The sequence below is a fragment of the Flavobacterium labens genome (assembly GCF_048286755.1).
In the GTDB taxonomy this organism is placed as follows: Bacteria; Bacteroidota; Bacteroidia; order Flavobacteriales; family Flavobacteriaceae; genus Flavobacterium.
Window position 1 is genome coordinate 115344 of record NZ_JBLVPL010000004.1, and the last position, 57671, is coordinate 173014.

Annotated in this window: 61 protein-coding genes (2 of these 61 cut by a window edge); 42 read left to right on the forward strand and 19 right to left on the reverse strand. The window is 33.6% G+C overall.

What is annotated here, in order from left to right; all coding sequences use genetic code 11:
- The 11 genes from ACNQF8_RS10795 to ACNQF8_RS10845 all read left to right on the forward strand — a co-directional run.
- Nucleotides 1–247: the 3' portion of a site-2 protease family protein gene (locus ACNQF8_RS10795; protein WP_417953539.1), read on the forward strand. The gene continues 857 nt to the left of window position 1, outside the view; 247 of the gene's 1104 nt are visible here — the last part of the coding sequence; the start codon falls outside the window, past its left edge; its stop codon occupies nt 245–247.
- Nucleotides 234–1388 carry a phospholipase D-like domain-containing protein gene (locus ACNQF8_RS10800; protein ID WP_417953538.1) on the forward strand — a complete coding sequence of 385 codons (1155 nt, stop codon included), beginning with the start codon at nt 234–236 and terminating at the stop codon, nt 1386–1388. Before ACNQF8_RS10795 ends, ACNQF8_RS10800 begins: the two co-directional genes overlap by 14 nt.
- A gap of 497 nt (nt 1389–1885) precedes the next feature.
- Nucleotides 1886–2947, forward strand: a complete 1062-nt coding sequence (locus tag ACNQF8_RS10805; RefSeq protein ID WP_417950050.1) for a reverse transcriptase domain-containing protein — start codon at nt 1886–1888, stop codon at nt 2945–2947.
- A 255-nt stretch (nt 2948–3202) separates the two neighbouring features.
- On the forward strand, nt 3203–3775 hold the full coding sequence (locus ACNQF8_RS10810; protein ID WP_315207940.1) for a YceI family protein: 573 nt from the start codon (nt 3203–3205) through the stop codon (nt 3773–3775).
- A 55-nt stretch (nt 3776–3830) separates the two neighbouring features.
- The gene (locus ACNQF8_RS10815) at nt 3831–4721 is read left to right on the forward strand and encodes a DnaJ C-terminal domain-containing protein (RefSeq protein WP_417953537.1); all 891 of its coding nucleotides are present in this window, start codon (nt 3831–3833) and stop codon (nt 4719–4721) included.
- Nucleotides 4718–5011, forward strand: a complete 294-nt coding sequence (locus ACNQF8_RS10820) for a chaperone modulator CbpM (RefSeq protein WP_417950056.1) — start codon at nt 4718–4720, stop codon at nt 5009–5011. Before ACNQF8_RS10815 ends, ACNQF8_RS10820 begins: the two co-directional genes overlap by 4 nt.
- Nucleotides 5012–5060: 49 nt before the next feature.
- Nucleotides 5061–7664 carry a cation-translocating P-type ATPase gene (locus ACNQF8_RS10825; RefSeq protein WP_417953536.1) on the forward strand — a complete coding sequence of 868 codons (2604 nt, stop codon included), beginning with the start codon at nt 5061–5063 and terminating at the stop codon, nt 7662–7664.
- Between the two features lie 220 nt (nt 7665–7884).
- Nucleotides 7885–9780, forward strand: a complete 1896-nt coding sequence (locus tag ACNQF8_RS10830; RefSeq protein ID WP_417950060.1) for an SPFH domain-containing protein — start codon at nt 7885–7887, stop codon at nt 9778–9780.
- Between the two features lie 180 nt (nt 9781–9960).
- Nucleotides 9961–10743, forward strand: coding sequence for an MlaE family ABC transporter permease (locus ACNQF8_RS10835; RefSeq protein ID WP_417950062.1), 783 nt, complete (start codon nt 9961–9963; stop codon nt 10741–10743).
- A 6-nt stretch (nt 10744–10749) separates the two neighbouring features.
- Entirely contained in the window at nt 10750–11502 is a 753-nt protein-coding gene (locus ACNQF8_RS10840; protein ID WP_315207928.1) for an ABC transporter ATP-binding protein, read from the forward strand.
- A gap of 9 nt (nt 11503–11511) precedes the next feature.
- On the forward strand, nt 11512–12489 hold the full coding sequence (locus tag ACNQF8_RS10845) for an MlaD family protein (RefSeq protein ID WP_417953535.1): 978 nt from the start codon (nt 11512–11514) through the stop codon (nt 12487–12489).
- Nucleotides 12490–12526: 37 nt separating this feature from the next.
- Here the strand turns inward: ACNQF8_RS10845 and ACNQF8_RS10850 are convergent, their stop codons facing one another.
- Both ACNQF8_RS10850 and ACNQF8_RS10855 read right to left on the reverse strand, forming a co-directional pair.
- Nucleotides 12527–13651, reverse strand: coding sequence for a cysteine desulfurase family protein (locus ACNQF8_RS10850; RefSeq protein WP_417950067.1), 1125 nt, complete (start codon nt 13649–13651; stop codon nt 12527–12529).
- A gap of 19 nt (nt 13652–13670) precedes the next feature.
- Complete coding sequence (locus ACNQF8_RS10855) at nt 13671–14591, reverse strand: EamA family transporter (RefSeq protein WP_417953534.1); 921 nt, start codon at nt 14589–14591, stop codon at nt 13671–13673.
- 204 nt (nt 14592–14795) lie between these two features.
- Between ACNQF8_RS10855 and ACNQF8_RS10860 the strand changes: the two genes are divergently transcribed.
- Entirely contained in the window at nt 14796–15740 is a 945-nt protein-coding gene (locus ACNQF8_RS10860) for a hypothetical protein (RefSeq protein ID WP_417950071.1), read from the forward strand.
- A gap of 140 nt (nt 15741–15880) precedes the next feature.
- Here ACNQF8_RS10860 and ACNQF8_RS10865 read toward each other — a convergent pair whose 3' ends face one another.
- Entirely contained in the window at nt 15881–16432 is a 552-nt protein-coding gene (locus tag ACNQF8_RS10865) for a Smr/MutS family protein (RefSeq protein WP_417950073.1), read from the reverse strand.
- Nucleotides 16425–16607: a hypothetical protein gene (locus ACNQF8_RS10870; RefSeq protein WP_417950075.1), complete on the reverse strand. Its 183-nt coding sequence runs from the start codon at nt 16605–16607 to the stop codon at nt 16425–16427. Before ACNQF8_RS10870 ends, ACNQF8_RS10865 begins: the two co-directional genes overlap by 8 nt.
- Before the next feature lie 83 nt (nt 16608–16690).
- Between ACNQF8_RS10870 and ACNQF8_RS10875 the strand changes: the two genes are divergently transcribed.
- Nucleotides 16691–16987, forward strand: coding sequence for a DUF2752 domain-containing protein (locus ACNQF8_RS10875; protein WP_417950077.1), 297 nt, complete (start codon nt 16691–16693; stop codon nt 16985–16987).
- 34 nt (nt 16988–17021) lie between these two features.
- Here ACNQF8_RS10875 and ACNQF8_RS10880 read toward each other — a convergent pair whose 3' ends face one another.
- Nucleotides 17022–17720, reverse strand: a complete 699-nt coding sequence (locus ACNQF8_RS10880; RefSeq protein ID WP_417950078.1) for a DUF1003 domain-containing protein — start codon at nt 17718–17720, stop codon at nt 17022–17024.
- Nucleotides 17721–18112: 392 nt separating this feature from the next.
- Here ACNQF8_RS10880 and cysM point away from each other — a divergent pair, with 392 nt between their 5' ends.
- The 3 genes from cysM to ACNQF8_RS10895 all read left to right on the forward strand — a co-directional run bounded on the left by cysM (nt 18113) and on the right by ACNQF8_RS10895 (nt 20851).
- Nucleotides 18113–19000: a cysteine synthase CysM gene (gene cysM / locus ACNQF8_RS10885; RefSeq protein WP_417953533.1), complete on the forward strand. Its 888-nt coding sequence runs from the start codon at nt 18113–18115 to the stop codon at nt 18998–19000.
- Nucleotides 19001–19145: 145 nt separating this feature from the next.
- Nucleotides 19146–19838 (forward strand): SGNH/GDSL hydrolase family protein, encoded by a 693-nt coding sequence (locus ACNQF8_RS10890; protein ID WP_417953532.1) that lies wholly within the window; start codon nt 19146–19148, stop codon nt 19836–19838.
- Between the two features lie 26 nt (nt 19839–19864).
- Complete coding sequence (locus ACNQF8_RS10895) at nt 19865–20851, forward strand: aldo/keto reductase (RefSeq protein ID WP_417953531.1); 987 nt, start codon at nt 19865–19867, stop codon at nt 20849–20851.
- A gap of 69 nt (nt 20852–20920) precedes the next feature.
- On the opposite strand, the gene ACNQF8_RS10900 is transcribed toward ACNQF8_RS10895, so the two are convergent.
- From ACNQF8_RS10900 to ACNQF8_RS10910, 3 genes are all read right to left on the reverse strand, one after another.
- Nucleotides 20921–21331 (reverse strand): OsmC family peroxiredoxin, encoded by a 411-nt coding sequence (locus ACNQF8_RS10900; protein ID WP_417950086.1) that lies wholly within the window; start codon nt 21329–21331, stop codon nt 20921–20923.
- A gap of 105 nt (nt 21332–21436) precedes the next feature.
- On the reverse strand, nt 21437–22480 hold the full coding sequence (locus ACNQF8_RS10905; protein ID WP_417950088.1) for a sensor histidine kinase: 1044 nt from the start codon (nt 22478–22480) through the stop codon (nt 21437–21439).
- A gap of 681 nt (nt 22481–23161) precedes the next feature.
- Entirely contained in the window at nt 23162–23389 is a 228-nt protein-coding gene (locus ACNQF8_RS10910; RefSeq protein WP_417950090.1) for a hypothetical protein, read from the reverse strand.
- A gap of 301 nt (nt 23390–23690) precedes the next feature.
- Between ACNQF8_RS10910 and rlmD the strand changes: the two genes are divergently transcribed.
- Genes rlmD through ACNQF8_RS10925 form a run of 3 tightly spaced genes read left to right on the forward strand, consistent with a single transcriptional unit; the run spans nt 23691 to nt 26502 of the window.
- Complete coding sequence (rlmD, locus tag ACNQF8_RS10915; RefSeq protein ID WP_417950092.1) at nt 23691–25103, forward strand: 23S rRNA (uracil(1939)-C(5))-methyltransferase RlmD; 1413 nt, start codon at nt 23691–23693, stop codon at nt 25101–25103.
- 57 nt (nt 25104–25160) lie between these two features.
- The gene (locus ACNQF8_RS10920; RefSeq protein WP_417950094.1) at nt 25161–25697 is read left to right on the forward strand and encodes a DUF6452 family protein; all 537 of its coding nucleotides are present in this window, start codon (nt 25161–25163) and stop codon (nt 25695–25697) included.
- Nucleotides 25669–26502, forward strand: a complete 834-nt coding sequence (locus ACNQF8_RS10925; RefSeq protein ID WP_417950096.1) for a DUF6048 family protein — start codon at nt 25669–25671, stop codon at nt 26500–26502. Before ACNQF8_RS10920 ends, ACNQF8_RS10925 begins: the two co-directional genes overlap by 29 nt.
- Before the next feature lie 77 nt (nt 26503–26579).
- Here ACNQF8_RS10925 and ACNQF8_RS10930 read toward each other — a convergent pair whose 3' ends face one another.
- Together ACNQF8_RS10930 and ACNQF8_RS10935 are read right to left on the reverse strand one after the other, a co-directional pair.
- Nucleotides 26580–26816 carry a hypothetical protein gene (locus ACNQF8_RS10930; RefSeq protein ID WP_282715281.1) on the reverse strand — a complete coding sequence of 79 codons (237 nt, stop codon included), beginning with the start codon at nt 26814–26816 and terminating at the stop codon, nt 26580–26582.
- Between the two features lie 57 nt (nt 26817–26873).
- Complete coding sequence (locus ACNQF8_RS10935; protein ID WP_417950098.1) at nt 26874–28049, reverse strand: THUMP domain-containing class I SAM-dependent RNA methyltransferase; 1176 nt, start codon at nt 28047–28049, stop codon at nt 26874–26876.
- 69 nt (nt 28050–28118) lie between these two features.
- Between ACNQF8_RS10935 and ACNQF8_RS10940 the strand changes: the two genes are divergently transcribed.
- The 10 genes from ACNQF8_RS10940 to ACNQF8_RS10985 all read left to right on the forward strand — a co-directional run bounded on the left by ACNQF8_RS10940 (nt 28119) and on the right by ACNQF8_RS10985 (nt 35691).
- Entirely contained in the window at nt 28119–28883 is a 765-nt protein-coding gene (locus ACNQF8_RS10940; RefSeq protein ID WP_417953530.1) for a class I SAM-dependent methyltransferase, read from the forward strand.
- Between the two features lie 109 nt (nt 28884–28992).
- On the forward strand, nt 28993–29661 hold the full coding sequence (locus ACNQF8_RS10945; RefSeq protein ID WP_315207884.1) for a ZIP family metal transporter: 669 nt from the start codon (nt 28993–28995) through the stop codon (nt 29659–29661).
- 159 nt (nt 29662–29820) lie between these two features.
- Nucleotides 29821–30633 (forward strand): N-acetylmuramic acid 6-phosphate etherase, encoded by an 813-nt coding sequence (gene murQ / locus ACNQF8_RS10950; RefSeq protein WP_417953529.1) that lies wholly within the window; start codon nt 29821–29823, stop codon nt 30631–30633.
- A 6-nt stretch (nt 30634–30639) separates the two neighbouring features.
- Nucleotides 30640–30942, forward strand: a complete 303-nt coding sequence (locus ACNQF8_RS10955; protein ID WP_315207880.1) for a Dabb family protein — start codon at nt 30640–30642, stop codon at nt 30940–30942.
- Between the two features lie 10 nt (nt 30943–30952).
- Complete coding sequence (locus ACNQF8_RS10960) at nt 30953–31174, forward strand: DUF6095 family protein (protein ID WP_417953528.1); 222 nt, start codon at nt 30953–30955, stop codon at nt 31172–31174.
- Nucleotides 31174–31746 (forward strand): pentapeptide repeat-containing protein, encoded by a 573-nt coding sequence (locus ACNQF8_RS10965; protein WP_417953527.1) that lies wholly within the window; start codon nt 31174–31176, stop codon nt 31744–31746. Before ACNQF8_RS10960 ends, ACNQF8_RS10965 begins: the two co-directional genes overlap by 1 nt.
- Nucleotides 31747–31769: 23 nt before the next feature.
- Nucleotides 31770–32144, forward strand: a complete 375-nt coding sequence (locus ACNQF8_RS10970; protein ID WP_315207874.1) for a DNA topoisomerase IV — start codon at nt 31770–31772, stop codon at nt 32142–32144.
- 38 nt (nt 32145–32182) lie between these two features.
- Nucleotides 32183–32953 (forward strand): TerC family protein, encoded by a 771-nt coding sequence (locus ACNQF8_RS10975; RefSeq protein WP_315207872.1) that lies wholly within the window; start codon nt 32183–32185, stop codon nt 32951–32953.
- 159 nt (nt 32954–33112) lie between these two features.
- Nucleotides 33113–35032 (forward strand): DUF294 nucleotidyltransferase-like domain-containing protein, encoded by a 1920-nt coding sequence (locus ACNQF8_RS10980; protein ID WP_417953526.1) that lies wholly within the window; start codon nt 33113–33115, stop codon nt 35030–35032.
- Nucleotides 35032–35691: a 3'-5' exonuclease gene (locus ACNQF8_RS10985; RefSeq protein ID WP_417950109.1), complete on the forward strand. Its 660-nt coding sequence runs from the start codon at nt 35032–35034 to the stop codon at nt 35689–35691. Before ACNQF8_RS10980 ends, ACNQF8_RS10985 begins: the two co-directional genes overlap by 1 nt.
- Nucleotides 35692–35743: 52 nt before the next feature.
- Here ACNQF8_RS10985 and ACNQF8_RS10990 read toward each other — a convergent pair whose 3' ends face one another.
- The 6 genes from ACNQF8_RS10990 to ychF all read right to left on the reverse strand — a co-directional run bounded on the left by ACNQF8_RS10990 (nt 35744) and on the right by ychF (nt 43603).
- The gene (locus ACNQF8_RS10990; protein WP_417953525.1) at nt 35744–38434 is read right to left on the reverse strand and encodes a DNA gyrase/topoisomerase IV subunit A; all 2691 of its coding nucleotides are present in this window, start codon (nt 38432–38434) and stop codon (nt 35744–35746) included.
- 50 nt (nt 38435–38484) lie between these two features.
- Nucleotides 38485–38670 (reverse strand): hypothetical protein, encoded by a 186-nt coding sequence (locus ACNQF8_RS10995; RefSeq protein WP_417950113.1) that lies wholly within the window; start codon nt 38668–38670, stop codon nt 38485–38487.
- Between the two features lie 11 nt (nt 38671–38681).
- Nucleotides 38682–40544, reverse strand: coding sequence for a DNA topoisomerase IV subunit B (locus ACNQF8_RS11000; RefSeq protein ID WP_315207863.1), 1863 nt, complete (start codon nt 40542–40544; stop codon nt 38682–38684).
- 126 nt (nt 40545–40670) lie between these two features.
- On the reverse strand, nt 40671–41636 hold the full coding sequence (locus ACNQF8_RS11005) for a transglutaminase domain-containing protein (RefSeq protein ID WP_417953524.1): 966 nt from the start codon (nt 41634–41636) through the stop codon (nt 40671–40673).
- 16 nt (nt 41637–41652) lie between these two features.
- The gene (locus tag ACNQF8_RS11010; RefSeq protein ID WP_417953523.1) at nt 41653–42174 is read right to left on the reverse strand and encodes an NADPH-dependent FMN reductase; all 522 of its coding nucleotides are present in this window, start codon (nt 42172–42174) and stop codon (nt 41653–41655) included.
- Between the two features lie 334 nt (nt 42175–42508).
- Nucleotides 42509–43603 carry a redox-regulated ATPase YchF gene (ychF, locus tag ACNQF8_RS11015; protein ID WP_113633349.1) on the reverse strand — a complete coding sequence of 365 codons (1095 nt, stop codon included), beginning with the start codon at nt 43601–43603 and terminating at the stop codon, nt 42509–42511.
- Between the two features lie 305 nt (nt 43604–43908).
- Here ychF and ACNQF8_RS11020 point away from each other — a divergent pair, with 305 nt between their 5' ends.
- Together ACNQF8_RS11020 and ACNQF8_RS11025 are read left to right on the forward strand one after the other, a co-directional pair.
- Complete coding sequence (locus tag ACNQF8_RS11020; protein ID WP_417953522.1) at nt 43909–46560, forward strand: TonB-dependent receptor; 2652 nt, start codon at nt 43909–43911, stop codon at nt 46558–46560.
- A gap of 270 nt (nt 46561–46830) precedes the next feature.
- Nucleotides 46831–47367 (forward strand): hypothetical protein, encoded by a 537-nt coding sequence (locus tag ACNQF8_RS11025; RefSeq protein WP_417950122.1) that lies wholly within the window; start codon nt 46831–46833, stop codon nt 47365–47367.
- A gap of 71 nt (nt 47368–47438) precedes the next feature.
- Here ACNQF8_RS11025 and ACNQF8_RS11030 read toward each other — a convergent pair whose 3' ends face one another.
- Nucleotides 47439–47789 (reverse strand): 4Fe-4S dicluster domain-containing protein, encoded by a 351-nt coding sequence (locus ACNQF8_RS11030; protein WP_417950124.1) that lies wholly within the window; start codon nt 47787–47789, stop codon nt 47439–47441.
- 135 nt (nt 47790–47924) lie between these two features.
- Between ACNQF8_RS11030 and ACNQF8_RS11035 the strand changes: the two genes are divergently transcribed.
- From ACNQF8_RS11035 to ACNQF8_RS11060, 6 genes are all read left to right on the forward strand, one after another.
- Nucleotides 47925–48983: an acyl-CoA reductase gene (locus ACNQF8_RS11035; RefSeq protein ID WP_417950126.1), complete on the forward strand. Its 1059-nt coding sequence runs from the start codon at nt 47925–47927 to the stop codon at nt 48981–48983.
- Between the two features lie 93 nt (nt 48984–49076).
- The gene (gene serC, locus ACNQF8_RS11040; RefSeq protein WP_417950128.1) at nt 49077–50147 is read left to right on the forward strand and encodes a 3-phosphoserine/phosphohydroxythreonine transaminase; all 1071 of its coding nucleotides are present in this window, start codon (nt 49077–49079) and stop codon (nt 50145–50147) included.
- Nucleotides 50148–50267: 120 nt separating this feature from the next.
- On the forward strand, nt 50268–51218 hold the full coding sequence (locus ACNQF8_RS11045) for a D-2-hydroxyacid dehydrogenase (protein WP_417950130.1): 951 nt from the start codon (nt 50268–50270) through the stop codon (nt 51216–51218).
- 96 nt (nt 51219–51314) lie between these two features.
- Nucleotides 51315–51878, forward strand: coding sequence for a DUF937 domain-containing protein (locus tag ACNQF8_RS11050; RefSeq protein WP_417950131.1), 564 nt, complete (start codon nt 51315–51317; stop codon nt 51876–51878).
- 112 nt (nt 51879–51990) lie between these two features.
- Nucleotides 51991–52425 (forward strand): DUF6146 family protein, encoded by a 435-nt coding sequence (locus ACNQF8_RS11055; RefSeq protein WP_417950134.1) that lies wholly within the window; start codon nt 51991–51993, stop codon nt 52423–52425.
- A 32-nt stretch (nt 52426–52457) separates the two neighbouring features.
- Nucleotides 52458–52760: a DUF6787 family protein gene (locus ACNQF8_RS11060; protein ID WP_417953521.1), complete on the forward strand. Its 303-nt coding sequence runs from the start codon at nt 52458–52460 to the stop codon at nt 52758–52760.
- A gap of 14 nt (nt 52761–52774) precedes the next feature.
- Here the strand turns inward: ACNQF8_RS11060 and ACNQF8_RS11065 are convergent, their stop codons facing one another.
- Both ACNQF8_RS11065 and msrA read right to left on the reverse strand, forming a co-directional pair.
- On the reverse strand, nt 52775–53074 hold the full coding sequence (locus ACNQF8_RS11065; protein ID WP_315207837.1) for a hypothetical protein: 300 nt from the start codon (nt 53072–53074) through the stop codon (nt 52775–52777).
- 41 nt (nt 53075–53115) lie between these two features.
- On the reverse strand, nt 53116–53664 hold the full coding sequence (gene msrA, locus ACNQF8_RS11070) for a peptide-methionine (S)-S-oxide reductase MsrA (RefSeq protein ID WP_417953586.1): 549 nt from the start codon (nt 53662–53664) through the stop codon (nt 53116–53118).
- Nucleotides 53665–53909: 245 nt separating this feature from the next.
- Here msrA and ACNQF8_RS11075 point away from each other — a divergent pair, with 245 nt between their 5' ends.
- From ACNQF8_RS11075 to ACNQF8_RS11095, 5 genes are all read left to right on the forward strand, one after another.
- Complete coding sequence (locus ACNQF8_RS11075) at nt 53910–54572, forward strand: ABC transporter ATP-binding protein (protein ID WP_417950138.1); 663 nt, start codon at nt 53910–53912, stop codon at nt 54570–54572.
- A 73-nt stretch (nt 54573–54645) separates the two neighbouring features.
- Nucleotides 54646–55410, forward strand: a complete 765-nt coding sequence (locus ACNQF8_RS11080) for a TIGR02757 family protein (protein WP_417953520.1) — start codon at nt 54646–54648, stop codon at nt 55408–55410.
- 349 nt (nt 55411–55759) lie between these two features.
- Entirely contained in the window at nt 55760–56128 is a 369-nt protein-coding gene (locus tag ACNQF8_RS11085) for a response regulator transcription factor (RefSeq protein WP_315207832.1), read from the forward strand.
- A gap of 22 nt (nt 56129–56150) precedes the next feature.
- Nucleotides 56151–57257 carry a HEAT repeat domain-containing protein gene (locus ACNQF8_RS11090; RefSeq protein ID WP_417950144.1) on the forward strand — a complete coding sequence of 369 codons (1107 nt, stop codon included), beginning with the start codon at nt 56151–56153 and terminating at the stop codon, nt 57255–57257.
- A 21-nt stretch (nt 57258–57278) separates the two neighbouring features.
- Nucleotides 57279–57671: the beginning of a glycosyltransferase family 2 protein gene (locus tag ACNQF8_RS11095; RefSeq protein WP_417950146.1), read on the forward strand. The gene runs 1017 nt beyond the window's last position; 393 of the gene's 1410 nt are visible here — the first part of the coding sequence; its start codon is at nt 57279–57281; its stop codon lies off the right edge, out of view.

The following is a 57671-nucleotide window of genomic DNA, read 5'->3' on the forward strand; positions in this document are numbered from 1 at the left end:
GATTATTATGGCGCTTTCTAAAAAAGGAGATGATGAATTTATTTACAATGTCATGGATAGAAATTTAGTTTATCTTGACAGTGATTCTCTTTTAGAAAAAGTCTTTGGGCTCATTCAACTCAATAAATCAAGATTAATGCTCGTTATGGAAAATAATAAAGTTGTTGGTGTTTTGGATGTTGAAAACCTAATGGAATTTCTTTTGATTAACGAAGTGAAAATAAATAAAGCCCATGATAGAAAATAAAAATAGCCTTATAGCTCCAAAAAATCTGGAACTTGTTTACAGTGGCGAAGATTATTTTTCTCGATTAGAGGCTATTATTTGTAATTCACAGATTGAAATTCACATGCAAATGTATCTCTTTGAGAACGATGCAACTGGAAATAGAATTATTAAGGCATTAAAAGAAGCTGCTTCCCGAAATGTTCAGGTTTATGTTCTTTTGGATGGTTTGGGGTCTTTATCATTTCCCTCCGAAACAATAAAAGAAATGAGACAAATTGGTATAAATATTCGTTTTTTTGCTCCTTTAATTTCTACTTATACCTTTTATCTTGGTAGAAGACTACACCGAAAAGTTATTGTTGCTGATGCAAAAGTGGTACTAATTGGCGGCATAAATATAGCTGATAAATATTGTGGTTCCCCTATAGAAGCTCCTTGGTTGGACTATGCAGTTCAATTAAAAGGAGAAATTGCCGAACCACTTCAAAAATTATGCACCGATATCTATTTTAAAAAAAGACACTTCCAAAACAAAAAAATAAAATCTTCTTTTCCATTTGAGGAAGATGGAATGGTTCGCATCCTTCAAAATGACTGGTTAAAAGGTGAAAATGAGATTTGTGATGGGTATATAAAATCCATACGAAATGCAAAAACAGAAATAATCATTGTGGGAAGCTATTTTCTACCTGGGATACGAATCATTAGAGCCTTGAAAAAAGCATCCAAAAATAAGGTGAAAATTAAATTAATTCTTTCGGGAAAATCAGACCTGCCTCTGACAAGGCGTGCTACCTGTTTTCTCTATGGCAAACTGCTTAAATATAATATTGAATTATATGAATGGGACCAATCTATCTTACACGGAAAAGTCGCGGTAATAGACGGCAATTGGACTACAATAGGATCTTTTAATCTGAATAATTTAAGTTCGTACGGAAGCCTTGAAATGAATGTCGAAATAAATTCCGCTTTGTTTTCTAAAATGTTTCGAGCACACCTCACCGAAATTATTGCTCAATGCCAAAGAATAACACCTAATTCCCTAAAAATCAAGAATAATCTATTAACGAAATCCATCAACTTTCTTTCGTATTGCATTACCCGAATAATAGAAATAATTGTCACGTATACTCCCTACAAGCGATTCAATAATTGATTTTTAGAAAACAATAATTACCGTTTTCTTTCCAAAACAGAAAAACGTTTTCTGTTTCCAAAAGTAAATTATTATTGAAAAAATTATCCCTATAAGTACTGTTAATAAATTATTTTTAATTAACTTTATATGTGCTTTATAATCATTTAAAACATTAACAATAAGCATTTTATAAACATACAACAATGGAACCACACCGACTAAAAACTAAAAAAAAAGAGGATTGGATTCAAAAAGATTTGGAGAGTAAAATTCCCAAATTAAGCAGTAAAATAGTGTTTATTCCCAGTCAGGATGAATTATTTTTTTAGTTCATTTCTCAAAGAAATTTGTTAGCTCAGGTTAACATCGGAGCCGTGAGTCACTGCTCTGTAATTGAATGTTCTTTCAAGCACCAGGTTTAAAAGATTCTCCGCAGAGCTCCGAACTTTTAAACCGGTATTCTTAATAGGGGTTAGGGACAAAATAGTCCCTACTCCATTAACGATTTCAACGCTATGGATTTTACACAATACAAAGATACCTTTACAGACAAATCCCATAAAATAGGCTATTCCCTGCCACATATTCAACGCTGTCTGGATTATGCAGAAGTATTATTTTCTAATGACGTACCCGTTATTTATAACCCAAGTCATTTATCACTTCTGGTGGGATACAAGAAAGAATACTTAAAAAAAGCGGCTGTTTATCCCCGCTATTTTTACCGTGATTTTGAAATTGCAAAAAAAAATGGCACAAAGCGACTTATTTCTGAACCGCTTCCTAGCTTGAAAGAAATCCAAATCTGGATTTTGAGAAATATACTCAATAAAGTTCCCATCAGCCCTTTTGCGAAAGCATACAAAACCAATGTAAGCCTTATAGAAAATCTAAAATTTCATAAAAATCAACCTAAAGTATTCACATTGGATTTAGAAAACTTCTTTCAATCAATCACTATTGGATTAGTTGAAAAAGAGTTTCATCAATTAGGCTATTCTAAGATGGTATCGAGATTGCTATCCAAATTATGCACCCGAGACAAAGCTTTGCCTCAAGGCGCACCCACAAGCCCTTATCTTTCGAATTTAATTTTTAAAAATGCCGATACCGAGATAGCCGTCTACTGCAAATTGCATAAAATAAGATACACCCGTTATGCTGACGACATGAGTTTTTCGGGGGATTTTGATGAAAATAAATTGCTTCATAAAGTAATTGAAACTGTTGAAAAATTAAACCTTCGTATCAATAAAAACAAGACTAAACTCATGAAGTCCAATACCCGACAAACCGTAACTGGGATCGTGGTGAATGAAAAACCACAAGTGGTATTCCACAAACGCAATGATTTGAGACAAGCCATGTACTACATCAAGAAATTTGGTTTCGAAGAACATCGCGAATACAAAGAAATCAACCAAAAAAATTATCTCGAACATTTGTTAGGGAAAATCAATTTTGTATTGCAAATAAATCCAAAAGACATCGAATTTTTAGAATACAAATCTATATTGAAAGAGCTAAAAAAGAAACAAGATTTAAAAGCTATGGAGGACGAATTAATACCTATATAAGAATTGAAAAATATTCTTGAGAAAAATATGGCATAAAAACTCATTTTAGAGTTTTTTTTATTTTAATAACCTATTGAAATAAAGCAATTTATTACTGTTTTAATACCTTAAAATTAATTAAATTTGATAGACAAAAATGTCTAACAATTACCATCATTTGTACTATCTCTTTTACACCTACAAAAATTGATAAAAGCGAGATTACAACCTCCAAACGTCTTTATAAACTCGCAAATAATTAAAAAATAATACCACATGAAAAAAATAAGCACAATTATCGCAACATTGTTTTTCTCTACTTTTCTGCTGGCACAAACAACATGGAAAGCAGATCCAATGCATTCCAAACTTACTTTTAGCACTGTACATCACGGCATTTCAGATATAGCCGGATTATTCAAAAAATTTGAGATAACCACAACCACTAACAAAACAGATTTCAGTGATGCTGTGCTTGAACTTTCGACTGATGTAGCATCTATTGACACCGAAGTAGAAATGCGTGATAATCATTTGCGAAGTGCTGATTTCTTTGATGTGGAAAAATATCCAAAAATGACTTTTAAAAGCATCTCCATAAAAAAAATTGGAAAGGATAAATACAAACTTATAGGCACGCTCACATTGCATGGAATAACAAAACGGGCAATAATTACTATGTGGTATAGAGGAACTATAGTGAATGAACAATCAAAAGCAATTACTGCTGGGTTTCAGTTTAGCGGAATTTTAAAGCGTTCTGATTTTAATATAGGTCAAAAATTTCCTTCGGAAATGATTAGCGACGAAGTAAAAATTAAAGCAGATTGTGAGTTCATTAAACAGTAAATACCTTCGATTAAAGTATTATTAAAGCCCGAAAATTAAATAAAAAAAAATCCAGATGGCATTTATAGACTATTACAAGATTCTTGAGGTGGACAAAAAAGCAACCGAAGCCGAGATTAAAAAGGCCTATAGAAAACTGGCCCGAAAATACCATCCCGACTTAAATCCCAACGATAAAGAAGCTGAAAGAAAATTTAAGGAAATCAATGAGGCCAATGAAGTATTGAGCCATACAGAGAATCGTAAAAAATATGATGACTACGGCGAAAACTGGCAACATGCGGAAGAATTTGAAAAATCAAAACAGCAACGACAATACCAAGGCAATGGCCAACAAGGTGGTTTTGGCGGCGGGGCAGATTTTTCAGATTTTTTTGAATCTATGTTTGGAGGTCGTACATCAGAAGGTGGAGGTCGCCGCAGTGCACAGTTCAAAGGACAGGATTTTAATGCTGAACTGCATCTCGACCTAAAAGACGTTTACACCACCCACAAACGCACCTTGACAATTAACGGCAAAAACATTCGGATTACCATTCCTGCCGGAGTTGAAAATGGCCAACAAATAAAAATTAGCGGACTTGGTGGTGAAGGCGCTGGCGGTGGTCCAAAAGGAGATTTGTACATCACCTTCACCATTGAAAACCACACCAACTTTAAGCTAGATAAACACAACCTCTACTCCACCGTTACCTTAGATTTATATACTGCCTTATTGGGTGGCGATATCACCGCAGATACTTTTGACGGAAAAGTAAAACTAACCGTAAAACCCGGAACTCAAAACGGAACAAAAGTAAAACTGAAAGGAAAAGGATTTCCTGTCTATAAAAAGGAAGGGGAATTTGGAGATTTATATATTACCTATCAAGTGCAAATACCCACAAATATTACTGAGAAAGAAAAAGAATTATTTACGGAACTCGCTAAGTTAAAAACGTCATGAACATAGAAAACCTTATCGCTATACCTGTATTATGTACCCATTATAAAGTAGAATTATCCTTTTTTAACAACCTCAGTGAGATGGGTTTACTCGAAGTAAAAACAATCGAAGAAACGCAATATATCCATCCGGACGCAATCTATGAAATTGAGAAAATGATACGCATCCATCAGGAATTAGATATTAATACAGAAGGAATTGATGTCGTATTTAATTTATTGCAAAAAATTGATGCCTTGCAAAATGAGCTGATTTCCACTAAAAACAGATTACGTTTGTATGAAAGTTGAGATTTGATAATCACAATATTCTTTTTACTGAATATAAAAAGTAAAAAATATGAACTGGCATTTACTTCCACTATCAGAAATAACACAGTTGCTAAACACAACTCCATCCGGTATTGATGATATAACGGCTTCGGAACGCTTGTGCGAACATGGTAAAAACCAAATTGAGGATAAAAAGAAAAAGACAGTAGTACAAATGGTGCTTTCTCAATTATCTGATTTTATGATTCTCATCCTTATTGCTGCAGCAATCATATCAGGAATAATAGGGGATCTCACGGATACAATAATTATTCTTGCTATCATTATTATTAATGCTGTGGTAGGATTTATCCAAGAATATCGGGCTGAGAAAGCAATGGAAGCATTAAAGAATATGGCAGCAAACCATGCCCGTATTTTACGTGAAGGAAAAACAATCGACCTTCCTGCATCAGATATTGTTCCTGGAGATGTTGTTGTACTGGAAGCGGGAAATGTTATTCCTGCAGATGTCCGTTTTTTTGAAACCCATCAAATAAAAGTGGACGAATCAGCGCTTACGGGCGAATCAAACAATGTAGAAAAAAATACTGAGGAACTCCCCGAAGGTAATTATGCACTAGGTGACCAAACCAATATGGGTTATAAGGGAACATTTGTTACTAACGGACGCGCACTAGCTTATGTTGTAACAACTGGAATGCATACTCAACTTGGACACATCGCAAAAATGATCCAAACCGATGAAACCGCTACGCCTTTACAAAAAAGGTTAGCTGCTTTTGGCAAACGATTATCAGTGATTATACTTATTATCTGCGCTGTAATTTTCTGTATCGGATGGTTACGTGGAGAATCTGTTTTGATGATGTTAATTACTTCTATTTCGCTTGCTGTTGCTGCAATTCCTGAAGCTTTACCTGCATTAGTTACGATTGCTCTTGCTTTTGGTGCCAAAAAATTAGCAAAAAGCAATGCGCTCATTAGAAAATTACCGGCAGTAGAGACTCTGGGTTCCGTGACTTACATCTGTTCTGATAAAACGGGAACTCTTACGTTAAATAAAATGACGGTACAGGAAATTTTTGAAACATCGGATACAAAGTATGATACTGTTTTTAAGGAAGAAAATTTACTGTTACACGCTATCGCTTTAAATAATGATGTTACAAAAGAAGAAAATGGGAAATGGCTGGGAGATTCTACAGAACTTGCCTTGGTACAATATGCATTCGATAAAAATTTGAATCGCCCAAATTTAGAATTAAAGTTGCCCAGAATAGCAGAATTGCCCTTCGATTCTAAAAGAAAATGTATGACTACAATTCATCAAACCCAAAATGCTAATGGTGAAATTATGGTGATTACGAAAGGAGCTGTTGATATATTGTTTCACAAACTGAATGCCAATCAAAAATCACTTATTCCTGAATTTGAACGTAAAGTCAACGAAATGGCTGAAAAAGGATATCGGGTTTTAGGGTACGCCATGAAAACACTTTCGTCCTTACCGGATACTTTAGATGCCAATTTGATAGAAAATGAATTAACGCTTATTGGGTTTGTGGGAATGATTGACCCACCACGAGAAGAAGCCAGACAGGCGGTTTCTGAGTGCAAAGGCGCCGGTATTATTCCCGTTATGATTACGGGTGACCACAAACTAACTGCCAAAGCAATTGCCGAAAAACTTGGCATTATTGTCACAGACGACGACCTTGTTTTAACGGGTTCAGAACTATCCGTATTAACACAGAGTGAATTTATAAAAATTGTCGAAAAGGTAAAAGTATATGCCCGCGTAAATCCAGAACAAAAGCTAAGAATCATTAAAGCTTTACAATCCAAAAACCATTTTGTGGCGATGACCGGCGATGGTGTGAATGATGCTCCTGCCTTAAAAAATGCTGACATTGGCATTGCTATGGGAATCAATGGAACCGAGGTATCAAAAGAAGCCTCGCACATGATTTTACTCGATGATAACTTTGCCACCATCATTATTGCCGTTAAACACGGCAGGAAAATATTTGATAACATCTTAAAATTCATCAAATACATTATGACGGGAAATTCAGGCGAAATATGGGCTATTTTTTTAGCGCCATTCTTCGGTTTACCTATTCCGTTATTGGCGATTCACATTCTCTGGATTAATCTGGTAACGGATGGTTTACCCGGATTAGCACTAGCCTCAGAGCCATCTGAAACAAATATCATGAAACGACCACCCAGAAATCCAAAGAAAAATATTTTTTCAAACGGTATGGCTTTACACATCTTATGGGTTGGGTTTTTGATGGGCTGCGTAACCATAGGAGTGCAGGCATACGCTATATACAACACCAATTCTCATTGGCAAACGATGGCTTTTACGGTACTTTGTTTTAGCCAATTAGGACATGTTATGGTCATTCGTTCCGGGCGTGAATCTATATTCAAAATTGGATTTTTTACTAACAGACCTATGGTAGGTGCACTATTGATAACTATTGTTCTTCAATTTATGGTTATTTACATACCTTTCTTTAATGAAATTTTTAAAACCCAACCTTTATCTTTATACGAATTAGGAATAACCTTAGCGGCATCAAGCATTGTATTTTGGTCTGGTGAAATAGAAAAATGGATTAAAAACAGACGCGTTACTAACTTCCATGTTCTGTTTTAGAATAATTTATGAGCAAAAAAAACACCGCTAAAAGTGTTAATATACGAAACACTAACTTTTGATTGATTCAAAATTAATCAGGTCTTAAATCGCCTATTTACAATCTTAAAAATGATGTTTTTTTATATAAATTTAGTAAGATTATTCAAACGTTAATTATCTCAATTTTTAATATTAACAGAAAAAATTGCATTAATTTTACAATTCTAATTCATATAATATGACAACAATTACAGATTATTGGTGGGTACTAGTATTGGTTTTGTGCCTGATTCTTTACAAATTCGTTTTACGTGTTTTCTTCGGAATGGTAATCGTTCCTGAAGATAAAATTGGTTTAGTAACCAAAAAATTTGTCCTTTTTGGATCCGAAAAATCCTTACCGGACGGTAGAATTATTGCTACTAAAGGGGAAGCCGGTTTTCAGGCAAAAACACTTGCTCCGGGATTATACTGGGCTATGTGGCCTTGGCAATTTTCTGTTGAAATGGCTCCTTTTACCATTATTCCTGAGGGTAATATTGGTTTGCTTTTGAGTAAAGACGGTGCAGAAATACCAACTGGTAGAATTTTGGCACAAAAAGTGAACTCAGACAATTTTCAAGATGCTACCTTATTTCTGAATAATGGCGGGCAAAAAGGACGTCAATCGGCCTTTATAACTACTGGATCTTACAGGATTAATACCTTTTTATTTGAAGTGGTAATGTCCCCTCAAATTGTGATTTCAGAGAATATGGTCGGAATAGTAACCGCTATGGATGGTGAGCCAATTCCTATTGGTCAAATTGCAGGTAAATTTGTTGAAAATCACAATAACTTTCAAGATTTTGATCAATTTCTAAAAAATGGTGGAAATCGTGGATTACAGCCACAGGTTATGCTTGCCGGATCCTATTATATTAATACTTGGGCGATACAAATTGAACAAACCCCTATGACAGATGTACCTATTGGTTATGTTGGTGTTGTGATTTCTTATATTGGCGAAGATGGACAGGATGTAACAGGTGATACTTTCAAACATGGAAATATTGTTTCAAAAGGGCAACGTGGTGTATGGATGGAGCCGCTGGGTCCCGGAAAATATGCCTTAAATAAATACACTACTAAATTAGAACCTGTTCCTACAACAAATCTAGTGTTGAACTGGGCAGATGCACGCAGTGAATCCCATAATTTAGACCAAAATTTATCCACAATTACAGTTCGTTCAAAAGATGGTTTCCCTTTTAATCTGGATGTGTCCCAAATTATTCATGTTCCCGCGAATGAAGCTCCAAAAGTAATTGCCCGTTTTGGAAGTATGAACAATCTTGTTTCACAGGTTTTGGAACCAACAATTGGGAATTATTTTAGAAACTCTGCTCAGGAAAGTGATGTAATATCCTTTTTATCAACAAGAAAAGAACGTCAAGAATCTGCTAAAAATCATATCAAAGTGGTTCTTGATGAATACAATGTAAATGCAGTTGATACATTAATAGGTGATATTGTACCACCGGAATCCTTAATGAAAACACTTACTGACAGGAAGATAGCCGAAGAAGAGCAAAAAACCTATCAGACCCAAAGAATGGCTCAGGAGCAACGTCAGGGAATGGAAAAAGAAACCGCTATTGCCGATATGCAAAAAGAAATCGTAAAAGCGTCACAAAGTGTTGAAATTGCGCAACGTACTGCTGATGCAACAGTAAAAAAGGCGGAAGGAGATGCTACCAGTTTAAAATTAAATGTAAATGCTGAGGCAGAAGCGACAAAAATGCGTGCTAATGCAGAAGCGGAAGCAACTAAAGCAAGAGCTGGAGCACAAGCAGAGGCGACAAAACTAACTGCTAGTGCCGAAGCCGAAAGAATTTCTAAAACAGGTCTTGCCGAAGCTGAAAAAATTATGGCTATTGGTAAATCAACTGCCGAAGCATATCAATTGCAAGTCTCAGCAATGGGTGGTGATAACTTCACGAAATACAAAATAACCGAAGAGATTGGTAAAGGAAAAATCAAAGTAATTCCTGATGTTTTAATTTCAGGAAATAATGGCTCTGATGGACCTATCAGCGGCCTTCTTGGAATGAAACTGATGGAAATGATGGATACAAAAAACGAGAAGGAATAAAGTCTAGTACAATAGTTTTTTATAAAATGTTCCACAAACGCCATTCAAAATTTGAATGGCGTTTGTTTTTTATGTTTTTTCAATAAAAACATTAAAAAATACTTTAAAAACACTGAAAATCAATACAATAATCCTATATTTGAGTAGCTTTTTTTCTATTAAAAATTAATTCATTTGCTAATGAATAGTATTTTTAAAATAATCGAATTGTTTAAAAGTTTTTTACTTGAAGTTGGCGAACTCTCCTATTTTGCCGGTCGTTTTTTTAAAGAAGCTTTTAAAAGTCCTTCGGAATTCAAAGAATTCCTTAGACAATGTTTTTATATGGGAAATCGTTCCTTGTTGCTTGTTGCAGTGACAGGATTTATCATTGGCTTAGTATTTACTTTGCAATCGCGCCCCACGTTACAGGAATTTGGTGCCGTTTCCTGGATGCCTTCAATGGTGAGTATTTCTCTTATCAGGGAAATTGGACCTATCATTACGGCTTTAATTTGCGCAGGCCGCATTGGTTCCGGGATTGGTGCTGAATTAGGATCTATGAGAGTTACAGAACAAATAGATGCTATGGAAGTTTCTGGTACAAATCCATTCAAGTATTTAGTCGTAACCCGCATATTAGCAACTACTTTCATGCTTCCTGTTTTGGTTTTTTTTGGAGATGCTATTGCCATTTTTGGTTCTTTTTTAGTAGAAAACATTAAAGGAAATGTTTCTTTTTTACTGTATTACAATCAGGTTTTTGATGCGTTGGAATTTGGGGATTTAATACCGGCAACCATTAAGACTTTCTTTTTTGGGTTTGCTATAGGATTAGTGGGTTGTTTTAAAGGTTATTATTGTAAAAAGGGAACGGCAGGTGTAGGTTTAGCGGCTAATTCCGCAGTGGTTTTTACCTCGATGCTGTTGTTTATTATTGACTTTGTTGCTGTTTTTATCACGGATATTTTTTATGATTTATAACTGATTATGAATACATCTACACCAAATCAAAAAGCAATAATAGAAATCAAAGACTTAATAAAAAGCTATGGTAATAATCATGTTTTGGATGGTTTTAATATGGTTTTGAATGAAGGAGAGAATCTGGTTATTATGGGAAAATCAGGTTCCGGGAAATCTGTTATGATAAAATGCCTCATTGGATTAGAAGAACATGACAGTGGGACTGTTGAAATAATGGGAAAAGATATTAGCGCACTCAACCGGGAAGAATTAGATGATCTTCGGACGGAAGTAGGTTTCCTTTTTCAGGGGAGCGCACTTTATGATTCTATGACCGTTAGAGAAAATTTAGAATTTCCCTTACGCCGTCACAAAAAAAAATTTGGAAAAATAACCGATACCACGCCACTGGTTATGGAAGCTTTAGAAAATGTGGGACTCGCACATACCATAAATTTAATGCCCGAAGAACTTTCGGGAGGAATGAAACGAAGGATAGCGTTGGCAAGAACTTTAATTCTACAGCCAAAAATAATTCTTTATGATGAACCAACAACTGGATTAGATCCTATTACGGCAAAGGAAATTTTACTGTTAATGATGTCTATCCAAAAAAAATACAACACTTCGGCTATTATCATAACACATGATGTGGATTGTGCCAGAGTGATTTCGAACCGAATGATTTTACTGGTTGACGGCATCAATTATATCGAAGGAACTTTTGAGGAATTATCAATCTCAACCGATCCTAAAGTACAAGCTTTCTTTAAATAAGAATACATTATGGAAAAAACGACATCACAAAAACTGCGCCTTGGACTTTTTGTAATCATCGGATTAACGCTATTTGTACTGGCAATATATTTCATTGGCGATAAGCAAAAAATGTTTGGAAAAACCAATCATCTTGAGGCGGTCTTTAACAACGTAAGTGGCTTACAATTAGGCAACAATGTACTATATTCAGGAATAAATGTAGGTACTGTCCGCGGAATAGAAATGATCAATGACTCTACCATCAAAGTAGATATGCTCATTGATAAAACTATTTTTCCTCACATCAGAAAAAATGCTGTTGCCACCATAGGTTCTGATGGTTTGGTAGGTAATATGATTATAAATATTATCCCAGGTAAAGGAATGGAAGCAGCTGTAAATCCAGGCGATGAGATTCAATCCTTAAGCCGAATTCGTACAGATGATTTACTGAATACCCTTGGTGTGACCAATAAAAATGCGGCACTTCTTACGGCTGATTTGCTTAAAATTACACAGGAAATAAATCAAGGCAAAGGAACGGTGGGGGTATTGATTAAAGATTCCACTGTAGCCAATAACTTGAAAGAAACCATCCGCTACTTGAAAAGTACCGGAAAAGGAACTTCAGAATCTGTGATAAAATTAAACCGACTCATGTCTTCCTTAGAAAATAAAGATAATGTGATAGGTTTTTTGAAAGATACCGCTGTTGCCAATGATATGAAAGCAGTTGTTCGCAATTTAGACAAATCCAGTACTGAAATAAATAAAGTAGTTAGCAACCTCAATTCGACCATTACAAACATTAAAGGTGGCAAAGGAGCTATAAACTACTTATCCAATAATCCGGAATTAGTACTAAAAATAGATTCTACGATGACAAATATTAATGATGCGAGTTCTCGTTTGAATGAAAACATGGAAGCCTTGAAACACAATTTTCTATTTCGGGGTTATTTTAAAAAACAGGAAAAAGCAAAATTGAAAGAGCAGAACAAATAAGACATAACATAGGAAACGAGTCTTTCGAGCAGATTTTTTATATTGTTTTCAACGCATAAATAAGTAAATCAATATCCTCTTTTGTATTGAAATGACTAAATGATATACGTAAACTCGGTTTTTTCAAATCCTCTACAGAAAGCATTTCGGCTAAAACATGTGAAGGTTTTATACTTCCGGATTGGCATGCGCTACCGCGGGAAACAGCAATTCCTTTCATATCTAAATGGAATAATATCATAGCCGTTTTTGCTTCGGAAAAAGGCAAAAGAACATTCAAAACAGTATAAAACCCATCAGGATTTCCATTAATTTTAAATTCCGGAAATTCAATTTTGAGTTGGGAAATCAAATAGGTTTTCAACTCAGCAATATGATTTTGCTCAGCTTCTAAGTTGGCATAGGAAACTTCTAATGCTTTTGCCATACCAGCAATTTGATGCAATGCTTCGGTTCCTGCTCGCAATCCTTTTTCTTGTTCGCCACCAAAAAACAAGGGTTGTAACCCAGAGTTTTTTCGAATAAAAGCAAAACCAACACCTTTTGGTCCATGAAATTTATGTGCACTTGCCACAATAAAATCAACAGGAATAGTTTGTAAATCAATAGTAGCTTTTCCTATGGACTGCACCGTATCCGAATGAAATAAGGTATTATGCTCTTTACAAATGCGCCCTATTCGTTCCAAATCTAAAACATTCCCTGTTTCATTATTCACGTGCATCAGGCTGACCAATGTTTTCTTTTCCTGCGAAAGCAACTCCACTAAATGTGTAATATCAATTTCTCCATTTGGTTTCACATCCACATAATCAATTTGAATACCATACTCTTTTTCTAAGACTAAAGCCGTGTATAAAACCGCATGATGCTCAATTTTACTGGTAACAATTCGTTTTACCTGTAAATCTTTTACCGCAGAACGAAGTATCCAATTGTTAGCTTCGGTTCCACAAGAGGTAAAAATAATTTCCTGTGCAGTCGCATTTAGATTCTTGGCAATCGATTTTCTGGAAAGTTCCAATATACTTTTGGCGGCACGACCCAAACTATGCGTTGACGATGGATTTCCATAATCTTCTGTCATTACTTTGGTCATTTCCTGGATTACTTCGGCACGAATAGCGGTTGTAGAAGCGTTATCGAGATATACTTTTTTCATTTTTTTGGAAATTATAAAATTATTTTAAACCCTCTATTTCTACTGGAATGCTTTTCGATTTTCTAGAAAAAATAAACTTCTCATTAAAAACAACTATCGAAATCATAATCAGGAAATAGGAAAATAACTGGAGTGTGCTTACGTGTTCATGGTAATAAAAGATGGCCAATAGAAACCCAATAATTGGATTAATATATATCATAATCCCAACTGCAGACGAGTTAATTCCTTTTAATGCGTACAAGTTTAAAAACAACGGAATAATCGTAAAAAAGACTACGATTACTAGCAAACAACTATAAAATAAGGACTCTGTAGGTAAATTTCCACTATAATCAGGATAAAAAGGAAGTAGAATTATTGCTGTAAAAACTAATTGAATAGTCAAAACAAGAAATTTATCCAATTCACTATTTTTTCGCTGACTCACTAAATACATCGCATAAGTAGCTGCCGTAATAAGGCTGTAAAAAATGTCTTCAAAATGATTTAATGATAATAAAACACAACTAAAGGCGCTTATCATTACTGCAAACCATTGCCATTTACTCAATTTCTCTTTTAATATAAAAAAAGCTAATATGGTCGTTAAAATTGGACAAATCATATAGGCTAATGAAGCAGCTTTTACACTAACGTGATTCATTACATAAATAAATACAAACCAGTTTGAGGATAGAAATACGCCACCGCCAAGTGTCAATGTTATAACACTTTTCTTTTGTTTTGCAGTCATCACTTTGAAATGATTCCAATTTTGCAGGATTATATAGCGTCGAAAAGCAACATTAATAACTACCATCAGCGCTACACTAAAAAAAACACGATAAAATAAAATATCTAACGAAGGATAATTGTGTAATGGTTTTAATGCTAAACTAAAAAAACCCCAGATAAAAAAGGCAGAGAAAGCAGCTAAATAATATTTGTTAGGTCTCATTTTAGTGTAAAATTTGCGCAAAGATAATGATTTCTATTTGCTTTAAATTCATCCAATAACAGCAATACAATAAAGCACATGCTTTTCTATCTCTCTCACTAATTGAAATTTAAAAACCCAATATCCTGTTAAATAATCTATTTTTAAAGGGGAATGCAATTGGAACAAATTAAAAATTCTATTTTTGTTACAAATATTATAAAAATGAAAAGAGTTGTAAGCCTATTGGTTTTTGCATTACTATTAAACGGTTGCGATGATGGTGATTTAATTCAAGAAGACATTAGTTTTGAAGATGTTGCTACGCAAAATTGCACCACGAATAACATCATCTACAAACTAAAAGATACTGAAGCCCTTATTCTTGAAGTTGTTGGATTTACCTTCCCAACTGAAACGAAATCACAAGAATTAGACATTAGCGCATCAAATCGTGTACTATATCGCTTTTATAATGGTGCTGTAACTTCATCGACTATTTGTGAAACAATTCCGCCGGCAACACCAATTGTTGTGGATCAATGGACTACTTCAGGTGGAAAAATAGTTATAAACACTACGGCTGTCAAAACAACAAATACAACTGATAACAGCACAAAAATTACCGGCTACAATCATAATATCACGTTCAAAAATATCACATTTGTAAAAAGTAACGGGACACAAGTTTATGAAACATTCCCTTTTGGGGACTATGTAATTAGTGCAACGCCTCTACCTTTTGCATTCAATAAAACGCTTGAACAATGCAGTTCATCTAAACAATTATACGATTACAATAGTAGTGAAGCTCTTATTCTAGACATTGATCCCGCTTTAATTGTTAATGAAGCAACACCACTAAACAATCCAAGAACCGGATTAATAAGCGATACAAAAAACAAACTTACTTATCGATTATTCTCAGGATTACTAACTGGTGCTTATTTTTGCAACACTACTTTTCCGGCAACTCCTGCAGTAAGTGAAGAATGGATTGCAGTGGCTGGAGTAGCAAACGAAAGTGGAATTGTGGAAGTAACAACTACCACTTTAGGAACTGGTTTTAAACATACCGTAGTTCTAAAAAAAGCAAAAATGAAGAAGGGAAGCAGTGATTTTATTTTAGGTGATAATTATATTTACGGAGAATTATTAACCACAAATTAATCCCAAATAAGAAGCAAAATTAAAGACAAAAACAATCGTTTTTAGTCGCAAAAAAAGGTCCGATTTTTAAGTGAATTTTCTAATGAAAACTGCTTAAAAATCGGACCTTTTTTTTGTGCTTTTAAAACCAAAAATAAAACTTACATAGCACTTTGTTTTATAAAAACTTCTGTTGCTCCTTGACCATATTTTTGATAATTCCCTTCTTGAAAAGCGATGTTATCATAGCGACCTAATAAAAAATCCAGTTCAGCTTTTAGAACTCCTTCACCCACGCCGTGGATAAAAACAATCTTTGGAATGCGATTCCGAATAGCAAATTCTATATGACGTTTTGCCGTTTCAGTCTGTAAAGTCAGAATGTCATAATTAGACATTCCGCGTTTATTTGGTACCAGTTTTTCGATGTGTAAATCAAACTCCGGAGCTGGAATTTCGTGCTTTGATTTCTTTTCCTTAACAAAACTTCGTGCTTTCGGGATTTCTTTTTCTTTTGAAATCTCACTTACATTAATTCTTCTAATAGAATCTAGTAAGTTACTGGAATCGTTTGTTTTAATCAACTCATTGACAAAAAATGTCATCGTAAATCCATCTTCTGTTTCTACAGTAACTTGCTTCTCTTTGACTGACAACACGACTCCATTGATCGCTTCGTCAAGTACTGAAACCTTATCTCCTTTGTTAAACATTTTCGTCTTCTTTATCTTGATTTTTACTTGGCGTTTTGGCACTCAATTGCATCATTCCCATCATGAAAACTACAATTGCAATTACCATTATATACACATTTTTTTCAGCACTCACCTGCTCGTATAAAGCAACAGATATCGCCACAACCATTATTGGAATTATAAACTTTCTCATCTTTTTAAATATCAGTTTTCAAAAGTAATCAATTTAAAATTGCAACAATTATTATCACAAACGTTTCTTATTTTTTTGTAAAATTGCAAAAAGAAAAACCATTGGATTTAGAAAAATTTATGCTGCCTTGTTTAAGCAAAACACTCTTTGGAATAGAGTGTTTGGGCTGTGGTTTTCAGAGGGGTTTTTTGTTGCTTTTGCAAGGGGATTTCGAAGGTGCTTTTAAGATGTATCCAGCCATTTTTACCACCTTGTTATTTTTGGGAATTTTAGGTTTTAATTTTATCGACAAAAACAGGAATTACAAAAAATTCATTATTGGTTCGGCAATTTTAAATGGTGTTTTTATGATTGCAGGTTATTATTTTAAGCATTACTAAAGATTCCTTTTTTAGACTTTTTAGAACAACAAAATTATTTGATTCTAGTCAAAATATCATTCATCATTTCGATTTGCACTTTTTGAATTTCAATCAATTCTTCTTGTTGGTGCATAATCAAATGATCCAGTTTTTCATGAAGCATTCTAATTTCAAGTTCAGATTTTAGATTAATCATATAATCTTTTTTGGATCTTTCTCTATCTTTTTCTTCCTGACGATTTTGACTCATCATAATTACTGGAGCTTGAAGTGCGGCAAGACATGACAAAATTAAATTCAGCAAAATAAATGGATACGGATCAAATCCTTTATTCAAGAGAATATAAATATTAATCAAAATCCAAAATAGAATAAATACACCAAAAAGGATTATAAATTTCCAGCTTCCACCAAAAGCAGCAACTTTATCTGCCACTTTTTGTCCCACTGTACGAACACCTATTTCATCTTCAACAGTGCTCACTAATGATTTATCTTCATTCAAAGAACCGATAACTTTAGCTTCCAGATTAGACAACTCCCCTATTTCGACCAGTAAATAATTAGAAATGTATTTCTCGCGATACATATTCAACTCGCCAATTGATAAGAATTTGTCCTCCTCAAAATCAGGATAATCATTTTGAATAAGCGCCAATATTGGGTTCCGAATGGTTTTAGCCGAAATTTTATCGGCTATTGGAAATTCTTTTTTTGAAATATCGCTTGTAAAAGTAGTAGTGGATTTCATGTATTGTTATTTATTGGCTAATTTAAAAAAACACTTTCATCAAAACTAATAATCGGTTCCTATACATTGAAAATAAAACAGATACACAACAGCTTTTTTATCCAAAAAGTCTAAAATAGTAATTCCCACTACAATTAACATCACTTTATTTAACAAAAGTGTCTAAATAAACCAGATAGCTTTATGCTTGAGAAAGAAATAATTCGAAATAGTTCAATATCTTTGTGGCTCGTTTTAAAACCCATGAAAATGTCACTGAACTACAAAAATATTCCTTTCTGCTATTGTTGTTGCTGTTTTTAAAATACTCTCTTTAAAAAACATTGTTCAAAAACGAATACCAATTGTAATCCATTAAAATCTGATTATTACAATTTAAGACACCAAACAGCATGAAATCACAAAAAATATTAGACCTTATTGGAAACACGCCTTTAGTAGAAACTACTAAATTGATAAAAAATAAAAACGTAAAACTTTTACTGAAACTTGAAGGAAACAATCCTGGTGGCAGTGTAAAAGATCGCGCAGCCTACAATATGATTGCTTCCGCATTAGAAAGAGGAGAAATCAAAAAAGGAGATAAACTTATTGAAGCAACTAGTGGCAACACCGGAATAGCTTTAGCCATGATTGCTCAATTATTCAATATCGAAATCGAATTGGTACTTCCGGAAGATTCTACCAAAGAGCGTACTCAAACTATGCGTGCTTATGGAGCAACCGTGATTTTGACACCGGCAGCTACCGGAATAATAGGTTCCAGAGATTATGCTGATAAAAAAGTAGCCGAAGGCGGTTATATTATGCTTAATCAGTTTGCAAATGACGACAACTGGAAAGCACATTACAAAACCACAGGTCCAGAAATATGGAATGATACCGAAGGAACTGTAACCCATTTTGTCTCTGCTATGGGGACAACGGGAACAATTATAGGTACTTCAACCTATTTGAAAGAAATGAATCCTGCTATTCAAATTATAGGCGCTCAACCTAGCGATGGGTCTCAAATTCCGGGAATCAGAAAATGGCCTGAAGAGTATTTGCCTAAAATTTTTGATGCCAATAAAGTAGATACAATCATCGAAGTTTCCGAAGAAGAAGCACGAGCCATGACTAAGCGCTTAGCACTGGAAGAAGGCGTTTTTGCAGGAATGAGCAGTGGCGGTTCAGTTACAGCAGCAATAAAAATGGCCGAAGAATTAGAATCAGGAGTCATTGTAGCCATTATCTGTGACCGTGGCGATCGTTATTTATCTTCAGATTTGTTTGATTAAATTAATTAGGCGTTATAAAAACAACCTTCCTTTTCTGTATCTTTCGAATATAAAAAGGAAGGTTGTTTCGATTTTAAGCAAGAACAATTTCTATTTTAATCAAAAAAACGTTTCAACTGATTCAAACTTTATAATCTGGTTACAAATGAAAAACACACCATTAATTTACTGCATTCTATTTTTATCAATCATTATGGGAGGAAAAGTACAGGCTCAAGACTGGCCAAATTTAAATAAATACCAAAATGAAAATGCAAATCTGAAACCGGTAACACCCGGACAAAAAAGAATTGTATTTATGGGCGATTCCATAACCGAATTTTGGAGTATCACAGATCCTGAATATTTCGCAGGAAAACCATACGTTAATCGCGGTATTAGCGGTCAAACTACACCTCAGATGCTAATACGCTTTAGAGCGGATGTTATTGCTTTAAAACCCGCCGCTGTGATTATTTTGGCTGGAATAAACGACATTGCCGGTAATACCGGTCCGGCAACATTGGACATGATTGCAAATAATATTTTCTCAATGGCCGAATTGGCAAAAGCAAACCAGATTAAAGTAATTCTTTGCTCTGTATTGCCTGCTTATGATTTCTCTTGGAAACCCAATCAAAATCCGGCTGAAAAAGTGGTGGCTCTAAATGAAATGATAAAAAATTACGCTGACGCCAATGGCATTCTGTATCTAGATTATTTTTCGGCTATGGCAGATAAACGAAAAGGTTTGCCTGCTTCATACTCAAATGATGAAGTACACCCAAATAAAACAGGATATCAAGTGATGGCGCCACTAGTTGAAAAAGCAATCGCCAAAGTCCTATTACAAAAATAAATTATTACTTTAAAAAGAAACAAAAAATGAACTATCGCAGACTGGGTAAAACAGATTTTGAAATTTCAGAAATATCACTTGGCACTTGGCAAGTAGGCGGCAAATGGGGTTCTCCTTTCAATGATAAAACTGCAGATGAGTTAATCAACGCCGCAATTGACAATGGCGTAAATTTTATTGATACCGCAGATGTTTATGAAAACGGATTGAGTGAAACTGCTGTAGGCCGAGTGGTTCGTTCCCGTTCTGAACGAATTTATGTAGCTACAAAATGCGGTCGACATATTAACCCACATGTAAATGAAGGTTATCAGCCCAAAGTGCTGCAACAATTTGTGGAAGATAGCTTGAGAAGAACAGGACTAGAAACACTAGATTTAATACAATTGCATTGCCCTCCAACAGAAGTATTTTACCGTCCCGAAATATTTGAAATGTTTGACCGTTTGAAAGAGCAAGGAAAAATTTTAAATCTTGGCGTTAGCGTCGAAAAAGTGGAAGAAGGACTAAAAGCGATTGAATTTCCAAATGTAACTTCGGTACAGATTATTTTTAATCTTTTTCGTCAGCGTCCATCCGAACTATTTTTCAAAGAAGCAATGAAACATGATGTTGGTATTATTGCAAGAGTTCCTTTAGCGAGCGGACTTCTGACAGGGAAATTTAATGCTAAAACTACTTTTGACACACAAGATCATCGCAATTTTAATAGAGATGGAGCTGCTTTTGACAAAGGCGAAACATTCTCTGGTATTAATTACGAACTAGGTTTAAAAGCCGTAGAAGAATTTAAATCGTTATTTCCAGAAGCAACAAACTTAGCTCCTCTTGCTTTACAATGGATTTTGGGTTTTGATGAAGTCAGCTGTATTATTCCTGGTGCTTCTAATGAAAGCCATGTATTATCTAATTTATCAGTTTATGATTTACCTAAATTAACTTACGAAAAAACTGCAGCGATGAATGACATTTATGAGCGCTATATAAAACCAGAAGTACACCAACTTTGGTAATTCATTTTATCACATAAAAAAGGCTCGATTTATGTTAAATCGAGCCTTTTTTTATATGAATACCTATTTTTATGCTAAAGTCGCAGTGGTCGAAATTGCAGCATTCAATAATTTAGAAATAGGACAATTTTTCTCTGCTTTAGTCACTAATTGTTGAAAAACTTCATCTGTTATTGCACTTATTTTTGCATTTACCGTTAAGTGGGAAGTTATAATTGTTCCTTCCACCAAGTCGATATCACATTTAGTTTCGATACTTTCTATTTCAAAACCAACTTCAGTGATATAGGCAGAAAGTTGCATTGTAAAGCAGCCCGAGTGCGCAGCTGCAATCAACTCTTCCGGGTTAGTCCCAACTCCTTCTTCAAAACGGGATTTGAACGAATATTGCGTATCTTTTAATGTTGTACTTTGGGTGGTAAGTTTTCCGGCTCCTTCTTTAAGTGAACCATTCCAGACTGCGGTTGCATTTCTTTTCATAATATTATGTTTTATGTTTTCTCAAATTTAGTTCATTTGTAAAAAAACGCTTTTAGAAATAGATTTTTTTAACGAAAATTTAAAATTCGTTAGACAATTTTCCATCTAAAAAATGACAGAAAAAGTAGCTCCTTTATTAACTCCATCACTTTCTGCTAAAATTTGTCCGTCGTGTCTTTCTATTATTTTTTTACACAAATACAATCCAATTCCTGTAGATGGCTCATTTGCCGTTCCTAATTTACTCATTTTAGTAAATTTACGGAACAGTTCATGACTTTCATTTTGATCAAAACCTACACCCTCATCCGTTATTTTAAAAAACAGTTTACTGCCTTGAAGATAAACACGAACTTTTATTTCACTATCCGGAAACGAAAATTTTATAGCATTATCTATCAAGTTCACTAAAACTCGAATCAATAGAATTTTATCTATTTTTAAAAGAGCTTCTTCAACTTCAATTGACAAATCCAATTTAATATTCTTGTTAGTCAGCAACTGATCTAATTGTTTTGAAACAACCGAAAAAATAGAAGAAAATTGAACAATCTCATTTTCAGATTTTTTTTCTATAATTTGATCTTGCTCTTTTAGTAATTTGATAAAGTTTTCAATATAATTGTATTGTTGTTCTGTCGATTGAAGAATCAATTCGGCTAATTCTTTTATGGCTTCCGAAGGTTCCTCCTCTAAAATAAGCAATGCCGCCGATTTAGAATTGCCAACAAAGTTTCTTAAATCATGGGAAAGTAAATACACTAAATCTTGTTTTTCTGTAATAAAATTTTCATTTTCTGCAATTGAATCCTGAATATTACTCATCAATAAACCGGCTTCATCAGAGAAATTATTTGGTAATGAAGGAACAATTTTTTTGTTTCTATACAAATGTAAAGCTTTCGAGGCGACTTCAATTGGCTTAATTAGTCGCTTTAGAAACAGTAAAGTTGCACCTGTAGCGACTAAGGTCATTATAAGTGCGAAAATTAAAATAGTATCCGCAGAAATAGTTTTACTACCATAAAGCACAAAAAACAATAATCCAATCAACGGAATATGTATCCCTATAAATGCGACAAACAAAAATTTGAATGCATAACTCTTTTTAAGAAAACCTATGTGAGATAATTTTTTATATAACTGCATACAGAATTTTATTTTCGTTTTTTTTTACAATAATAAATTACAAATAACAAAATAAGTGATTAATTTCTTACTAATACTAAAGACCTTCTAAATAAAATGTTAAATTACGTGTTTTTATATCAGCCTATTTACGCATAAAAAGAGTATTTGGTTCTTAAATATATAGTAATTATTTTATCGTATACTTTTTTTACAAAAATTAAATACAATTGTGCTTCTCTGAAATTTTCCCTGAAGAAAAACCTAATTCTCACCTGCAATTTCCTGCCCCCGATTACTTCACTTAATTTTTATTTTTTAGCGGTGTTCAATGAACTTTGTTTGTAGCGAAAACTGGCAGTTGCAAAAACTGTGAAACGCTTTCCAGAAAAATGCGGCAAACTAAAACTGCTTTACTGTCGCAATATTACTGCTAGCGAAAGAGGCTAGAAGTGTGGCATTATAGTAAAATCGAGAATGGGCTCAATAAAAAAAAGCTAAATATAAAATATTTTGGAATTTGAATTTATAAAATGGCAGAACTATAAAAATGGACAATCTAAAACTTGCAACAATCGGATACTTCAATTAAACAGCTTTTTAAATAATTGAAAATAAAAAAACCAGCATAAATTAAACCTTATAGAAGGTCAATTTATACCGGTTTATTAATTACTCATCATAAAGGAGTATCAGTAGAAATTAGTTACTACTTTTACCTCTTACAAGTGCTACTATAATTATAATAAAAACTGCAGCACCTACAACTAAAATCCATGGCTCTGCGAACCAGTCACTTCCGCCTTTATCTACATTCAAGTTCACATCCACTGTTTTATCTTGTGCCCAAATAAGACTTTGAGAAAATAAAAGTGTGATTAATAATAAAGACTTTTTAAAAGTTGCGCTGATATTTTGTAAATGTATCATGTTGATTAGTTTTAAATTTATATTAAATAATGTTAATCATTTCGTTATGTCAAATATATTGATGCTATCAAAGCGGAATGTTATTCAATTAAACAAAAAAATTGCATAATTCACATTTTTTAAAATTCATATCTAAAACAATTTTAGAGGAGTTGGCCTATACATTTATTAACTAAAGCTCGCTAGTGCAACAACGCAGTCGCAGCGAAAAGCAGCAATGGGCTCAAATAAAAAACAGCTAAAAGTGAAAATATTTCACAATTTGAATTTATAAAACCATTCAAACACTTATTTTTGCGCTATGGCAAAGAAAAATACAGACAAAGTTGTCTTTCATCAAATAAAAGTCCTTGATGCTGGAGCAAAAGGCGTATCGGTAGCAAAGGCTCCCGACGGAAAAGTAGTTTTTATCCCGAATGTGGTTCCGGGTGATGTGGTTGATGTGCAAACTTTCAAGAAGCGCAAAGCCTATTACGAAGGAAAAGCAGTTCATTTTCATGAATATTCAGAGCATCGCGTTGAGCCTATTTGCGAGCACTTTGGTGTTTGTGGCGGTTGTAAATGGCAGAATATGAAATACAGCCAACAGTTGTATTACAAGCAAAATGAGGTGAAAAATCATTTACAACGCATTGGGAAAATAGAACTTCCGGAATTTGAACCGATTCTAGGTTCTGAAAAACAGTTTTTTTACAGAAACAAAATGGAATTTTCGTTTTCGAACAGCCGTTGGTTGACCGAAAAAGAAATTGACAGCACCGAAGATTTAGGAAACAGAAATGCGCTTGGTTTCCATATTCCGAAAATGTGGGACAAAATCCTGGACATCAATAAATGTCATTTACAAGAAGATCCATCGAACGCGATTAGAAATGAAGTTAGAGATTTTTCTAATGCAAATGGACTGACTTTCTTTAATCCAAGAGCTCATGAAGGCTTATTGAGAACTTTGATGTTAAGAACGGCTTCGACTGGTGAAATTATGGTTTTGATTCAGTTTTTTGAAAATGATAAAGCCAACAGAGAATTAATCCTAGACCATCTTTATGAGAAATTCCCGCAAATTACTTCGCTACAATACGTGGTAAACAATAAAGCCAACGATACTTTATACGATACTGATATTAAATTATACAAAGGTTGTGATTACATCCTAGAAGAAATGGAAGGGTTGAAATTCAGCATTAATGCGAAATCTTTTTACCAAACCAACTCTGACCAAGCTTATGAATTGTATAAAATAACACGCGATTTCGCTGGTCTTACCGGTAATGAAATTGTTTATGATTTATACACAGGAACGGGAACTATTGCTCAATTTGTTTCGAAAAAAGCAAAAAAAGTAATAGGTGTTGAAAGTGTTCCTGAAGCCATTAAAGATGCAAAACTGAACGCAGAACGCAATGAAATTACCAATTGTGAGTTCTTTGTAGGAGATATGAAAGTCGTTTTCAACGATAGTTTCATCGCTCAGCACGGGCATCCTGATGTTATTATCACGGATCCACCAAGAGACGGAATGCACAAAGATGTAATCGAACAAATTATGAAAATTGCTCCTGAAAAAGTAGTTTATGTAAGTTGTAATTCGGCTACACAAGCGCGTGATTTAGCTTTAATGGATGAAAAATACAAAGTGACTCGTGTGCGTCCTGTGGATATGTTTCCTCAAACGCATCACGTAGAGAATGTTGTACTTTTGGAAAAAAGATAATTGATTTTTGATTGCAGATTTTAATAAACTGCAATCAAAAGTTTTCATTAAAAAAATATGAAAAAAATAATTTTATTGGTATTCGCTTTAGCGCTATCCTTCTCCAGTTGTGAGAAAGATGATATTTGCGATGCAAATACACCCACAACACCTCGTTTGGTGATTAGCTTTTATGATTACTTGAATCCTTCGGTTTTAAAAAATGTCACAAATCTAAAAGTAGTTGGCGAAGGAATGCCTGAGGGAATTATTTTTAACGCGGCTACCGGAGATGCTAAATACCTGACAAACGGAAACACGATTTCGATTCCGCTAAAAACAGTTGGAACCAGTACAAGTTATAGTTTTACGTTAAATTCTGGCAATGCTAATCCCGCATTGGTGAACGTAGACAATATAAAATTTGATTATACGACTCAAGAATTATTTGTGTCAAGAGCTTGTGGCTACAAAACTATATTTACATTAGACCCAATAAATCCATATACACATACCGATGCTGCTGTTGCAGATGAAAAATGGATAGAATACATCTCGGTTGAAAAAAGTAACTTAGAAAACGAAAATGAAACACACATTAAGATCTTTTTTTAGTATTTGTCTCTTATTGTCGTTGACTTTGATGCAGGCGCAAGAGACAACAACTGTGAAAAGTGATCCCAAAACTGCAAAAACAGAACAGATTGTTCCCGCAGCTCCTTTACCATTAGTTGCCATTGAACCAACAGTAAAAAATAATGATTCGATTCCTGTAAAAACAGACCGATACGGGATTCGTGTAGGACTAGATTTATTCAAACTGACACGCGCTCTATATGACGAAAATTACAAAGGAATTGAGTTTGTGGGAGATTATCGATTGACAAAAAAATATTTTTTGGCTGCCGAAATTGGAAACGAAAACAAAACTACTGATGATGACCGCCTTAATTTCACCACCAAAGGTTCGTACCTAAAAGCAGGTTTTGATTATAATGCCTATGAAAACTGGCTGGATATGGAGAATATCATTTCTATAGGAATGCGCTACGGTTTCAGTACTTTTAACCAGCAATTGAACAGTTATCGAATTTATAATGCCAATCCTTATTTTGGTGAAGTTCCTGTAATTCCTTCCGGTAAAAAGTTTGATGGTTTAACAGCGAGCTGGATTGAAGTCGTGGCCGCAGTGAAGGCTAAAGTATTCAATAACGTATTTATGGGTTTCAGTCTTCGATTGAACCGATTGGTAACCAACAAAGAACCTGAGAATTTCTCTAACTTATATATCCCTGGATTTAACAGAACTTACGATGGTAGTTTTGGAGTAGGATTCAACTACACCGTTACTTATTTTGTTCCTATTTACAAGAAAAAAGTAAAGCCAGTTGCGGTTGCTAAAAAAGCTGAGAAAAAATAATTACGAAATACAAATAAAAAAAAATAGCAAAGAAAACTACAGTTCTCTTTGCTATTTTTTTGTTAGAATAAACTAAACTACCCTATTTCCTTAATTCCTTTCATGAAAATCCATTTCATGAATAATTTCTCTCCGTCTTTGGTTTTTACCGATTGAAATTTTGGTGCCAAAAGCGTTCCTATAACAAATGCTGTTAATGGAATCCAGAAACCCGTTAAATTAGTAAAATGGGCTACTACATATCTAGCAGAAATAAATAATATTGCAAAACATCCTAGTTGGTAAATAAATGCTCGTATTTGTAATTTGGTCATTTTTTTAAGTCTTAAAGTTTTAAAGTCAAAGGTCGAAAGTAAAAAATTGAATATTGCTTATTCAGCACTATCAGTTGTTACCTGAAACTTTGTTCTCTTACTTCCTTCGTACATTTCATATTTTACCAAACGTGCTTCTAAACCAGCGTTAAAAAGCTTGATTTTTCTCGAAGGTTTTAATCCTACAAATTTCAATGCTTCCAAATTTGCAGTAATCATCCAAGCATTTGTTCCCGGATAATTTTTCTTTAAAGTATCACCAATGTTTTTGTAGAATTCTTCCATGTGAATATCCAAACGCTCATCATACGGCGGATTGAAAACTATGTGTAATTTTCCTTCTGAAGTTTTTTCAGTATCAAAAAAGTTCATTTCTTCAATCGAAATATACTCGTCAAGATTAGCATTTTTGATATTGTCTTTAGCTTTTTGAACGGCACTTGGTGCTTTATCATAGCCTTTTATCGTGTAATGAAACTCTCTAACTCTTTTCAACAAACTATCCGAAATAGCATCAAACAAGTCATTGTCCCAATCGTTCCATTTTTCGAAAGCAAATTCTTTACGGTTAATGTTTGCCGGAATATTACAGGCAATCATTGCTGCTTCGGCTAAGAATGTTCCCGAACCGCACATTGGATCCAAGAAATCCGTCTGGCCGTCCCAACCGGAAAGCAATAGAATTCCTGCTGCCAAAACCTCGTTTATAGGAGCAATATTGGTAGCAGTTCTATACCCACGTTGATTCAATGCATTTCCTGAAGTATCCAGTGCAACTGAAACCTGGTCTTTATCGATATGAATGTTGATTCTTAAATCAGGATGTACTTTATCAATACTTGGTCGTTGTCCCGTTCTTTCTCTGAACTGGTCGACAATCGCATCTTTACACTTTTGAGAAACAAATTCTGAGTGATTAAAATATTCCGAATGCACCGTTGTATCAATCACAAATGTCTGATTGGCACCTATCAATTTAGACCAATTCACTCCCGAAATGCCTTTATATAAAGCCTGTTCGTTGTTTGCCTTGAAAAAATAAATAGGTTTCAGGATTTTCAAAGCCGTACGTAACGCTAAATTCGCTTTGTACATAAACCCTTTGTCCCCTTTAAAACTCACCATTCTCACACCTTGCTCCACGTTTTGTGCGCCAAGCATTTGCAATTCTTTTGCTAATATTTCTTCAAAACCAAAAAAGGTTTTGGCAACCATTTTATAATTATTTTCCATTGTAAAATCAAGTATTCGTTGCAAAAATACACTAAATTTGCATCAATCAAATTAATTGAAAAAGAATAAATGTCTGCAGCACAAAATCCACCAACTGAAAATCAACTGAAATCAACTGAAAACTGGTATACCTCTTGGTTTGACACTCCCTATTATCATATTCTTTACAAAGACAGAAATTATAGAGAAGCTCAGGTTTTTATGGATAATCTTACCCATTATCTTAATCTTCCTGAAAAAGCAAAAGTATTGGATTTAGCATGTGGCAAAGGCCGTCATTCTATTTATTTAAATCAATTAGGTTTTACAGTTCTTGGAGCTGATTTATCTGAAAATAGCATTACCGAAGCAACTAAAAATACGAATGAAACACTCCATTTCAAAGTTCACGATATGCGTGAACCTTTTGAAGAAAAATATGATGCCATTTTTAATCTATTTACCAGCTTTGGCTATTTCGAAAATGACGAAGACAATCTAACTACATTAAAAGCCATCAAAGAAAGCCTTTCGGAATATGGTTTTGCCGTGATTGACTTCATGAATGTTGCCCAAGTCCTAGAAACATTAGTTCCTGAAGAAACAAAAACAGTCGAAGGCATCGATTTTCATATCAAACGCTATTTAAAAGACGGGCATATTTATAAAGAAATTGACTTTGAAGACAAAAGTCAAAAATTTCATTTTACTGAAAAAGTAAAAGCCCTTACCCTAAAAGATTTCGAGGAATTAATGGAAGAAGCCGGAATTTATCTATTGGATATTTTTGGCGATTACAAATTGAAAAAATTCCATAAAACAGATAGCGAACGCCTAATCATGATTTTTAAATAATTGTTGGGTTAATCGGTTAATCGTTTAAAGGGTTAATCGAAAAAACAAATAAACCGTGCAGCAGATTAACGGTTAAACAAATAAACAAATAAACGGTTAAGCAAGAAACATGAATTACCTTTTACCTTTACTTTCCGTAATCTTAGGATATATCGTCGCATTGATTATACGACCAAAGAACAAAACTAACTTAAAATTGCTACTGGCTTTCAGTGGCTCTTTTTTACTTTCATTAACGGTAATGCATTTATTGCCTGAAATTTACGAAAGTGCAAACCCAAACATTGGACTCTTTATCATGCTGGGAATATTGTTCCAAATTATTTTGGAATTTTTCTCAAAAGGAGCTGAACACGGTCACGTTCACGGACATGAAATAATGACCCAAATCCCGTGGTTGTTGTTCATCAGTCTTTGTATACATGCCTTTCTTGAAGGATTCCCCGTAAGCCATCATCATGATTTAGCCATAGGAATTGCCATTCACCATTTGCCTATTGCCATTATTCTGACTACTTTTTTTATCAATGCAAGTCTGAATAAAAAAGCAATTTTTTTCTTTATGATTACTTTTGCAATCATGACGCCGCTAGGAACAATCTTATCTAATTATTTGCCAATATTAAACGTGTATTATACTGAAATTACAGCTATAGTAATAGGAATATTATTTCATATTTCATCCACCATTATTTTCGAAAGCAGCGAAGGACACAAGTTTAACATTGCAAAGGTTTCGATGATTGTGATAGGAATTGCATTGGCTTATTTTATATAAATTTATAATTTGGGCGTGACCACAAGGGTCGGGCTATTCGTTGCAATCCTTTTTCATTTCGCTAACGCTACATGATAAAAAGGATTTCCACTTCTATCCCTCACGCAAGAAATAAATGTACGGACACCTCGCTAGTTGTCGCTTCAAAAAAACATAACTATGGAATTTACTAAAACCACAGAACAATCCTCAAAGTACGAACATTTAGAAAAAATGTCCGTTCAAGAATTGTTGTCTAATATTAATCAGGAAGACAAAACCGTTCCTCTTGCCGTAGAAAAAGCGTTACCCCAAATAGAAACATTAGTGACTGAAATCGTTGCCAAAATAAAACTCGGTGGTAGATTATTCTATATTGGCGCGGGAACTTCCGGACGTTTGGGTATTGTTGACGCTTCGGAATGTCCACCAACATTTGGTGTACCTTTCGATTTGGTAATTGGGATTATTGCCGGTGGTGACACCGCAATCCGTAGAGCCGTAGAAAATGCCGAAGACAACGCAACACAAGCCTGGATTGACTTGAAAGCTTTTGATATAAATGAAAATGATGTCGTTGTAGGAATAGCAGCCTCAGGAACAACGCCTTATGTTATTGGAGGATTACAAACTTGCAACGAAAATAATATTACCACAGGCAGTATTTCTTGTAATGCAGGAAGTCCGCTTTCCCAAACCGCAAAATTCCCTATAGATGTAGTTGTAGGACCGGAATTTGTAACCGGAAGTTCACGTATGAAAGCCGGTACAGCCCAGAAACTGGTACTGAATATGATTACTACTGCATCCATGATTCAACTAGGTAAAGTAAAAGGAAACAAAATGGTCGACATGCAATTGAGTAATAGCAAACTGGTGGATCGCGGTGTGAAAATGATTATGGGAGAAATTCCTGTTTCCTATGAAGAAGGTGCCGAATTATTAAAAAAATATGGAAGTGTAAGGAAAGCTGTTGATAATTTTAAAAAGTAAACAACAATGATTCACCATATCGTAATGTGGAAATTAAAAGATTTTGCAGAAGGCAAAAGCAAAGCCGAAAATGCAATTATTTTAAAAGAGAAGCTTGAAGGTTTAAAAAAGGATATTCCTGAAATAATTGAAATACGGGTAGGAATAAATATTGAAAGTGAATATTCAAACTTTGATGCCGTTCTACACTCCTATTTTGATTCGTTTGAAACATTAGATAAATACCAAAATCATCCAACACATAATGTTGTTGCTGAATGGATAGGTAAAATTAGAGATTTGAGATATTGTGTGGATTATGAATTTTAATTATTAAATTATGGCAACCAACAAAGAACTATTATCTAAAGGAATTAAATATTTAGCGGGAGCTTTGCCATTGCTATTCTTAGGGCCTGCCGTAATTTATAATGCCTTCATGAATAAGCAAAATGTGTGGCATTATTTGGTTTTAGCAATAGGAATAATTGCTTGTATTGCCGCAATGCTTTTGATGTATTTGGGATTAAAAATAATTATGAAAAGTTTATTTAACGACTAATGGAAAATCTAATTCACGTTCAAAAAACATTTGAAAAAATAGTTTACGTCGATAAAAAAGTAAACAATAGAGAATTTGAAGATTGCGTTTTTAAAAACTGTGATTTATCAAATAGTGACTTCTCCTATAGTAGCTTCATGGATTGCGAGTTCATTGATTGCAATTTGGCTATGACCAAATTATCAGGAACAAGCTTGAAAGGGGTACAATTCAAAAACTGTAAATTATTGGGCATTCAATTTGAGGAATGCGATGATTTCTTGTTTAATGTCAATTTTGAGGAATGTGTTTTGGATTATTCTTCGTTTGCCAATAAAAAAATGCCAAAGACGAAATTCAATTCCTGTTCGTTAAGAGAGGTAAGTTTTGTTGGTACCAATCTTACGAGTTCCGTTTTTGATAACAGTAATTTGGACGGTGCTATTTTTAACAATACACAATTAGCGGGAGCCGATTTCTCAAAAGCAACTGATTTTAAAATTGACCCCGAATTCAACCCCATGAAAAAAGCCAAGTTTTCTACACAAGGAATCATTGGACTTCTGGACAAATACGATATTAAAATACAATAGTTAAAAAATAAATATACTGATAAATGAAAAAAATAGTATTCCTCCTCCCACTATTACTGCTAATGTCTTGCTATGATGCGGAGCGCAATTGTAAGGATTTTAAAACTGGAAAATTCAAGTTTGAATATGAAGTTGACGGCGTAAAGAAAACGGCTATTTTTGAGCGTAATGACAGTATCGAAATAGAAACTTTTGAAGGAAAGACTGATACCGCTTCGATACGATGGGTAAACGATTGTGAATATGTTTTACTGAAATTGCATCCAAAAAATATGGCTGAGGAAAAGGCTATCGGTATGAAAATTTTGACAACCACAAAAAATTCCTATACCTTTGAATTTGGAATGGTTGGTGTTGATGAAAAACAAAGAGGAACCGTTACTAAGATTTCCGATTAAGCATATAAAATCAAATTAATTACAAATAATAACTAAACATGGAAGTATTTTTAAATCCTGATGCTTGGATTGCCCTTTTAACATTGACTTTTTTGGAAATTGTACTAGGAATCGACAACATTATTTTCATATCAATTGCTACAGGAAAATTACCTGCTGAACAACGTAAGAGAGCCACAAAAATAGGAATGTTCCTTGCCATGTTCATGAGAATTGCGCTTTTGTTTGGTATCAACTTATTGATTCAAATGAAAGAACCTTGGTTTCATATAGATTTAAGTTGGTTTTCAGCCGGAATTACTGGTCAAAGTCTTATTTTACTAGGCGGAGGATTATTCTTGATTTATAAGAGTACCAATGAGATTCGTGAAAAAGTAGACGAGAAAGGTCATGAAGAAAAAGAATTAGGAAAAGCGGCTACAAAATCATTTCAAAATGTACTGCTACAAATCATCATGATTGATTTAGTTTTCTCTTTTGATAGTATTCTTACCGCGGTAGGTATGACAAACGGGGTTGAAGGTGCTTTGTATATTATGATTACTGCAGTAGTTATTTCTGTATTAATTATGATGCAATTTGCGGTTCCTGTTGGGAATTTTGTCAATAAACATCCTTCTATTCAAATACTTGGCTTATCATTTTTAATACTAATTGGAATGATGCTACTTACCGAAAGTGCGCATTTATCGAATGCTTTAATCTTTGGAAATCACGTTACTCCAGTACCAAAAGGGTACTTATATTTTGCCATATCTTTCTCATTATTAGTTGAAGTGCTGAATATGAAAATGAAGAAAAATAAATAATCAAACTATTTTTTGATAAAGAAGCTCCTTTTCGGGAGCTTTTTTTTTATTCTGAAAATATATTCCTCCTTAAATAGGGAAACGCTAAAAAGACTCCAATTTGGTCTTTTTCCTTTTTATTTTATTTTTTATAAATTAACTTAGACACAAATAAGCACCATGAAAAATACTATCTCCCATAGAGTTGCTGACTTTTTAAAAAACTTCCCTCCTTTTTCCTTTTTACATCAAAAAGACATCGAAGTTATCTCTGAACAAATCTCCATTATTTATAAAGAAAAGGACAGTGTTATCTTTGTCGAAAACGAAGAAACGCACTCCTGTTTTTATGTTGTACACAAAGGAGCAGTCGCACTTAGAACTAGTCTGGAAAATGATATTTTAGATATGTGTGATGAAGGAGATATTTTTGGGTTGAGACCACTTATAGCCAATGAAAACTATAAAATGGAAGCCAGAGCCCATGAAGAAAGCATTCTTTATGCGATTCCAATCGCAATTTTCAAACCTTATGCGTTAGAAAACAGAGCTGTGGGGAATTTTTTAATCGAAAGCTTTGCTTCTAATACACACAATCCGTATTCTAAAAGTCACAGCGGAAAACTATATGGTGAAACAATAGGAATAGAAGGTCTTGACACCGGTAGAAAACTATTAGACTTACAGCCAGTAAAATACTCTAAAAAACTGATTACCTGTTATTCGAACACTATTGTAAAAGATATTGCGGAGACTATGACCAAAAAAAATGTGGGCGCTATTCTTGTTATCGAAGATTCGCTCCCCATTGGCATCATTACCGATAAGGATTTAAGGAACAAAATTGTGACTGGAGAATTTCCAATCACAACAACTGCCGCCGCCATAATGACAACTCCTGTTATTACGTATCCAAAGAAAATGACTGTTACTCAAGCCCAAATGGCTATGATGAAAAGCAATATCAGTCATTTATGTCTTACGAAAGATGGCACGCCAAACTCCAAAGCTGTTGGAATTCTCTCCAAACACGATGTTATGGTAGAACTTGGTAATAATCCAGCAGTATTGATAAAAGCGGTAAAAAGAGCTAAAAAGGCAAAACAGATAAAACCAATTCGCGCCAGTATAATGCAATTGTTACAAGGATATTTAGACCAAAATATTCCTATGACACTGACTTCTAAAATAATTACAGAATTAAATGATGCCTGTATCAAGCAAGTTATTGAAATAGCTTTGAAGAAAATGAAAACGCCACCACCGGTAAAATTTGGATGGCTCGCATTAGGAAGTCAAGGAAGAAGCGAACAGTTACTGCATACTGACCAAGACAATGCTTTAGTCTATGAGGATGTTCCCGAAGAATTAAAAGAAAGCACTAAGAAGTATTTTTTAGAATTGGCTGCACATGTCAATAAAGGGCTTTTTGATATTGGCTATGATTATTGTCCAGCAGAAATGATGGCGTCTAACCCAAAATGGTGCTTAAGTCTAAGCGAATGGGAAAGTCAAGTTTATCATTGGATCACCAATCCTGGAAAAAATGAAGTATTATTGTCCTTCATATTTTTTGATTACAGCTTGTCTTATGGAGACAGCGAACTGGTAAACAAGCTTTCTGAATTTATTTTTGAAAACATAAAAGCTAATCCTGTTTTTTACATTCACTTGGTAAGTGGTGCGTTACAAAGCCCTTCTCCAACAGGATTTTTTAGACAATTTTTAGTAGAACAAGATGGCGCTCACAAAGATTTTTTCGATATAAAAAGACGCGCTTTAATGCCACTAACCGATGCCGCAAGAGTTTTAATTCTATCCCATTCTGTAAAATCGATCAGCAATACTCCCGAACGTTTTGAAAAATTGGCAGAATTAGAACCCAACAACAAAGAATTGTATTTAGCCTGTTCATATTCCTATAAAGCATTATTGAAGTTCAGAACCAAACAAGGGCTTTTGCATAATGATTCCGGGCAGTTTATTGCTCTCGAAGCGTTATCTAAATTAGAAAAGATTAAGCTAAAGCGAACGTTCAAAACCATTAAGGAACTCCAAGAAGTCATTACCATCCGATTTAATCCTTCAAATATATTATGATGACAAATTTTATAGAAAAAAGTAAAACTATTTTATTTGATTTATTGGGAAAATCCGAAAAATCATCTGATGAGGAGCTCTCAAACGATATTGATACGGTTCGTTTTGTTGTCTTAGACACAGAAACCACCGGATTTGATTATTCAACTGACAGGATACTTTGCATTGGGGCTATTGTTCTGCAAAACAATACGATTCCTATCAATGGAAGTTTTGAAGTTTTTATTCAACAAGAACATTACGATCAAGCAACTGCAAAAATTCATGGAATTCTAAAAGAATTTGTCATAGATCGCCCTACAGAATTAGAAGCGCTACAACAGTTTTTAGAATTTTTGGGAGATTCTATTATCATTGCGCATCATACAATATTTGACATTACTATGATTAACAGGGCACTCGAAAGAAATGGGTTGCCAGAATTAAAAAACAAAACTTTGGACACGGCTGTTTTGTATAAAAAAACGTTATTGGTTTCTAATTTATTGGAACGCAAAGAAAATTATAGTTTAGACGAGCTTGCCGATAAATTTGATATTTCCAAAAAAGACAGACATACTGCAATGGGAGATGCCTATATTACTGCTATTGCTTTTTTGAAAATTCTAAATAAATTGAAAGAGAAAAAAGAAATCACCTTAAAACAATTGTTTAAATAATCGTAAAATTGGCAAAAAAACATAAAAAAAGCCCCTTTTCAGGAGCTTCTATTTATTCTAAGGACATAGTAATCTGTCCATCATCTTCCAATTGAATATCAGAATCATCAGCATCCGTTTCTCCTTTTACTTCTAAATCCTCAGGAATAACCTCAACAGGAATTTCATACGGCAAAGGTTCCAGCAGGTTTACTTGTTTCAACTTATCAGTTGTCAATTGATTCCCCAAGGCTTTATATCCTTTCACCGATATAAACGATTCTATATCTACTGTCATCGCTTCTTTTTGAACTCCTTTTACTTTTGTGAAAATTAATTCAGCCACAGGACGATAATCTGTTGATACAATCTCTAATTGTGAATTAGGATGTTCCGTGATAAAACTTTCTTCTTTATTCTCTGTTTCCACCAAGAAACGTTTGATATAATAACGCTCTTTTTCTCCATCATAATAAATCGCAGAAATTGGTTTCTTTGGAATCCATTTCTCCAAAACCACCATATCTTCATCAAAATGAGTCGATAATTCTGGTGTAATTACTTTTATTTTTCCAGATTGCGATATGACCAAAATTTTATCATTAGGCCTGAACTCCCCTAATAATTCCCCTCTTGCATCAACGTTTAATCGTTGAACAGTATCATCAAACCAAACTTTTCTTGGCAATAAAGTAGAAATTCCTTTCTCCTTCAGTTCTATTTTTTTGATCGGGTATTTAGTAACCAAATTTCCTTTGGAAGCTCGGCCTTTTATCGCTAAACTGGCAAAATCAATATCGAATTTCAGTTTTTTGACACTTCCTACCTGACGCAATAATATCGTAATTACCTCAGCTTCACCATTTGGATTGCAAGAAAAATATACTACTTGAGAACCAGCAGTTTCATTGGTTAAATCGTATGCTTTATCTCTGGTAACTCCTGAAACATTGAATCTTTTTATATAGGAAGGCCCAGATTTTCCATCACGGTAAATCATGTTATAAATAGTTCGCTTATCGCTTTTGTCAAAAATAGCAATGTGAATAATATCTTTACCCACGAATGTTTTCGCATCTACTTTGGTAATCATCATTTTTCCATCACGCAGAAAAACAATTACATCATCAATATCAGAACAGTCTGTAACGTATTCGTCTTTTTTCAAGCTCGTACCTACAAAACCTTCTTCTTTATTGACGTATAATTTAGTATTTCTTAAAACAACTTTGGTTGCTTCGATATCATCAAAAATACGAAGTTCTGTCTGACGTTCCCGCCCTTTACCGTACTTCTCTTTCAATTTGGTAAAATAGGCAATCGCAAAATCAATCAGATGTTCTAAATTGTGTTTTACTTGTTCGATATCGCCTTCCAACGCTTCGATTTTATCCTGTGCCTTGTTACTGTCAAATTTAGAAATACGCATGATTCGAATATCTAATAAACGCAAAATATCGTCTCCGGTAACAGCACGTTTTAAGTGTTTCGTATGTGGTTTCAAACCATCATCAACGGCCTTAATTACCGTTTCTCTAGTCGTCATTTCTTCAATGTCACGATAGATTTTATTTTCAATAAAAATACGTTCCAAAGAAAGAAAATGCCATTGTTCTTCCAGTTCACTCAATTGAATTTCCAATTCACTTTTCAGCAATTGTACCGTTCTATTGGTTGAGATTTTCAACATATCCGAAACCCCAATAAACAACGGTTTATTATCTTCAATCACACAGCCCAATGGCGCTACCGAAGTTTCACAAGCCGTGAAAGCAAACAACGCATCAATGGTTTTATCTGGAGAAACACCAGGAAAAAGGTGAATTAATATTTCGACCTCTGCCGCAGTATTGTCTTCAATTTTCTTGATTTTTATTTTCCCTTTATCATTCGCTTTCAAAATACTGTCAATCAAAGTAGTCGTATTTGTAGAAAACGGAATTTGGGTAATCACCAACGTATTTTTGTCCAACTGACCAATTTTGGCACGAACCCGAACCCGTCCGCCACGCAATCCGTCATTATAATTAGACACATCAGCAATTCCTTGTGTCATGAAATCCGGATACAGTGTAAAAGGCTTCCCTTTTAATATTTTTATCGAAGAATCGATTAATTCATTAAAATTATGAGGTAACACTTTCGTCGAAAGACCAACAGCAATACCTTCGGCTCCTTGTGCCAAAAGCAATGGAAACTTCACCGGAAGATTGTTTGGTTCTGCTCTTCGTCCATCATAAGAAACGCCCCAATCGGTGATTTTTGGACTATAAATAACCTCCAAAGCAAATTTAGACAAACGCGCTTCAATGTAACGGGAAGCCGCAGCACCATCACCTGTTAGGATATTCCCCCAGTTTCCTTGACAATCAATAAGTAATTCTTTTTGTCCTATTTGCACCATCGCATCACCAATACTCTGATCTCCGTGAGGATGATACTGCATAGTGTGTCCAACTACATTCGCTACTTTATTGTAACGACCGTCATCTAATTCCTTTAAAGAATGCATGATACGACGTTGCACCGGTTTAAAACCGTCTTCAATCGCCGGAACGGCACGCTCCAGAATTACATAGGAAGCATAATCCAGAAACCAGTCTTTATACATTCCCGTAACTTTGGTAATAGTATCGTTTCCGTCTTCTTGATTATCGTAAAAATGCTGGCCTTCAAAAGATTTCTCTTCAGATTGATTTTCATCAATAGAATTATCTTCTTCCTGACCTTCTGGAATTGTATTTTCGTCTTCTTCGTCTTTCATTAAATATATTCTATTGAATAGTAATCAATTCTAATTTTGTGCTAAAAATGCTAAAAAGAATATTTTTCTTTACAAACATGCTCTTCTTTTGTAACCTCAATTCCATTTTTATCCATCTCTTTTTTTACACCTGTATCACATTCTTTATGGTCATTACTTCTTATGATAAAAAAGGTAGTCGAAAAACTAATTACAAATAATAAAGCGATAAAAATTAGTGTTCTTTTTGTAGGCATCTTATAACTATTTAAACTTTCTCGATTACATCTAATTCGACTTTCAAATTCTTGATGATAAATTCCTGTCTGTCTGGCGTATTTTTACCCATATAGAAAGACAATAATTGCTCAATCGAAGTGTTTTTGTCCATCATAATCGGATCTAAACGAATGGTTTCTCCAATGAAGTTTTTGAACTCATCGGGAGAAATTTCTCCTAATCCCTTGAATCGGGTGATTTCAGGTTTTGGTTTTAATTTTTCTATTGCGTCTTTACGCTCTTCATCAGAATAGCAATAAATGGTTTCTTTCTTGTTTCGAACCCTGAAAAGTGGTGTTTGCAAAATATACAAATGTCCTTCTTTTATTAACTCAGGAAAAAACTGAAGAAAGAACGTAATCAATAATAATCGGATGTGCATTCCATCGACATCGGCATCGGTTGCAATTACGATGTTGTTGTAACGCAATTTTTCCAATCCGTCTTCAATATCCAACGCCGCTTGCAATAAATTAAATTCTTCATTTTCATAAACAATTTTCTTGCTCATTCCATACGAATTCAGAGGCTTACCACGCAAACTAAAAACCGCTTGCGTATTTACATCGCGCGATTTTGTAATGGACCCAGAAGCCGAATCTCCCTCCGTGATAAAAAGCGTACTTTCTAAATTTCTTGGATTTTTGGTATCGGGTAAATGCGCACGACAATCTCTTAATTTCTTGTTGTGTAAATTCGCTTTTTTAGCACGATCTGTTGCTAATTTTCGAATACCAGAAAGCTCTTTACGTTCTCTTTCGGCTTGAAGAATTTTTCGCAACAGCGCCTCTGCTGTTGGAGGATTCTTGTGCAAATAATTATCTAATTTCGTTTTCACAAAATCATTTACAAAAGTACGTACCGAAGGCATTCCGGGCTCTGAACCCATATCTGTCGAACCTAATTTGGTTTTGGTTTGCGACTCAAAAACAGGTTCCATTACTTTGATACTAATGGCCGTAACAATCGATTTTCGGACATCAGATGCTTCGAAACTTTTATTATAAAACTCCCGAATGGTTTTTACAATCGCTTCTCTATATGCTGCTAAATGCGTTCCACCTTGAGTGGTATTTTGTCCGTTGACAAAGGAGTGATACTCTTCAGAATATTGGGTTTTGCTGTGTGTTAAGGCAATCTCAATATCTCCTTCTTTTAAATGAATGATAGGGTATTCTAAATCCTCAACATTTATCGTGGCTTCTAATAAATCTTTAAGTCCGTTTTCGGAATAGTATTTTTCGCCATTAAAAATGATGGTTAAACCATTGTTTAGATAACAATAATTTTGGATCATCTTCACTACATATTCCATGCGGAATTTGTAATTCTTAAAAATGGTTTCGTCAGGAGTAAAAATAACTTTGGTACCTTTTCGTTTGGTAGTGTCTATAATTTCTTCTTCGAGAACCAAATTTCCTGCGGAGAATTCGGCCGCTTTTTGTTTTTCATCTCGAACAGACTCTACTCGGAAATAATTAGACAGCGCATTGACTGCTTTAGTTCCTACTCCGTTTAGACCAACTGATTTCTGGAAAGCTTTTGAATCATATTTCCCTCCAGTATTCATTTTTGACACTACGTCAACCACTTTCCCTAACGGAATACCACGGCCATAATCCCGAACAGTAACCGTTTTGTCCTTAATTGTCACTTCAATAGTTTTTCCGGCACCCATGGCAAATTCATCGATACAGTTATCGAGAACTTCTTTGACCAAAATATAAATACCATCATCTGCAGAAGATCCATCTCCCAGTTTTCCTATATACATTCCGGGACGCATGCGAATGTGTTCTTTCCAGTCGAGCGACCGAATATTATCTTCGGTATATTGATTTTGTTCGGACATTGTAAAATTTGTGGATTTTGTGCTAATATAGTGTAATTCGATAAAATTTAAAATAGGAAGTCATCAAAGTTATCAAGAATGATATTGACATTTTCTATTGAAAGATTTTGAAATTAAAATGAATTCCTAAATAATTTTATAAATCGCAATTATCTTTCCATTAACAAAAATAGAAATAAAAGAGTTTTTTTTACCCACCAACGAGATTCCATAGTCTAAATCATTTTTTTGATCTAAATAGATGACTTTATTATCGATACTAGAAGAATATTCAACAGTATCATATTCATCCAATCCTTGAATCGCAAAAATAAACTTCTCCGTTTCTGATGTTAAATGCAACCCTGATTCAGGCTTAATTAATTGATAATTACTTTGAAAATAATTCCCAAAAAACAAAGGCAGTTTTGCGAAATCATTTTTATTTTTTTTTGTTAAAAGCCAATGCTCATCCAATGGATAATGATTCAAAAAGAAACTATCTGGATTTGTAAAAAAATAAATATCATTGAAATAAAACTTAAACAAATTTGTTTTAACAGAAATAAATCCTGCAGCTAATGTCGCATCAATGAATTTCCAGTCATTATCTATTCTAATCACATTCCAACCATGATTTACATCTATAGGTAAAATTCCAATTTGTGATGGATTAGATTTTAAATTTCCGATTACAATCTTAGCTTCTAATCCTAATTTTAAACATAAATATTCTACCAAAGCAGCGTACGAATGACAAACTGCTTTTCTTGAAGCCATAGCACCTGTGACTAAATCTAATTTAAATTTTCTTTCTTTTATTTCTTTTTCTTTTTCAGTTTTATAAGAAAATGCATTAATGGATTTAAATTCCATAGTTTTAGCTAAATCAACATCATAACTTATATTAGTTGCAACCCATTTAAAAACAGCTCTTGCTTTCTCATCCTGCTTGAAAAAATCGTTATTAATTAATTCCACTAATTGATCAGTACTGATTATACTTTTAGGATAAGCATCAACAATAGAATCTACTACATTATATTTTTGAGAATAAGCCGTATTTAAAAACGAAAGACATAAAAAAAGCAGCAACAAATTTTTCAATTGCATTCTAATATAAATTAATTTAAAAATTCTTGATAATTTCTTTCAAGTGATTATCCAATTCAGGATTAGAAATTTTACCGTTTACAACATCAAAATTAGCCTCAAAACTAGGAAGTGAAAAAGTAGCCTTTACGTTTCCACCATAAAATGGAAAAGCTTTTTTAGCAATTTCTAAAACGCTTGCGCCGCCTCTGGCTCCTGGTGAAGTAGCCATCAGTAACATTGGTCTTTCCTGAAAAACCTTAGCGTTTATCCTAGAGCACCAGTCGAAAACATTTTTGAAAGCTGCTGAATAATTTCCGTTATTTTCAGCAAGAGAAACCACTAGAATGTCTGCAGTGGCAATTTTAGCCAAAAATGCTTTTGCCAGCTCGTGCTGACCAATTTCTTTTTCTATATCAATAGTAAATATCGGCATTTGGTAATCATTTAAATCCAACACCTCCACTTCGGCCTTTTCAAATAAATTGGCTGCGTAAGTCGCTAATTTTTTATTGATAGAGTTTTTGCTGGGGCTTGCGCCAAAAGCTATGATTTTCATGAGAATTAGTTTTTATTAAAAGTAGTAAAAATAAAATAGTAACAAAACAATTAACCACTGATTCACAGATTTAAAAAACGATAAGAAAACGAAACTTCATTTCTTTCTTATCCGATTTTATCCCAGAGTGAAACAGAAAGCATTTTTACCATCAATCTCATTTTTTCTTGATAAAAAAGAGATTGATGGTAAATTATTACTTCACTAAACTATAATTTTAATTGGAGTTCAGTGAACTTCGTTTGAAGTGGAAAGCTGGAATTGGGTATATAAAAAAAGTCGAAAGTTATTGCTAACTTTCAACTTTATGACTTTCTCCTTTATGACTATATATTTATACGTTAAATCTAAAGTGCATTACATCACCATCTTTAACGATATATTCTTTCCCTTCAACCTTAAATTTTCCTGCTTCTTTACATTTAGCTTCAGAACCGTAATGAACGAAATCTTCATACGCAATAACTTCGGCACGGATAAATCCTTTTTCGAAATCAGTGTGAATAACTCCCGCAGCTTGTGGCGCGGTTGATCCAACATTGATGGTCCAAGCACGAACTTCTTTTACTCCGGCGGTAAAATAAGTTTGTTGCTTCAATAGTTTATAAGCAGCACGAATTAAAACCGAAGCTCCTGGCTCCGTCAATCCCATATCCTCAAGAAAAACTTGACGCTCTTCGTAGCTTTCTAATTCAGTAATATCTGCTTCAGCACCTACAGAAAGGACAATAACCTCAGCATCTTCATCTTTTACCAATTCACGAACTTGGTCTACATATTTATTTCCGTTAACTGCTGAATTTTCATCCACGTTACAAACATACAATACTGGTTTTGCGGTAATCAATTGAAAACCTTCCATCAAAACTTCTTCATCATTGTTTTGAGGTGTTATTGTTCTAGCAGATTTTGCTTGAAGTAACGTTTCTCTAATTCTGTTCAACAACGCTTCCTCAACGATTGCTTCTTTATTACCAGTTTTGGCTGCACGCTTTACTTTTTCTAAACGTTTTTCAACATTCTCCAAATCTTTCAACTGCAACTCAATATCGATTGTTTCCTTGTCACGAATAGGATTTACATTTCCATCAACGTGAACAATATTATCGTTATCAAAACAACGCAAAACATGAATAATAGCATTACACTCTCTAATGTTTCCCAGAAATTGATTTCCTAAACCTTCCCCTTTACTAGCTCCCTTTACCAATCCTGCGATATCCACGATATCAACAGTAGCCATTTGCACACGCTCTGGCTTTACTAATTCTTCCAGTTTTTCTATTCTGGAATCCGGAACATTCACAACACCTATATTAGGTTCGATAGTACAAAAAGGAAAATTTGCACTTTGTGCTTTTGCATTAGACAAACAATTGAATAATGTTGATTTTCCAACATTTGGTAATCCTACAATCCCTGCTTTCATATGTAGATAATATTTATTTTTTAATGGAATATTGTATCCCAATCCTATTAGTTTTAAAAAAAACTGAACGATTGAGATTCTATGATCTTTTTCTTTACCTATAACTGTTGCCAGTTAAAAGTTTAGCATTTAGTTTAAAAGTTTGCAAATATAAGATTTTATAAATGTTTAATTAAGTAAAAATTACAGTTTAAACAGGCCTGATATATTTTTTATAAAAAATTAAACGATGTGCTAATCTTTTGTTAAAAAAAAATTATATTGCAACCGATTTTAAAACAAACAAAAACCAAACACAACTTATTATGAAAAAATTTGCATTATTATTATTTCTATTAAACGTCTCGTTTCTTTTTGCACAAAAAGAAGTCTCGGGCGTTGTAAAAGACAACACCGGCAATGCCTTGCCTGGTGTAAATATTATTGAAAAGGGAACACAAAACGGAGTTTCTACTGACATGGACGGTATGTATAAGATTAAAGTAAAAGAGGGCGCTACTTTAGTTTTTAGTTATGTAGGGTTTTCTAAATTAGAAAAAGCAGCTACAGATGCTGTTATAAATGTTGTTTTATCCGAAGAAGGCGGACAAAACCTGGACGAAGTAGTTGTAACAGGGTCAAGAACGGCTCCAAGAAGTAACACTACCACTCCACTTCCTATTGATGTAATATCATCAAAAGATTTGGCTTCAACTGGTCAAGCATCATTTGACAAAGCATTACAGTACAAAATTCCGTCTTTTAACACGGTTCAAACTCCTGTAAATGATGCTACTTCATTGCTAGATCCATATGAAATAAGAAACATGGGACCTAGTAGAACGTTAATCTTAATCAACGGAAAGCGTAAAAACTTAAGTTCATTGTTATATGTACAAACATCTCCAGGACGTGGGGAAACTGGTGCTGATATCTCTGCAATACCTACAGATGCTATCGAAAGAGTAGAAATACTTCGTGATGGTGCATCTGCTCAATACGGTTCTGATGCGATTGCTGGAGTTATGAATATCATTTTAAAGAAAAGTACAAACGGTGGATCTGTAACTGCTAGAAGTGGTGTAACTTCTGAAGGTGACGGAGAAATGATTGGAGTAAGTTTAAATAATGGATCTACAGTAGGTGATAAAGGATATATCAACTATACTGTTGATTTTTCAAAAGTTAATCTTGCAAACAGACCTGGAACTGTAGATGCAGCTGGTGAAGCAGGAGATTTTGGAGCTTCACTTTCTGATGTTCAAGCTTTCCTTGCAAAAAAACCAGATGCTGGAAATATCAATGGATCTCCAGAAACTGCAGCTGCTAAATTTTTAGTTAATGGTGGATTTGAATTATCAGATGAAACATCATTGTATTATAACGCAGCATACGTTTACAAAAAAGTAAACTCATTTGCTAATTACAGAACACCATATTGGAGAACATTAAATCCTGCTAACCCATACCTTGCTGATTTCTTTGGAGATGGTACAGCAGCGTCTTACGTAGGTTATGTTCCTACTTTTGTTGGAGATTTAAATGATTACAATGCTACTTTAGGATATAAAGCAGTTAAAAACGGTTGGAATACTGACGCTAGTGTAACAGTTGGTGGTAACTCCCAAACGTATTCAGTAACAAACTCTCAAAACAGATCAGACATTCAAGATGCAAATGGTAACAACGTTTATCAAGAAAACAGCCCTATTACTTTTCAACCTGGAGGGACTGCTTTTAATCACATTGTAGGAAATTTAGACATCTCTAAAATAGTATCAGACAAAGTGAGTATTGGTTTCGGTACTGAGTTCAGAACAGAAAATTTTGAAGTAATCGAAGGAGATAAAGCTTCTTGGGATGGTATTGGTGCAGACTCGTTTGCAGGAAACAGACCTGAAAACTCAGGAAAATGGAATCGTTATAATTTAGGAGCTTATTTTGATGTTGCTTATGATGTAACTGAAGATTTCTTAATCAACGGAACACTTCGTCATGAAGAATATAGTGATTTTGGTGGAGCTACCGTTTGGAAATTAAGCTCAAGATATAAATTTGCAGATGACAAAATTACATTAAGAGGATCTGTTTCTACTGGATTCAGAGCACCTACATTACACCAAATTTACACACAAAAAGCACAATATTCTTTTGTAGCTGGTCAAGGAATTCAAGTAAGTGGAATTATCAACAATGTATCTCCACAAGCTCGTATTTTAGGTGTTCCACAACTAGATGCTGAAAAATCAACTAACGTAACTGTTGGTATTGGAGCTAAGCCTTCTAAAAACTTCAACTTTACTGTAGATTACTACAATATCAAAGTAGAGGACAGAATTGTATTAGGAGACAGACAAGATACTCAATTTGGTAATGTTGCTTTCTTTTCAAACTCATTTGATTCTCGTACATCAGGTTTAGATGTAGTAGCTAATTACAATAACATCTTATTAGGAGAAGGAAAATTAGGATTCAATTTATCTGGTAATGTTACCTTACAAAATGAAAGAATCTCTGATGTAACAAACAATTCGTTCGGAGGAACATTAGACGCATTAATGTTTACATCAAGACCTGATACCAAATGGATTTTAGGAGCTAATTATGAAATCGGTAAATTTGGTTTCTCTTTGAACAATACTTATTTCGGAAAAACAACTTTCAAACAAGATGGTTTGAATGCTAACTTAAGAACTGAGTTTACTCCAAAAGTCGTTACTGACTTAGGAATTACTTTCTCTGCAACTGAAAAATTAACTTTGGCATTGAATGTAAACAACTTATTAAATGTTCTTCCTGAATGGAATTTCAAAGCAGAAAATGCAGCTGGGACAGCTATTTTAAACGACCCTACTCAAGTAAAAAATCAATCTAACTTGATCACTTTCAACCAACGTTATTCTCAAATGACGTATGATGGATATCACTTTAGCCAATTAGGAACTATGTTTAATTTATCTTTAAACTATAAATTCTAATTTAGTATTGAATAATTTAAAAAGGGCTATCTTTCGATAGCCCTTTTTTTATTTCACTAATTCTCCCTGAATTTAGTTATTATCACATCAGCAACTGAAAAACAACTTCATCAGAAAATTTTATGCTGGAGTAATTGCCGCAAGAAGTAAGTAAAACCTACAGCACTAAACCCTTTATGTGAATTATATAATCTTTTATTATAATTACGTAACAAGTACCCAGCCAAAGGATTGTAAATTTGTTTCATATTAATCACAAAATTAAATATTATGAAAACTATAATTCTTGGAATAGCTGCTTTTCTATTTACAGTAAATATTCAAGCTCAAAATAAAAATGTTAAATCGGAAGTTAAAACGACAGTTACTACTGTAAAAAATTCTGATGGGCAAAAAAAATCAGTAAAAACTCAAGAAGTAAAAGAAATTCAAAAAATTGAATTGAAAGACGCCGAATCTAATGCATTAAACAAAGAAAGAAAAGAAACACCGGTTGAAGTTACGGCCATCACTAGCATTACAGCAAATGGGGTTACCAATATTGTTGATGTAGATAGATCAGCATACTATGATTTAAACGGAGAAAAATATGAAGTCAAACTAGCTGAAAGTGGATATACTATATACCAACCTAATGCTGAAAAAGCTGCTGTTTTAAGAAAAACATCAAACAACAATTATATTTACAGTTCAAAGAACAAAACTTCTTATGGTTACTTTGATGCTAATGGGAATTTAGTTTTAGAATCCTATGATGACAAAACAGATAAGATAACGGTAGAAACTTTTGTAATTATCAAAAAATAATCTATTACGGAATACAACAAAAAAATCCTGAGTTATAGCTCAGGATTTTTTTTTAAATTAAAATTTAATCTTTATTCGTTATGTAAAAACGCTTGTCTATTTAGTAACGTTTCTTCGTTTTCTACATGATTATCATCTGGAATACAACAGTCTACAGGACATACTGCAGCACATTGTGGCTCATCGTGAAAACCTTTACATTCTGTACATTTTCCTGGCACGATGTAATACACTTCGTCAGAAATAGGAGTTTGAGCTTCATCAGAATCTACTTCGGTACCATCCGGCAAAATTACTTTCCCTTTAAGTTTTGTTCCGTCTTTATATCTCCAGTCATCTGCTCCTTCGTATATTGCTGTATTTGGGCACTCTGGTTCACAAGCACCACAGTTGATACATTCGTCTGTTATAATAATTGCCATTTTTCTATAGTTTTAAAGTCTTAGTATCAAATGTCAAACGCCAAAATTCTTTTGACATTAGGACTTTTGACTTTCGACATATTTATGCTTATTTTTGTGCAAAATTACAATCAAAACTATTCATAAGCAAACATTATGACATTAGAAACAAAAAAAAGTGTTTTTGTTGAATTAGGAAAATTCTTAAGTCAATTTTCTGAAGATAATACCTCTAAGAATCCAACTGTTTTGCACAACGATGTGTTTTTTGATGATTTTATCGAATTAATAAAATTATCTCAATCACATAATGGATGGTATACGCCAGAACAAGTGTATTTTTCTATTCAATCTTGGGCGGAAGCATTAACTTCAGAAAACTTAAATCAATGGCTTTCGGCTTATGATTTACAAATAAAAGAACCTAAAAACATTGCCTTAATTCTTGCCGGAAATATTCCTTTAGTGGGTTTTCATGATTTCCTTTCCGTTTTAATTACAGGAAATAATGTATTGGTAAAAACATCATCAAATGATCAACATTTGTTGCCTTTTTTAGCAAAGTACATCATTGCTATTGATTCTGAATTAGCTAACAATATTAAATTTGTGGAAGGTAAATTAGAGAATTTCGATGCAGTAATAGCAACAGGAAGTAATAATACGGCGCGTTATTTTGAATACTATTTTAAAGACAAACCTTCTATTATTCGAAAAAGCAGAAATTCAATTGCAGTTTTGAATGGAAAAGAAACTAAAGAACAATTAGCAGCTTTAGGGGAAGATATCTTCCGATATTTTGGATTGGGCTGTCGGAATGTTTCTAAACTTTTTGTTCCAAAAGGATACGTATTTGATGCCTTTTTTGAAGCAATATTTGAATACCAAGATGTTATTCATTATGAAAAATACGCTAACAATTATGATTACAATAAAGCTGTTTTTCTGATGAGTAATTTTAAATTATTGGATAATGGTTTTTTGACAATAAAAGAAGATCAAAGCCATGCCTCGCCAATTTCTAGTGTGTTTTATGAGTTTTATGAGGATATCAGCGATTTGAAATCAAGATTACAGTCTGAAAACGAGCAAATTCAATGCATTGTAAGTGATAATCTTATAGCGAACAGCATTGACTTTGGGCAAACCCAAAAACCAAAATTGTGGAATTACGCAGATAACACCGATACTATTTCGTTTTTGTTAACAACATAGTTGAAATATGTTTAATTATTTCGAATTATTTAACGCCTTTTAAATTCCTATTGCCGAAATTTGCACTTTAATTTTTTGGACTTAAACTACACCATGAAAAAACACAACTACAGCGCAGGACCTTGTATTTTACCACAAGAAGTTTTTGAAAAATCAGCACAAGCAATATTAAATTTTAACGATTCTGGGTTATCACTTTTAGAAATTTCCCATAGAAGCAAAGACTTCGTTGCCGTAATGGATGAAGCAAGAGCAATTGTTATTGAACTTTTAGGCCTAGAAGGCAAAGGATATCAAGCATTATTTCTGGCTGGCGGAGCTAGTTTAGAATTTTTGATGGTTCCTTATAACTTAATGAAAGAAGGCGGAAAAGCGGCTTATCTTGATACTGGAACATGGGCTTCAGCAGCAATAAAAGAAGCGAAACTTTTTGGTGATACTGTTATTGTTGCTTCATCAAAAGAACAAAATTACAATCATATTCCAAAAGGATATTCGGTACCTGCAGATGCAGATTATTTCCATTGCACGAGTAACAATACTATTTTTGGTACACAAATGAAGGAATTCCCATCAGTTGATATGCCAATTGTATGTGATATGAGTTCTGACATCTTTTCAAGAGAATTAGATTTTTCTAAATTTGATTTGATTTATGCAGGTGCTCAAAAAAATATGGGTCCGGCAGGAACTACTTTGGTTGTTGTAAAAGAAGAAATTCTTGCTAAAAACAACCGAATTATCCCAAGTATGTTGGATTACACTAAACATATTAAAGCAGAAAGTATGTATAATACTCCTCCTGTTTTTCCTGTTTATGCTTCATTATTGACATTACAATGGTTGAAAAACCTTGGTGGAATTGCTGCTATTGAAAAAATAAACAATGCTAAAGCTGCATTACTTTATGCAGAAATAGACAGAAACCCATTATTCAAAGGAGCTGCAGCTGTTGAAGATCGATCAAACATGAATGCTACTTTCTTATTAAATGATGAAGCACATGCTGCTGCATTTGATGCAATGTGGAAAGCAGCAGGAATATCTGGATTACCTGGACATCGTTCAGTAGGTGGTTATAGAGCTTCTATGTACAATGCACTTCCATTAGAAAGTGTTCAAGTATTAGTTGATGTTATGCAGGCTTTGGAAAAAGCAATTTAAAAATTAAAACATTGAATGATTTAAAGATTTGAAAAATGAATTTTTAATCAATCGCTACATTAAACAAACCAGATTGAATCTTTAAATCTTTAAATTTTACAATCTTAAAATATAAAAAAAATGAAGGTATTAGCCAACGATGGAATTTCTAAAAGTGGAATTCTAGCTTTAGAAAAAGGTGGATTTGAAGTTATAACTACAAAAGTAGCTCAGGAACAAGTAGCTAATTTTGTAAACGAAAATAATGTAAGTGTAGTTTTGGTAAGAAGTGCGACTAAAGTACGTAAAGATATCATTGACGCTTGCCCAGGATTAAAGATTATAGGTCGTGGTGGTGTAGGAATGGATAATATTGATGTGGATTATGCTAAAAGCAAAGGAATTCACGTAATAAACACTCCAGCTTCTTCATCAGAATCAGTGGCAGAATTGGTGTTCGCACACTTATTTTCTGGTGTTCGCTTTTTACACGATTCTAATAGAAATATGCCTCTTGAAGGAGATACAAACTTTGAAGGCTTGAAAAAAGCTTATGCAAACGGAATTGAATTAAGAGGGAAAACTCTTGGTGTAGTAGGAATTGGCCGTATTGGTCAGGCTACTGCTAAAATGGCATTAGGTTTAGGAATGAAAGTAATTGCTGCCGATAGTTTTATCCCGCAAGTTGACATTAAAGTTGAGTTTTTTGACGGGCAATCTATCACAACTACTGTCGTTTCTCAATCACTGGAATCTTTATTCAAAGAAGCTGATTTCATCACATTACACGTTCCTGCACAAGATGGTTACATCATTGGAGAAAAAGAATTAGCAATCATGAAAGATGGTGTAGGTATTGTAAACTGTGCTCGTGGTGGAGTTATTGACGAAGTAGCATTAGTAAAAGCACTAGACAGCGGAAAAGTATTATTCGCAGGATTAGACGTTTTTGAAAACGAACCAACTCCAGAAATGACTATTTTGATGAATCATAAAATATCGTTGACTCCTCATATTGGGGCTGCAACTGGAGAAGCTCAAGACAGAATTGGTACTGAATTAGCTTCACAAATTATTAGCATATTAGGCTAGTATTTTAGACTAAATAAATAAAAAGGGATTTATTAACTTATGTTTAATAAATCCCTTTTTTTATTAAATTTGATTTCTAATCTAAAAATACTTTCCATGTTTGAACAATTAACACAATTAGCACAACAGTTTGGAGTAGAGTCAGTTGTCAAGAACCAAGCCGTTCCTAACGAACATAATGAAGCCATTATGACCGAGGCCAGTAGTTCTATTTTTTCAGGATTACAAAAAATAGTTGCAGAAGGCGGAGCAGATCAACTTGCAGGTTTGTTTCAAGGAAACAATGCACAAAACAGCTCAAATCCTGTAGTACAACAACTCACCGAACAACTTACGGGGACCTTAGGTGAAAAATTTGGCATCAATAGTGAAACTGCTTCTGATGTTGCAGGAAGTTTAATTCCTCAAATTTTAGGATCGTTAGTCAATAAAGCGAAAGATCCTAATGACAGTAGCTTTCAAATTTCAGATGTGATAGCAGCTATTTCTGGTAATAGTGCTCAGAATTCCGGCATAATGGATGCTATATCTAAATATGGAGGTCAATTTGGTTTAGACCAAAATGCAGATGGCAAAGTAGATATCAGTGATGCGATGTCCGCTGTATCAAAAAAGGGTGGCGGAATTGGAAGTATACTCGGTAAGCTCTTTGGGAAATAATAAAAATAAATATTTATAAAAAATTATCTACTCATTGTAGGTGATTTTTTATGTTAAAACGCTATTAACAAATCATTTAATTTTTGTAAATTTAATATTCAATTTATTTTTTATGAAAAATAGTGTTTATCTATTAGCAATTATTCTAGTTTCTATTTTTAGTTGCAACACTTCAAAGTCTAATTTTCCAAGTTCTGAAAAGCCTATTACAAATCAAGGCGATACTGTAAGAATTGCCAATGACGATCTAGAATATGAAGTTATTATTATTGATCCCGGTTTTAGTATGTGGCTTAATTCAAGAGCGTACCCAAGAGGATATCATTCTCAAAGCTTTTTAGAGAATAAAAATCAATTTTACATCAGCGAGTGGAATAGCCGCGTTTTACAGCCTATGCGATTTGATCCAAATTTATATGAAATGTCTATCAATTATGATTCAAATATTGATTATGGCTACGAAGTAAATTATTTGATCTACAATTACATGATTTATTTTCAAAACACCTACAAACAAAAACTTTTTGGTTTAGTCCCCATCAGATAATGTTACTATATTTGTAATCATTATAAATAAAAATGAATAAACTAAAACAACGTTGGGGAATTGAAACTAATTTCCAACTCATCATCATATTTATCGTTTTTGCGATTACCGGTTCGGCTTCGGCATGGTTGTCAAAACCATTTTGTTTTTGGTTGGGAATTACAAAAGAAGACTTAGGCTATTGGTTTACACCTGTTCGATTAATTTTAATTTTTCCAATATACCAAGTACTTTTAGTACTAATCGGTTTTCTTTTTGGACAGTTCAAATTCTTTTGGGCATTCGAAAAAAAGATGCTAAAACGCATGGGATTAGGATTTCTTTTTACAGAATAACAAAAACGCCTCAATTACGAGGCGTTTTTGTTTTTAATCCAATACTTATAAATCCAGGTCAATGTAAATGTTGGTATAAAATCCGAAAAAGGTAAAATCTCTTCCAGAAAAGTAACCACACCTCCTACTCGTCCTATGGTTCCTTTATACATCCAAGTCATTAAAAATCCGGCTAATGGCGCCCAAATCACATCTGAAAACTCGCCAACTAATGGAACTGTAAACGATACTAATCCTATTGCATCAAACAAAATTCCTAATATAAGATTCCTTGTTTTATTGTTTTCTACACTAACGGGCACTTGCTCTGTCATACTATTTCAATTTATCAGGAAATGTACAAATCTAATGCCAATTATTTTTTCAATTTGTCTTGATACACTTTTTTGAGCTTTTCAATTTTTGGAGTAATAACATAACTGCAATATCCTTGTGTTTTGTTTTGATTGTAATAGTTTTGATGATAATCTTCGGCTTCATATAATTTAGACGCTGCAGAAATCTTAGTTACTATTGGTTTCCCAAATGTATTCTCGCTAGTCATCAAAGCGATATAATCTTCAGAAAGTTGTTTTTGAATAGGATTATGGTAAAAAATTTCACTTCTATATTGTGTACCAATATCATTTCCCTGACGATTCAATGTAGTAGGATCGTGTGTAGCAAAAAATATTTCCAATAGTTCTCCAAAACTTACTTCTTTAGGATCAAAAGTAATTTCAACAGCTTCCGCATGACCCGTGTCTCCATTGCAAATATCCTTATACGTTGGGTTTACAGTAGCACCTCCAATATATCCTGAAACAACTTTTTTTACTCCATCCAGTTCTAAGAAAACTGCTTCTGTACACCAAAAACAACCTCCTGCTAAGGTTGCAACTTCCAATCCGTTTTGTATTTCCATATTTTTTGTTTCTTTACTTTTTGGCACCATACTACTCTTTTCTTTTGCACAAAATGAAAAAGGCAATAGTGCCAGAAAAATACCAATTATTTTTTTCATCCTTCTAGATTTAGAATCAAATTTATCCATTAAAACGAACTGATTATTCGATATTAACTAAAGTTTATCTTTTGTCAAAGCAAAATATATTGGGATGCATTTAATAATCATTAAAATCTTTGTTTCTTTGTCAAAACAGTTTCAAAATGATACAAGCCAAAAATCTACATAAATATTACGATCAACTACATGTATTGAAAGGAGTCGATTTACATATTCAAAAAGGAGAAATTGTCTCTATCGTTGGTGCTTCAGGAGCCGGAAAAACAACTCTTTTGCAAATCCTTGGAACTTTAGACAAGCCGACAGTTGAAAACGGAATTGAATTGCGCATCAATAATGAAGACATTCTAACTATGAATGACAAAACCTTATCTAAATTCAGAAATCTAAATTTAGGTTTTATTTTTCAATTTCATCAATTATTACCTGAATTTACAGCATTAGAGAATGTTTGCATTCCCGCTTTCATTGCCAATAAATCAAAACCGGAAACTGAGATTGAAGCAAAAAAACTGCTGACTTATCTTGGACTTTCCCATAGAATGAATCATAAACCCAATGAACTCTCCGGCGGAGAACAACAACGTGTGGCTGTCGCAAGAGCGCTGATTAATAAACCAGCCATCATTTTTGCCGATGAACCTTCGGGAAATCTCGATACTGCTTCAGCAGAAAACTTACATCAATTATTCTTTAAATTGCGTGATGAGTTTGGACAAACTTTCGTGATTGTAACACATAATGAAGATTTAGCGAATATGGCCGACAGAAAATTAGTAATGGTTGACGGAATGATTAGCAACTAAAAAAGTTTAAAGTTTCAGGTTTAAAGTTCATTTGAAACGACGAACCACTTTAAACATTAAACTTTAAATAAAAATGAATTCTTCAGAACTCAAATCTTTCCTCGACGAGAAAGTGGTACAATATAATACACTCGACTTCATCGAAAGTGACCCAGTCCAAATTCCGCATTTATTTTCACAAAAAGAAGATATCGAAATTGCTGGTTTTCTCAGTGCAACCATTGCTTGGGGAAATCGCAAAATGATTATCAAAAATTCCCATAAAATGATGGATTTAATGGGAAATGCACCTTATGATTTTGTCATGTCACATTCCGAAAATGATTTGGAACGACTAGAAACTTTTGTTCATAGAACTTTTAACGGACAGGATTTTGCAAGTTTTATTAGAAGCCTAAAAAACATCTATGAAAACCATAATGGATTAGAATCCGTATATGCTAAAAACCAAGAGTTAAAAACCATGCAAAACAGCATCTCGGAATTCAAAAAGACATTCTTCGAAATTCCCCATCAATTTAGAACACAAAAACACATTTCAGACCCTCTGAACAATTCTGCAGCCAAGCGAATCAACATGTATTTACGATGGATGGTCCGCCAAGATACTAAAGGTGTCGATTTAGGGATATGGAAAAGTATTTCTCCAGCATCTCTATCCTGTCCTTTAGATGTGCATTCTGGTAACGTAGCCCGAAAATTAGGATTGCTGACCAGAAAACAAAATGATGGCAAAGCATTAGCTGAATTAGATTTAAAACTTCGCGAATTTGACCCAATTGATCCCGTTAAATATGATTTTGCTTTATTTGGATTGGGTATTTTCGAAAAATTTTAAATTTATTTCAAAATTTATCTCATCGAAAATCGATTATTTCAATTTTTATAAAAGTGAAATTTGATTCAAAAAGACCTTTTATTTTTTATAGAACACTCTTTTTATAAAAAATTTAAGCGCAAATTTCATTTAAATTTTATCAAAAATTGCAATACTTAACTTACGTTTTAACACTTTACCCGTTTTTTTTGCACTTAATCGAGTATTTTAAAAATAAATAGTATTATATTTGGTTACTAAAAACACTTAATAAATTAAAGTTAAAAGCGATAATTGAATAATACTATTAACCAATGATTTTTAGAATTTAAAATCTGAATTATTAATTTAATTCAAACGCATAAGTCAAATGAGGAACAAAAAGAAAATAGTTTTGGCCGAAGATAATTCAGTCCTTTCATTACTGCTAAAATTTAGGTTAGAAAAAGAAGGATATGAACTTCTTATAGCTATTGACGGAAAACAAGCAATAGAATTAATTGAGGAAAACAATCCAGATCTTATTCTCACTGATATAATGATGCCGTTTGTAAGTGGATTAGAAGTAATAAGTCATGCAAGAAACAAATTAGAGCTTGCTACACCAATAATAGTGTTTTCGTCAGCAGGCCAAGAAGAAATGGTTCTTAAAGCATTTAATTTAGGCGCAACTGATTTTATGAGTAAACCATTTAGTCCTAACGAATTAAGCATTCGAATAAAAAGATTATTACGATAAAAAAAATAACGATAAAAAAAACATGGTAAATATATTTCAATATATTTTTGATTATCTCGAATACGCCCCTACAATTATAAAATTGTCATGGGCTTTGAGTACTCTATTTATCATTATAATAATAAGTTTATCTCTTTATTTAAAATATTTAAGAAATCGCTTAAGAACTAAAGAAAGAATTGAAAAGGTATATCAAAAAAAATACGAATCGGATTTAATAGAATACTTGTATTCTGGCAATGAAGAGGATGAGATAAGTGTAGAACAACAAACAATCGTTGATTATTTAAAAAAAAGTTCAAAAGATTCACTAAAAAGAAAATTGATTATCTCAACTTTATTAAAATTACGAAATGAAATTTCAGGTGAAATGGCTCTTGCTATTCAAAATCTTTATTACCAAACGGGACTCATTAATTATGCTTCTTCAAAATTGAAAGATAAAAAATGGAATGTAGTTGCAAAAGCGATTAAAGAGCTAACTCAATTTGGAATTAAAGAAGTACATGATGATGTAATTCTTTTAATCAATCACCAAAAGAAAGAAGTACGAAAAGAGATTCAAATGTATTTAGTAAAATTATTTCATTTTGATGGTCTTGATTTTTTAAATGTATTAAAAACTCCATTATCAGAATGGGACCAAATACAACTTCTAGAAATCCTTCAAAATTTTGAAGATCAAAAAATACCTGATATAACGGATTGGTTAGAATCAGAAAACAATACTGTTGTACTATTTGCATTAAAACTAGCTAAAATATACAATCAGTTTGGAGCCAAAGAAGAAATTATTTCACTTTTACATCATGCTGATCAAACCATACGTATCGATGCAATCGATGTGCTTTCTAACATGGGAGACTTTGAAGCTGTAACTGTTTTGAAAAATGATTTTGAACAACGCAGTATTGAAGAACAAATTGCATTCTTTAAAATGATGGAAAACATGCATGATGCAAATGATTTTACATTCATTTCAAAATACATTAATCATGAAAACTTTGAAATAAAAGTATCAGCAATGAAAATATTGAATATTATTAATGTTGATGATTCTAATGTAATTAAAATCATCACAACAAATAAAGAGTTATCTCAAAGTGCCAATTTAATTAAAGCTAGTTAATTATTCTAAAAAACTACCTCAATGATAATAGATTTAATTCAATACCTTTTTTTTGGTTTTGCCCTTAGTGCAATACTTTCGTATATTATATTAGCAGCAATTTCAGCAGTTGAGACAATTGATTATATGAAAAAAAATAGTTTTGTTAATTACAAAGAAATTTTGTCTTCCTCTATTTCACCTTCTATATCTATTATTGCCCCAGCATATAATGAAACGCTAAACATTGTAGAAAACGTACGTTCATTATTATCAAATCACTATGTAAACTACGATGTAATAATAATTAATGATGGGAGTAAAGATGATAGCCTTGAAAAACTTATTAAAGCCTATGACTTAGTTAAAGTCGATCATCTTATTAACAATCAAATCCCAACAAAACCTCTTAGAAAAGGAGTATTTAAATCCACA

Excerpts from the sequence above, each read along its gene's own strand:
- ACNQF8_RS10800 (WP_417953538.1), top strand. The coding sequence starts at position 234 with ATGATAGAAAATAAAAATAGCCTTATAGCTCCAAAAAATCTGGAACTT.
- ACNQF8_RS10805 (WP_417950050.1), top strand. The coding sequence starts at position 1,886 with ATGGATTTTACACAATACAAAGATACCTTTACAGACAAATCCCATAAA.
- ACNQF8_RS10810 (WP_315207940.1), top strand. The coding sequence starts at position 3,203 with ATGAAAAAAATAAGCACAATTATCGCAACATTGTTTTTCTCTACTTTT.
- ACNQF8_RS10815 (WP_417953537.1), top strand. The coding sequence starts at position 3,831 with ATGGCATTTATAGACTATTACAAGATTCTTGAGGTGGACAAAAAAGCA.
- ACNQF8_RS10820 (WP_417950056.1), top strand. The coding sequence starts at position 4,718 with ATGAACATAGAAAACCTTATCGCTATACCTGTATTATGTACCCATTAT.
- ACNQF8_RS10825 (WP_417953536.1), top strand. The coding sequence starts at position 5,061 with ATGAACTGGCATTTACTTCCACTATCAGAAATAACACAGTTGCTAAAC.
- ACNQF8_RS10830 (WP_417950060.1), top strand. The coding sequence starts at position 7,885 with ATGACAACAATTACAGATTATTGGTGGGTACTAGTATTGGTTTTGTGC.
- ACNQF8_RS10835 (WP_417950062.1), top strand. The coding sequence starts at position 9,961 with ATGAATAGTATTTTTAAAATAATCGAATTGTTTAAAAGTTTTTTACTT.
- ACNQF8_RS10840 (WP_315207928.1), top strand. The coding sequence starts at position 10,750 with ATGAATACATCTACACCAAATCAAAAAGCAATAATAGAAATCAAAGAC.
- ACNQF8_RS10845 (WP_417953535.1), top strand. The coding sequence starts at position 11,512 with ATGGAAAAAACGACATCACAAAAACTGCGCCTTGGACTTTTTGTAATC.
- ACNQF8_RS10850 (WP_417950067.1), bottom strand. The coding sequence starts at position 13,651 with ATGAAAAAAGTATATCTCGATAACGCTTCTACAACCGCTATTCGTGCC.
- ACNQF8_RS10855 (WP_417953534.1), bottom strand. The coding sequence starts at position 14,591 with ATGAGACCTAACAAATATTATTTAGCTGCTTTCTCTGCCTTTTTTATC.
- ACNQF8_RS10860 (WP_417950071.1), top strand. The coding sequence starts at position 14,796 with ATGAAAAGAGTTGTAAGCCTATTGGTTTTTGCATTACTATTAAACGGT.
- ACNQF8_RS10865 (WP_417950073.1), bottom strand. The coding sequence starts at position 16,432 with ATGTTTAACAAAGGAGATAAGGTTTCAGTACTTGACGAAGCGATCAAT.
- ACNQF8_RS10870 (WP_417950075.1), bottom strand. The coding sequence starts at position 16,607 with ATGAGAAAGTTTATAATTCCAATAATGGTTGTGGCGATATCTGTTGCT.
- ACNQF8_RS10880 (WP_417950078.1), bottom strand. The coding sequence starts at position 17,720 with ATGAAATCCACTACTACTTTTACAAGCGATATTTCAAAAAAAGAATTT.
- cysM (WP_417953533.1), top strand. The coding sequence starts at position 18,113 with ATGAAATCACAAAAAATATTAGACCTTATTGGAAACACGCCTTTAGTA.
- ACNQF8_RS10890 (WP_417953532.1), top strand. The coding sequence starts at position 19,146 with ATGAAAAACACACCATTAATTTACTGCATTCTATTTTTATCAATCATT.
- ACNQF8_RS10895 (WP_417953531.1), top strand. The coding sequence starts at position 19,865 with ATGAACTATCGCAGACTGGGTAAAACAGATTTTGAAATTTCAGAAATA.
- ACNQF8_RS10900 (WP_417950086.1), bottom strand. The coding sequence starts at position 21,331 with ATGAAAAGAAATGCAACCGCAGTCTGGAATGGTTCACTTAAAGAAGGA.
- ACNQF8_RS10905 (WP_417950088.1), bottom strand. The coding sequence starts at position 22,480 with ATGCAGTTATATAAAAAATTATCTCACATAGGTTTTCTTAAAAAGAGT.
- ACNQF8_RS10910 (WP_417950090.1), bottom strand. The coding sequence starts at position 23,389 with ATGATACATTTACAAAATATCAGCGCAACTTTTAAAAAGTCTTTATTA.
- rlmD (WP_417950092.1), top strand. The coding sequence starts at position 23,691 with ATGGCAAAGAAAAATACAGACAAAGTTGTCTTTCATCAAATAAAAGTC.
- ACNQF8_RS10920 (WP_417950094.1), top strand. The coding sequence starts at position 25,161 with ATGAAAAAAATAATTTTATTGGTATTCGCTTTAGCGCTATCCTTCTCC.
- ACNQF8_RS10925 (WP_417950096.1), top strand. The coding sequence starts at position 25,669 with ATGAAACACACATTAAGATCTTTTTTTAGTATTTGTCTCTTATTGTCG.
- ACNQF8_RS10930 (WP_282715281.1), bottom strand. The coding sequence starts at position 26,816 with ATGACCAAATTACAAATACGAGCATTTATTTACCAACTAGGATGTTTT.
- ACNQF8_RS10935 (WP_417950098.1), bottom strand. The coding sequence starts at position 28,049 with ATGGAAAATAATTATAAAATGGTTGCCAAAACCTTTTTTGGTTTTGAA.
- ACNQF8_RS10940 (WP_417953530.1), top strand. The coding sequence starts at position 28,119 with ATGTCTGCAGCACAAAATCCACCAACTGAAAATCAACTGAAATCAACT.
- ACNQF8_RS10945 (WP_315207884.1), top strand. The coding sequence starts at position 28,993 with ATGAATTACCTTTTACCTTTACTTTCCGTAATCTTAGGATATATCGTC.
- murQ (WP_417953529.1), top strand. The coding sequence starts at position 29,821 with ATGGAATTTACTAAAACCACAGAACAATCCTCAAAGTACGAACATTTA.
- ACNQF8_RS10955 (WP_315207880.1), top strand. The coding sequence starts at position 30,640 with ATGATTCACCATATCGTAATGTGGAAATTAAAAGATTTTGCAGAAGGC.
- ACNQF8_RS10960 (WP_417953528.1), top strand. The coding sequence starts at position 30,953 with ATGGCAACCAACAAAGAACTATTATCTAAAGGAATTAAATATTTAGCG.
- ACNQF8_RS10965 (WP_417953527.1), top strand. The coding sequence starts at position 31,174 with ATGGAAAATCTAATTCACGTTCAAAAAACATTTGAAAAAATAGTTTAC.
- ACNQF8_RS10970 (WP_315207874.1), top strand. The coding sequence starts at position 31,770 with ATGAAAAAAATAGTATTCCTCCTCCCACTATTACTGCTAATGTCTTGC.
- ACNQF8_RS10975 (WP_315207872.1), top strand. The coding sequence starts at position 32,183 with ATGGAAGTATTTTTAAATCCTGATGCTTGGATTGCCCTTTTAACATTG.
- ACNQF8_RS10980 (WP_417953526.1), top strand. The coding sequence starts at position 33,113 with ATGAAAAATACTATCTCCCATAGAGTTGCTGACTTTTTAAAAAACTTC.
- ACNQF8_RS10985 (WP_417950109.1), top strand. The coding sequence starts at position 35,032 with ATGACAAATTTTATAGAAAAAAGTAAAACTATTTTATTTGATTTATTG.
- ACNQF8_RS10990 (WP_417953525.1), bottom strand. The coding sequence starts at position 38,434 with ATGAAAGACGAAGAAGACGAAAATACAATTCCAGAAGGTCAGGAAGAA.
- ACNQF8_RS10995 (WP_417950113.1), bottom strand. The coding sequence starts at position 38,670 with ATGCCTACAAAAAGAACACTAATTTTTATCGCTTTATTATTTGTAATT.
- ACNQF8_RS11000 (WP_315207863.1), bottom strand. The coding sequence starts at position 40,544 with ATGTCCGAACAAAATCAATATACCGAAGATAATATTCGGTCGCTCGAC.
- ACNQF8_RS11005 (WP_417953524.1), bottom strand. The coding sequence starts at position 41,636 with ATGCAATTGAAAAATTTGTTGCTGCTTTTTTTATGTCTTTCGTTTTTA.
- ACNQF8_RS11010 (WP_417953523.1), bottom strand. The coding sequence starts at position 42,174 with ATGAAAATCATAGCTTTTGGCGCAAGCCCCAGCAAAAACTCTATCAAT.
- ychF (WP_113633349.1), bottom strand. The coding sequence starts at position 43,603 with ATGAAAGCAGGGATTGTAGGATTACCAAATGTTGGAAAATCAACATTA.
- ACNQF8_RS11020 (WP_417953522.1), top strand. The coding sequence starts at position 43,909 with ATGAAAAAATTTGCATTATTATTATTTCTATTAAACGTCTCGTTTCTT.
- ACNQF8_RS11025 (WP_417950122.1), top strand. The coding sequence starts at position 46,831 with ATGAAAACTATAATTCTTGGAATAGCTGCTTTTCTATTTACAGTAAAT.
- ACNQF8_RS11030 (WP_417950124.1), bottom strand. The coding sequence starts at position 47,789 with ATGGCAATTATTATAACAGACGAATGTATCAACTGTGGTGCTTGTGAA.
- ACNQF8_RS11035 (WP_417950126.1), top strand. The coding sequence starts at position 47,925 with ATGACATTAGAAACAAAAAAAAGTGTTTTTGTTGAATTAGGAAAATTC.
- serC (WP_417950128.1), top strand. The coding sequence starts at position 49,077 with ATGAAAAAACACAACTACAGCGCAGGACCTTGTATTTTACCACAAGAA.
- ACNQF8_RS11045 (WP_417950130.1), top strand. The coding sequence starts at position 50,268 with ATGAAGGTATTAGCCAACGATGGAATTTCTAAAAGTGGAATTCTAGCT.
- ACNQF8_RS11050 (WP_417950131.1), top strand. The coding sequence starts at position 51,315 with ATGTTTGAACAATTAACACAATTAGCACAACAGTTTGGAGTAGAGTCA.
- ACNQF8_RS11055 (WP_417950134.1), top strand. The coding sequence starts at position 51,991 with ATGAAAAATAGTGTTTATCTATTAGCAATTATTCTAGTTTCTATTTTT.
- ACNQF8_RS11060 (WP_417953521.1), top strand. The coding sequence starts at position 52,458 with ATGAATAAACTAAAACAACGTTGGGGAATTGAAACTAATTTCCAACTC.
- ACNQF8_RS11065 (WP_315207837.1), bottom strand. The coding sequence starts at position 53,074 with ATGACAGAGCAAGTGCCCGTTAGTGTAGAAAACAATAAAACAAGGAAT.
- msrA (WP_417953586.1), bottom strand. The coding sequence starts at position 53,664 with ATGGAAATACAAAACGGATTGGAAGTTGCAACCTTAGCAGGAGGTTGT.
- ACNQF8_RS11075 (WP_417950138.1), top strand. The coding sequence starts at position 53,910 with ATGATACAAGCCAAAAATCTACATAAATATTACGATCAACTACATGTA.
- ACNQF8_RS11080 (WP_417953520.1), top strand. The coding sequence starts at position 54,646 with ATGAATTCTTCAGAACTCAAATCTTTCCTCGACGAGAAAGTGGTACAA.
- ACNQF8_RS11085 (WP_315207832.1), top strand. The coding sequence starts at position 55,760 with ATGAGGAACAAAAAGAAAATAGTTTTGGCCGAAGATAATTCAGTCCTT.
- ACNQF8_RS11090 (WP_417950144.1), top strand. The coding sequence starts at position 56,151 with ATGGTAAATATATTTCAATATATTTTTGATTATCTCGAATACGCCCCT.